This is a genomic window from Nocardioides sp. URHA0020 (genome assembly GCF_000620705.1).
Lineage (GTDB): Bacteria > Actinomycetota > Actinomycetes > Propionibacteriales > Nocardioidaceae > Nocardioides.
The window spans coordinates 1-57,671 of record NZ_KK211170.1 but is presented as its reverse complement, the minus strand read 5'-3'; the positions used below and the strand labels follow the sequence as shown (position 1 = coordinate 57,671).

Annotated in this window: 47 protein-coding genes, 1 tRNA gene and 3 rRNA genes (1 of these 51 running past the window's edge); 24 read left to right on the top strand and 27 right to left on the bottom strand. The window is 69.3% G+C overall.

What is annotated here, in order from left to right:
• The 5 genes from N542_RS25430 to N542_RS27630 all read left to right on the top strand — a co-directional run.
• Positions 1–420, top strand: the 3' end of a protein-coding gene (locus N542_RS25430; RefSeq protein ID WP_197026017.1) for an ATP-binding protein. Its footprint begins 1,410 nt before the window's first position; 420 of the gene's 1,830 nt are visible here — the last part of the coding sequence; the start codon falls outside the window, past its left edge; its stop codon occupies positions 418–420.
• Positions 421–442: 22 nt separating this feature from the next.
• Positions 443–1,603 carry an exonuclease SbcCD subunit D gene (locus N542_RS0117670; protein WP_028645067.1) on the top strand — a complete coding sequence of 387 codons (1,161 nt, stop codon included), beginning with the start codon at positions 443–445 and terminating at the stop codon, positions 1,601–1,603.
• A 1-nt stretch (position 1,604) separates the two neighbouring features.
• Complete coding sequence (locus tag N542_RS0117665) at positions 1,605–4,049, top strand: AAA family ATPase (protein ID WP_028645066.1); 2,445 nt, start codon at positions 1,605–1,607, stop codon at positions 4,047–4,049.
• Positions 4,046–4,987: a hypothetical protein gene (locus N542_RS0117660; protein ID WP_036508797.1), complete on the top strand. Its 942-nt coding sequence runs from the start codon at positions 4,046–4,048 to the stop codon at positions 4,985–4,987. The genes N542_RS0117665 and N542_RS0117660 overlap by 4 nt, the downstream gene beginning before the upstream one ends.
• 211 nt (positions 4,988–5,198) lie before the next feature.
• Positions 5,199–6,437, top strand: coding sequence for an HIRAN domain-containing protein (locus N542_RS27630; RefSeq protein ID WP_155993189.1), 1,239 nt, complete (start codon positions 5,199–5,201; stop codon positions 6,435–6,437).
• A 230-nt stretch (positions 6,438–6,667) separates the two neighbouring features.
• On the opposite strand, the gene N542_RS0117650 is transcribed toward N542_RS27630, so the two are convergent.
• Positions 6,668–7,156, bottom strand: a complete 489-nt coding sequence (locus tag N542_RS0117650) for a nuclease-related domain-containing protein (RefSeq protein WP_028645063.1) — start codon at positions 7,154–7,156, stop codon at positions 6,668–6,670.
• A 162-nt stretch (positions 7,157–7,318) separates the two neighbouring features.
• Between N542_RS0117650 and N542_RS0117645 the strand changes: the two genes are divergently transcribed.
• Positions 7,319–10,417: a DEAD/DEAH box helicase gene (locus tag N542_RS0117645; protein WP_028645062.1), complete on the top strand. Its 3,099-nt coding sequence runs from the start codon at positions 7,319–7,321 to the stop codon at positions 10,415–10,417.
• Between the two features lie 24 nt (positions 10,418–10,441).
• Here N542_RS0117645 and N542_RS0117640 read toward each other — a convergent pair whose 3' ends face one another.
• Positions 10,442–11,089: a nuclease-related domain-containing protein gene (locus N542_RS0117640; RefSeq protein ID WP_028645061.1), complete on the bottom strand. Its 648-nt coding sequence runs from the start codon at positions 11,087–11,089 to the stop codon at positions 10,442–10,444.
• A 375-nt stretch (positions 11,090–11,464) separates the two neighbouring features.
• Between N542_RS0117640 and N542_RS0117635 the strand changes: the two genes are divergently transcribed.
• A complete protein-coding gene (locus tag N542_RS0117635) occupies positions 11,465–12,106 on the top strand; it encodes an endonuclease/exonuclease/phosphatase family protein (RefSeq protein WP_197026016.1) in 642 nt (213 codons plus the stop codon).
• Positions 12,107–12,652: 546 nt separating this feature from the next.
• On the opposite strand, the gene N542_RS0117625 is transcribed toward N542_RS0117635, so the two are convergent.
• Positions 12,653–12,925, bottom strand: a complete 273-nt coding sequence (locus N542_RS0117625; RefSeq protein WP_028645058.1) for a GlsB/YeaQ/YmgE family stress response membrane protein — start codon at positions 12,923–12,925, stop codon at positions 12,653–12,655.
• A 214-nt stretch (positions 12,926–13,139) separates the two neighbouring features.
• Here N542_RS0117625 and N542_RS0117620 point away from each other — a divergent pair, with 214 nt between their 5' ends.
• Entirely contained in the window at positions 13,140–15,338 is a 2,199-nt protein-coding gene (locus N542_RS0117620; RefSeq protein WP_155993187.1) for a sialidase family protein, read from the top strand.
• A 6-nt stretch (positions 15,339–15,344) separates the two neighbouring features.
• Here N542_RS0117620 and N542_RS0117615 read toward each other — a convergent pair whose 3' ends face one another.
• On the bottom strand, positions 15,345–16,802 hold the full coding sequence (locus N542_RS0117615) for an RNB domain-containing ribonuclease (protein ID WP_028645056.1): 1,458 nt from the start codon (positions 16,800–16,802) through the stop codon (positions 15,345–15,347).
• Positions 16,803–16,819: 17 nt separating this feature from the next.
• On the opposite strand from N542_RS0117615, the gene yaaA reads away from it, so the two are divergent.
• A complete protein-coding gene (yaaA, locus tag N542_RS0117610) occupies positions 16,820–17,593 on the top strand; it encodes a peroxide stress protein YaaA (RefSeq protein WP_028645055.1) in 774 nt (257 codons plus the stop codon).
• Here yaaA and N542_RS25425 read toward each other — a convergent pair.
• The 3 genes from N542_RS25425 to N542_RS0117595 are packed head-to-tail and all read right to left on the bottom strand — an operon-like array spanning position 17,590 to position 20,628.
• Positions 17,590–18,759, bottom strand: a complete 1,170-nt coding sequence (locus N542_RS25425; RefSeq protein ID WP_036508642.1) for a bifunctional RNase H/acid phosphatase — start codon at positions 18,757–18,759, stop codon at positions 17,590–17,592. The two genes, yaaA and N542_RS25425, sit on opposite strands and share 4 nt — an antisense overlap.
• On the bottom strand, positions 18,756–19,460 hold the full coding sequence (locus N542_RS0117600; protein WP_051551995.1) for a zinc ribbon domain-containing protein: 705 nt from the start codon (positions 19,458–19,460) through the stop codon (positions 18,756–18,758). Before N542_RS0117600 ends, N542_RS25425 begins: the two co-directional genes overlap by 4 nt.
• A 49-nt stretch (positions 19,461–19,509) precedes the next feature.
• Positions 19,510–20,628, bottom strand: coding sequence for a Nif3-like dinuclear metal center hexameric protein (locus tag N542_RS0117595; RefSeq protein WP_028645053.1), 1,119 nt, complete (start codon positions 20,626–20,628; stop codon positions 19,510–19,512).
• A gap of 39 nt (positions 20,629–20,667) precedes the next feature.
• Here N542_RS0117595 and N542_RS25420 point away from each other — a divergent pair, with 39 nt between their 5' ends.
• Both N542_RS25420 and N542_RS0117585 read left to right on the top strand, forming a co-directional pair.
• A complete protein-coding gene (locus N542_RS25420) occupies positions 20,668–21,108 on the top strand; it encodes an MOSC domain-containing protein (protein WP_051552069.1) in 441 nt (146 codons plus the stop codon).
• A gap of 9 nt (positions 21,109–21,117) precedes the next feature.
• Positions 21,118–21,423, top strand: coding sequence for an antibiotic biosynthesis monooxygenase family protein (locus tag N542_RS0117585; RefSeq protein ID WP_028645052.1), 306 nt, complete (start codon positions 21,118–21,120; stop codon positions 21,421–21,423).
• Here the strand turns inward: N542_RS0117585 and N542_RS0117580 are convergent.
• Positions 21,420–22,970 carry an AMP-binding protein gene (locus N542_RS0117580; protein WP_028645051.1) on the bottom strand — a complete coding sequence of 517 codons (1,551 nt, stop codon included), beginning with the start codon at positions 22,968–22,970 and terminating at the stop codon, positions 21,420–21,422. The genes N542_RS0117585 and N542_RS0117580 overlap by 4 nt on opposite strands.
• 99 nt (positions 22,971–23,069) lie before the next feature.
• Between N542_RS0117580 and N542_RS0117575 the strand changes: the two genes are divergently transcribed.
• Complete coding sequence (locus tag N542_RS0117575) at positions 23,070–24,146, top strand: baeRF2 domain-containing protein (protein ID WP_028645050.1); 1,077 nt, start codon at positions 23,070–23,072, stop codon at positions 24,144–24,146.
• Between the two features lie 3 nt (positions 24,147–24,149).
• Here N542_RS0117575 and N542_RS0117570 read toward each other — a convergent pair whose 3' ends face one another.
• Positions 24,150–24,500 carry a hypothetical protein gene (locus N542_RS0117570; RefSeq protein WP_028645049.1) on the bottom strand — a complete coding sequence of 117 codons (351 nt, stop codon included), beginning with the start codon at positions 24,498–24,500 and terminating at the stop codon, positions 24,150–24,152.
• A 90-nt stretch (positions 24,501–24,590) separates the two neighbouring features.
• Between N542_RS0117570 and N542_RS0117565 the strand changes: the two genes are divergently transcribed.
• From N542_RS0117565 to N542_RS0117555, 3 genes are read left to right on the top strand one after another with little or no spacing between them, the layout of a single operon-like run.
• A complete protein-coding gene (locus N542_RS0117565) occupies positions 24,591–24,968 on the top strand; it encodes a hypothetical protein (protein ID WP_028645048.1) in 378 nt (125 codons plus the stop codon).
• Complete coding sequence (locus N542_RS25415; protein ID WP_231482749.1) at positions 24,955–26,382, top strand: sensor histidine kinase; 1,428 nt, start codon at positions 24,955–24,957, stop codon at positions 26,380–26,382. The genes N542_RS0117565 and N542_RS25415 overlap by 14 nt, the downstream gene beginning before the upstream one ends.
• Positions 26,367–27,035, top strand: coding sequence for a response regulator transcription factor (locus N542_RS0117555; RefSeq protein WP_028645047.1), 669 nt, complete (start codon positions 26,367–26,369; stop codon positions 27,033–27,035). The genes N542_RS25415 and N542_RS0117555 overlap by 16 nt, the downstream gene beginning before the upstream one ends.
• On the opposite strand, the gene N542_RS0117550 is transcribed toward N542_RS0117555, so the two are convergent.
• The 7 genes from N542_RS0117550 to N542_RS0117520 all read right to left on the bottom strand — a co-directional run bounded on the left by N542_RS0117550 (position 27,025) and on the right by N542_RS0117520 (position 34,165).
• Positions 27,025–27,426: an SRPBCC family protein gene (locus N542_RS0117550; protein WP_028645046.1), complete on the bottom strand. Its 402-nt coding sequence runs from the start codon at positions 27,424–27,426 to the stop codon at positions 27,025–27,027. The two genes, N542_RS0117555 and N542_RS0117550, sit on opposite strands and share 11 nt — an antisense overlap.
• A gap of 55 nt (positions 27,427–27,481) precedes the next feature.
• On the bottom strand, positions 27,482–27,706 hold the full coding sequence (locus N542_RS0117545; RefSeq protein WP_155993185.1) for a hypothetical protein: 225 nt from the start codon (positions 27,704–27,706) through the stop codon (positions 27,482–27,484).
• A gap of 100 nt (positions 27,707–27,806) precedes the next feature.
• Complete coding sequence (locus N542_RS0117540) at positions 27,807–28,736, bottom strand: lysophospholipid acyltransferase family protein (RefSeq protein WP_028645044.1); 930 nt, start codon at positions 28,734–28,736, stop codon at positions 27,807–27,809.
• Positions 28,733–30,313, bottom strand: a complete 1,581-nt coding sequence (locus tag N542_RS0117535; RefSeq protein ID WP_028645043.1) for a lactate racemase domain-containing protein — start codon at positions 30,311–30,313, stop codon at positions 28,733–28,735. Before N542_RS0117535 ends, N542_RS0117540 begins: the two co-directional genes overlap by 4 nt.
• Positions 30,310–31,500, bottom strand: a complete 1,191-nt coding sequence (locus N542_RS0117530) for a zinc-dependent alcohol dehydrogenase (protein WP_028645042.1) — start codon at positions 31,498–31,500, stop codon at positions 30,310–30,312. The genes N542_RS0117535 and N542_RS0117530 overlap by 4 nt, the downstream gene beginning before the upstream one ends.
• Complete coding sequence (locus N542_RS0117525) at positions 31,497–33,779, bottom strand: HAD-IB family hydrolase (protein ID WP_036508635.1); 2,283 nt, start codon at positions 33,777–33,779, stop codon at positions 31,497–31,499. Before N542_RS0117525 ends, N542_RS0117530 begins: the two co-directional genes overlap by 4 nt.
• Positions 33,779–34,165 carry a phage holin family protein gene (locus tag N542_RS0117520; RefSeq protein ID WP_028645040.1) on the bottom strand — a complete coding sequence of 129 codons (387 nt, stop codon included), beginning with the start codon at positions 34,163–34,165 and terminating at the stop codon, positions 33,779–33,781. Before N542_RS0117520 ends, N542_RS0117525 begins: the two co-directional genes overlap by 1 nt.
• Positions 34,166–34,371: 206 nt before the next feature.
• Between N542_RS0117520 and N542_RS26750 the strand changes: the two genes are divergently transcribed.
• Positions 34,372–35,379 (top strand): hypothetical protein, encoded by a 1,008-nt coding sequence (locus N542_RS26750; RefSeq protein WP_155993183.1) that lies wholly within the window; start codon positions 34,372–34,374, stop codon positions 35,377–35,379.
• 33 nt (positions 35,380–35,412) lie between these two features.
• On the opposite strand, the gene N542_RS0117510 is transcribed toward N542_RS26750, so the two are convergent.
• The 4 genes from N542_RS0117510 to N542_RS0117495 form a co-directional block, all read right to left on the bottom strand.
• Positions 35,413–35,484, bottom strand: a tRNA-Val gene (locus N542_RS0117510).
• 155 nt (positions 35,485–35,639) lie between these two features.
• A complete protein-coding gene (locus N542_RS0117505) occupies positions 35,640–36,104 on the bottom strand; it encodes a peroxiredoxin (protein WP_028645039.1) in 465 nt (154 codons plus the stop codon).
• 33 nt (positions 36,105–36,137) lie between these two features.
• Positions 36,138–37,745, bottom strand: coding sequence for an AMP-binding protein (locus N542_RS0117500; RefSeq protein WP_231482747.1), 1,608 nt, complete (start codon positions 37,743–37,745; stop codon positions 36,138–36,140).
• 151 nt (positions 37,746–37,896) lie between these two features.
• Positions 37,897–38,337, bottom strand: a complete 441-nt coding sequence (locus tag N542_RS0117495; RefSeq protein WP_028645037.1) for a DUF3052 domain-containing protein — start codon at positions 38,335–38,337, stop codon at positions 37,897–37,899.
• Positions 38,338–38,560: 223 nt separating this feature from the next.
• On the opposite strand from N542_RS0117495, the gene aceE reads away from it, so the two are divergent.
• On the top strand, positions 38,561–41,293 hold the full coding sequence (gene aceE / locus N542_RS0117490; protein ID WP_231482770.1) for a pyruvate dehydrogenase (acetyl-transferring), homodimeric type: 2,733 nt from the start codon (positions 38,561–38,563) through the stop codon (positions 41,291–41,293).
• Between the two features lie 122 nt (positions 41,294–41,415).
• Here aceE and N542_RS0117485 read toward each other — a convergent pair whose 3' ends face one another.
• Complete coding sequence (locus tag N542_RS0117485) at positions 41,416–42,333, bottom strand: alpha/beta fold hydrolase (protein WP_231482745.1); 918 nt, start codon at positions 42,331–42,333, stop codon at positions 41,416–41,418.
• Positions 42,334–42,491: 158 nt separating this feature from the next.
• Between N542_RS0117485 and N542_RS0117480 the strand changes: the two genes are divergently transcribed.
• From N542_RS0117480 to N542_RS0117450, 7 genes are all read left to right on the top strand, one after another.
• A complete protein-coding gene (locus tag N542_RS0117480) occupies positions 42,492–43,685 on the top strand; it encodes a PucR family transcriptional regulator (protein WP_081795275.1) in 1,194 nt (397 codons plus the stop codon).
• A gap of 106 nt (positions 43,686–43,791) precedes the next feature.
• Positions 43,792–44,976, top strand: a complete 1,185-nt coding sequence (locus tag N542_RS0117475) for an acyltransferase domain-containing protein (RefSeq protein ID WP_028645033.1) — start codon at positions 43,792–43,794, stop codon at positions 44,974–44,976.
• Positions 44,976–45,974: a beta-ketoacyl-ACP synthase III gene (locus tag N542_RS0117470; RefSeq protein ID WP_028645032.1), complete on the top strand. Its 999-nt coding sequence runs from the start codon at positions 44,976–44,978 to the stop codon at positions 45,972–45,974. The genes N542_RS0117475 and N542_RS0117470 overlap by 1 nt, the downstream gene beginning before the upstream one ends.
• A gap of 55 nt (positions 45,975–46,029) precedes the next feature.
• A complete protein-coding gene (locus N542_RS0117465) occupies positions 46,030–46,275 on the top strand; it encodes an acyl carrier protein (protein ID WP_028645031.1) in 246 nt (81 codons plus the stop codon).
• Positions 46,276–46,318: 43 nt separating this feature from the next.
• A complete protein-coding gene (locus tag N542_RS0117460) occupies positions 46,319–47,581 on the top strand; it encodes a beta-ketoacyl-[acyl-carrier-protein] synthase family protein (RefSeq protein ID WP_028645030.1) in 1,263 nt (420 codons plus the stop codon).
• Positions 47,581–49,023 (top strand): acyl-CoA carboxylase subunit beta, encoded by a 1,443-nt coding sequence (locus N542_RS0117455; RefSeq protein ID WP_028645029.1) that lies wholly within the window; start codon positions 47,581–47,583, stop codon positions 49,021–49,023. The genes N542_RS0117460 and N542_RS0117455 overlap by 1 nt, the downstream gene beginning before the upstream one ends.
• 47 nt (positions 49,024–49,070) lie before the next feature.
• The gene (locus N542_RS0117450; RefSeq protein WP_155993181.1) at positions 49,071–49,475 is read left to right on the top strand and encodes a hypothetical protein; all 405 of its coding nucleotides are present in this window, start codon (positions 49,071–49,073) and stop codon (positions 49,473–49,475) included.
• Between the two features lie 12 nt (positions 49,476–49,487).
• On the opposite strand, the gene N542_RS0117445 is transcribed toward N542_RS0117450, so the two are convergent.
• The 6 genes from N542_RS0117445 to N542_RS0117415 form a co-directional block, all read right to left on the bottom strand.
• A complete protein-coding gene (locus tag N542_RS0117445; RefSeq protein ID WP_051551991.1) occupies positions 49,488–50,021 on the bottom strand; it encodes a DUF3145 domain-containing protein in 534 nt (177 codons plus the stop codon).
• A 191-nt stretch (positions 50,022–50,212) separates the two neighbouring features.
• Positions 50,213–51,016, bottom strand: coding sequence for a PP2C family protein-serine/threonine phosphatase (locus N542_RS25405; RefSeq protein ID WP_051551989.1), 804 nt, complete (start codon positions 51,014–51,016; stop codon positions 50,213–50,215).
• A 54-nt stretch (positions 51,017–51,070) separates the two neighbouring features.
• Positions 51,071–52,102, bottom strand: coding sequence for a hypothetical protein (locus tag N542_RS28160; RefSeq protein WP_028645026.1), 1,032 nt, complete (start codon positions 52,100–52,102; stop codon positions 51,071–51,073).
• Positions 52,103–52,183: 81 nt separating this feature from the next.
• Positions 52,184–52,300: ribosomal RNA gene (gene rrf, locus N542_RS0117430) — 5S ribosomal RNA — on the bottom strand.
• Positions 52,301–52,436: 136 nt separating this feature from the next.
• Positions 52,437–55,581: ribosomal RNA gene (locus N542_RS0117425) — 23S ribosomal RNA — on the bottom strand.
• Between the two features lie 558 nt (positions 55,582–56,139).
• Positions 56,140–57,662, bottom strand: a 16S ribosomal RNA gene (locus tag N542_RS0117415).
• The 16S, 23S and 5S rRNA genes sit together here, the layout of an rRNA operon.
• Positions 57,663–57,671 lie beyond the last annotated feature (9 nt).

The following is a 57,671-nucleotide window of genomic DNA, read 5'->3' as shown; positions in this document are numbered from 1 at the left end:
CATCCGATCAAGGAGATCCTGCTCGACGTGGCGGAGCGCGGCCGCTCACTGGGCGTCATACTGATCGGCGCCCAGCAGACCGCGTCCGAGGTCGAGCGGCGGATCGTCGCAAACTGCGCCATCAAGGTCGCCGGTCGGCTCGACGCCGCCGAAGCGACCCGCCCCGAGTACGGCTACCTCCCGGCGACCCACAGGCAGCGCGCATTGCTCGCCAAGCCGGGGTCGATGTTCGTTTCCCAGCCCGACATCCCACTCCCGCTCGCCATCGAGTTTCCGTTCCCTGCCTGGGCCACCCGGATCTCGGAGGCCGGGACTCCGCCGACACCGCCAGCCTCGAAGGCCGCCGAGCGACGTCAGCGCGACCCGTTTGCCCGGGTAGCCGACCAACCCGACCCAGGAGGCGACCCCGCCCCCTTCTGACCACCACCCTGGAGATGAAACCGTGCGCATCCTCCACACCGCCGACTGGCACGTCGGCAAGGTCCTCAAGGGCCGCAACCGACTCGACGAGCACGACGCCGTCCTCGCCGACATCGTCCGCGCCGCCGGCGAGGAGGACGTCGACCTGGTCCTCGTGGCTGGCGATGTGTTCGACACCTCCGCGCCCAACCCGGACGCCCAGCGCTTGGTGATGCGCACCCTGCTCGACCTGAACCGGGACGGGCGTCGGGTCGTCGTTGAGGCTGGCAACCACGACAATCCGCGGCAGCTCGACGTGTTTCGCCCGGTGCTTGGCGAGCTCGGCATCACAGTGGTCGGGATGCCCCTGCGTGCCGAGGATGGCGGAACCCTCACGTTCACCGCTCGCACCGGTGAGAAGGTTCGGCTTGCGATTCTGCCGTTCATCTCGCACCGGACCGCGATCAGCGCGAGCGAGGCGATCACCCGTACGGCGGCCGAGACTAATCGCGACTACGCCGACTGCATCCGCGCCATGGTCGAGGCGCTGTGCGTCGGGTTCGACAAGCCGGGCGGCGTCAACCTGCTGATGACGCACGCTACTTTGGTCGGGGGCCAGACCGGCGGCGGGGAGCGGGACAGCCAAATCTTCGAGTACTCCTTGAACGCCGCGTCGTTCCCCAGCGTCCTGCACTACGGCGCGCTCGGGCACCTGCACCGCCGGCAGAGCATCGCTGGCCCCGCGCCGCTGCACTACTCCGGATCCCCACTCCAGGTCGATTTTGGCGAGTCCGAGAACACCAGCGTCGCCGTCGTTGTCGACGTCACGGAGGACACCCCGGCGGTGGTCCGTGACCGCGAGATCCTTGGGGGCCGCAGGCTGCGCACGGTGCGAACCACCTTCGATGAACTGGCCAGCATGCACTTTGACGAAGACGAGTGGCTCAGGGTGGTGATCAAGGAGAAACCGCGCGCAGGTCTCAGTGAGGACGTCCGCGAGATCGCGCCTGGCGCTCTTGAGGTTCGGATCGACCCGGAGTTCCTGAGCAGCGTCGCCACGACCACAACGCAGCGCAACACCAGCCGCAGCCCGATCGACCTTTTCGGCGACTATCTGCAGGCCGAGGGGCGGGGCGATCTCGAGACGCTCACGAAGAGGTTCGCCGAGTTGCTCGATGAGATTCAGCACGGAACGGGGGTCTGAGATGCGACCGCTTCGCCTCGACCTCGAGGGATTCGGTACCTTTCGCGACGCGCTGACTCTGGACTTTTCCGACACCGACTACTTCGCGCTGATCGGGTCCACCGGCTCCGGCAAGACCACAGTCATTGACGCCCTGTGCTTCGCGCTCTACGGCTCCGCGCCGCGTTGGCCGCGACGTGACCAGATCTCGCTGGCGATGGCTCCCTCGGAGAGCCACACCAGGGTCTCCTTCGTCTTCGAGAGCGCCGGTAACCGGTACGCCGCGGTGCGGGTCCTGGCGCGCGCGGCCACCGGCAAGGTCAACACCAAACAGTGCCGACTGGTCCAGCTCGCCGTGGAAGCCCCGCTGGAGGGAACCCTCGGCGACCTGCTCGACGCCGAGGTCCGTTCGCTCGCAGAGAGCAAGGACGACATGGAGGTTGCTGTCACCGCGCTCCTCGGTCTGACCTGGGACCACTTCATCCAGTGCGTCGTGCTGCCGCAGGGCCAGTTCGCCCGGTTCCTGCACGCCGAGAAGCGCAAGCGCCAGGATCTGCTCGTCGAGCTGCTCGGCCTGAGCGTCTACGGCCAGGTCGGGCAGCGGGCGAACACCGCCGCCAAGGAGCTTGGCCAAAGGGCGCAGACGCTCGCGGCCGAGATGGTCAAGTACGCCGACGCGACCGAGGAGGCGGAATCTGCGGCGTCGGAGCGCGAGGCGACGCTCGCCGGGTTCCAGCTCGAGCTGCCGGCGGCGCTCGGGCCCTGGCTGAAGGCAGAGCAGGCCGCGACCGCCGCGGCCGGCGTCAGCATCGCGCTCTCTGAGCTGGCCGACCAGCTCGTCGAGGTCCGGAAGCCGGCGGACCTCGACGCGCTGACTGGGAAGCGCGCTCAGGCGCTGACGCAGCTGAAGGCCGCCAGCGCCGCCGTGACGGCGGCCGAGATGGCCGAGAGTGAGGCCGAGGTCGCAGCCCTCGCGGCCGGCGAGCCGACCAGATGGCTGGCGCTGGTCGAGGCGCATGCTCGAGTCGCTGCGTTGCGAGCCGAGCTCGCGGTCACCGAGAACACGTTGGCCACCGCGTCCACCGATCTCGCCGAGGCGCACGCGGCGGCCACCGAAGCGTCCACCGCCGAGACGATCGCGGCCGACCAGCTCGAGCACGCCCGCACCGATGCCCGCGCCGATGAGCTGGCCCACAACCTGGTCGCCGGTGAGAACTGCCCGGTGTGCATGCAGCACGTCGCGACCGTCCCGTCCCGGCCTCCGCACCCGGGCATCGCAGACGCCGAGAAGGCCGTCTCTGTCGCGCGAGCCGCTGGACGTATCGCCGCTCAGGCCGCGTCCGCCGCCGAGGTCACCCACGGCAAGGCCGAGGATGCCGTCCACCGACTGCGCGCCGAGATCACCACGGCGAAGAGTCAGGTCGAGGGGCAGCCCGATGCCGTCGCAGCGAAGATCGCTGCGGAGAGCGCGTCCGCTGCGCAACAGGCGCTTGGTGGGGCACGCAGCGCGGCCAAGGTCGCTCGCGACCAGCAGCGCGCGGCTGACGCCACCGTCAAGAACCTGCAGAACGAGTGGTCCGAGGCCGGCGTTCGGCTGGCCCAGACTCGAGATCGGTTCGCGGAGCAGCGGCCGCCCGCCGTCACCGGCGACCACACAGCCGACTGGGCAACCTTCACCGCCTGGGTCGCAAGCACCGCCGCCGAGATCGCCGGCCGGATCGCCAAGCAGAGCGCCCAGATCGAAGCCATGCAGAAAGCCACCGCAGAGCGACGCACCGCAGTCCTCGGCCTCCTGGCCGGGCAAGGGATCCCGGCGCCTGACACCCTCACGGAGGTCGCGGTCAGCACCGTGGTCGCAAACGCCGTCACGACCGCGACGCACACTGTCGTGCGGATCCAGGAGCGTCGGGCGGACGCGGCCGAGCTAGCCGCCCAAGTCACCGAGGCCGAGCAGGGAGAGCGACTGAACCGCGACCTCGGCCTGCTATTGAGCGCCCGCAACTTCGAGCGCTGGATGCTTGAGGAAGCGCTTCAGTCAATGATCCTCGAGGCGTCGACAACGCTGAACGAGCTCTCCAACGGACAGTTCGAGCTCGCCGTCGACGACAAGCAAGACATTCTGGTCATCGACCATAACGACGCCAGCACCCGCCGACCGGTGCAGACCCTTTCGGGCGGGGAAACCTTCCAAGCCTCGCTCGCCTTGGCTCTCGCGCTCAGCTCGCAGATCACCAGCCTCTCCTCAGGTGGCGGCCGGCTCGACACGATCCTGCTGGACGAGGGCTTTGGAAGCCTGGACGGGTCAACACTTGACGTCGTCGCCGCGACGCTCGAGCAGCTCTCCGGTGGCGGCGAGCGGACAGTCGGTCTGGTGACCCATGTCGCTGCTCTGGCAGACCGGGTGCCCGTGCGGTTCACTGTGACCCGCGCGGGCTCCCGGTCAACAGTGGAGAAGGTGTGGACGTGACAACCCGGCTCGCAGTCGATCCGTGGGACCCGTCGTACGGGACCCCGGCGGGTGAGCAGGTGATGGAGGAGTCCACCGCCCGGCTTACCCTCGATCTCGAGGCGCCGCCCGACGACTGGGCACCGATAGACCCTGCCGCCGGTTTGTGGTCACCGTCCGAGGTCCTCGTGGTCGACGGCATCCGCCGAATCGACGCCCGGGTGTGGTTCCTCGTCGAGGATGAGCCGGCCCCGATGCTCGGTCTCGCCTGCAGCTACGCCGCAGGGGTGATCCGGATCAACGGCAGCGCAACAGTGGCTGACGCCCAGATCCGACGGGCGGTTTTTACTGCATGCCGATCGGCCGAAACCGTACGCGCCCCGCTCGCGCACTACCCGATCGTGCACACCGCCGGCGGAGACCCGGATGCGCTCTCGCTCGCCCTACAGCAGCAAATGCGCGATCTCGAGCTCGTCGTCGCGCACAACACGCGAACCAGTGACAATGACCTGCTTGTGCTGGACGGTCCTCTGCGTGGCCGCACGACGATCCCCCGCACTGTCGGGTACATCAAGACACACCACGCGGCGTACCTGCCATCTGAGCTGAACCGGGTCGTGGCCGATCTTCGGCCTCGCCAGCGCACGCCGGTGTTCACGATCGGGACCACTTGGTCCCGGCACACCTGGTACCTGCGCCTCCCCGTTGACTCGGCCGTACCCTGGGCGGGCGTAGTGCGCTGCGAGTGCGCAGACACCCTTTCTCGCGCCGAGGCGGTCCAACTCGCTGACACGACCACCGCGCTGTTGCCCGAGTTGGCCAGCCGCCCGCACAAGGATCCGCGCGCGCCGCAGAACCTCATCCCCATCGGCGGGCTGGAGAGGCTTCTCCGGCACCGTCTCGGCGATGCGACCAAGCTGCACAGGACATTAGTGGCGGCGACGAGGCGAGCATCTTGAGATGGAGCAGCACGCGATCGTCGGGGCCTACGCTGCCACGCACCACGTGGGGTCTGTGCGTCGGGCCTGCGGAGCAGGGCTACCGTCCTAGTGCCGTCTCCGAACGGACTCGGAGGAGTTCCTCATCGTCGACCACCTCGACGCGTCCGTCCCTTGGGGACGTCTTCGACCAAACGTTTCCGGTGGCCTCACACGCGAAGCGCGTAAAGTCATGGTCGCCAACTTCACCAAGTCGAAAGGCGCAGCCGTGGGCATTTTTGCTCGACTGAGGGATGCCGGTCGACCCACGAAACCGGCGCAGAATCAACACCAAACAGTGTCCGCTCACATGCTGACCGGCGACGAGGATCTTGAGGTGGTTGGCGAAAGTCGATACCAGGAGCACTTGCGGTTCATCTGTGGCGACCCGGACCATAAAGCACGACAAACAGTCACCGCAATTCTGGTCCCCGAACCAGACAACGCCTACGACCCGAACGCCGTGTCCGTCCAGATCGCAGGGTCAATCGTTGGATATCTCCCGCGGGATGTCGCCGCCGAATATCTTCCTGGCCTGCGCCGTCTGATGGCGACAAACAACGGTTACATCGCCCTCGAGGGGGTCGTCGTCGGCGGCGGCATGGTCGGCAACCGCGCTGCCAGTCTGGGTGTCTGGCTACGTCACACTCCTAGCGACTTCGGCGTGGGCAACTCTGCTTCCGCCCAGCGACGACCCGGCAGCGATGTCGCGCGCCTGGATCCCGGAGCCATGCGAACGGGATTTAGCGAGGCCTGGCTGACCGACGTGGAGGACGACTCATACGACTTGTCCTGGTTCAACGCGCTCCCCGATCAAGATCGGCCGGCGATCGAGATGCTCCGCGGTCTCTTGGAAAGCGACCCCGATCCCATCGACCGGCATTTCCAGTTCACAGAGCTGGAAGCTCGACTGTACAAAGCCCGGGAACGCGACCCGAACGCACTCGACGAGTTCGATGATGTCTGTCGAAGACATGACGCCGAGATGCACGGGATCTGCGAGGCGTTTATGACGAAGTGGAACAAGATCCCACTGTTGGAAACCTACAAGCAGATGGCAATCAGGCAGCAGAAGAAGCACGACTGGGAGCAGGTCGCCTGGTGGGCGGAGCGCGGCATCGAACTGTATGGCGATAAGGCTGCTCGACCTGAGGCCATTGACGATCTGGTCAAGCGGAAAGAACGCGCCGAGAACAAGATCGAAGCGGCACGCCAGTCTTCCAAAGCCAAGCCGACTCCTGACGGACGGTCGAGCATGTCTCTCGATGTCGAGATCGGCGGCCGATCGCAAGCGCCGGCCTCCGCCTCCGCGGTGGATTCGACGGCAGCGGGCGAAATCGAGGTTCTTGTCTGTACCAAGTGCGGTGGATCATTCGAACGGCTCCGAGTGCGCGGCCGCAAGCCCATGCTGTGCCCGGAGTGTCGCGCCTGACGACATGCCTGCATCGACCTGACGTGCGCCATGGTGACACGGCATCTAGCCATGGTCAGGGAGACCTGACGGTCGCCCAGCACAATGTAAGCGCCCCTGCAGAGCATTTCTTACCTCGAATCCGGCGCCGACCGATGCGGAATCTAGTGCTGGCTTAGCGACGGCGAGAAGTGCGTCGGGCAGTTCGTCGACGTTGTGAACAGGTTCGCGTCACACCGGCGTCAGCGGGCCTACATCGTCACGGTCGACTGGAACGTATGTGGTGCCTCGGCCTTCGCATCGAAGGTGGAGTACGGCGTCACCACCGCATGACCCCACGCGACGTAGTTGCGTCGCTGCCACCGCGGATCGCGGCCCACATAGTTACGCACGGCGTACTTGGTCGTCCGCACCTGGGTCACCGGGTCAATCAGGACAGCCTGCCCACCGCGCGACTGCCACCATCCGTTGTCGTCATCGTGCCAAACGCTGCCGCCCTTGACCTCAACCACCACGATGCCGACGTCGGGCATCAGCACGTTCAGGTCGGCCTCGTGATCCTTGTCCTCGTCGGTCAAGCGAAGGTTCGCGAGCAGCACGTCATCGGCGCCGAGTCCCTCCTTCAGGCGCTGCCACACCTCCTGTTCGGAGGACGTCGTGAACGTCGGAGCCTCTGGGATCAGCCGCACCGTGCCGGAACCCTGCCACGCGATCCCGGCCAACATGGCCACGTCGCGCATATTCGCTACTCCGGCCCACGGGCGGCGGCGGGAGCCCCTGACAGGACCGACTGCAGTCGCCGTTCCAGCCGTCGGGAGGGCAATGGTTGTGACTCGCCCCCGTGCGCGACCGGGATGCCGAGATGGCGCGCAAACACGCGGCGCGCATGAGAGCTTTGGTGCGTGACCGAACAGCCACTTGCCGTCGGGCTTCACGAGCACCTCGTGACCGAGGGCCTGGAGGCGACCCTCGACGCAGAGGCCGAGGCTAGGCCTGAGATTGCGAACGTCGACCCTGCAGATGTGCCGCACGTGCTCGCCCGGCACATATACGAGCTGACTCGCCGCGCCCTCGAGAGCCGCGCCGATAACGGCGGCCGGATCCGGCTCCTGAACGAACTCGTGACGATCCTTGAAGTACCCCGGGAAGCCGTGACTGCCCCAGCTCGTCAGCTGCGCCGGGTGCTATTACCGCCGGGGCCCGGGGTGGTCGACATCGAATCGATCCGACCCAAGACGCCACTCTCGGACGCTGCATTGCTGACGAATAGCACCGGAGAGCCCAACCTTGCGGCAGAGCTGCGCGCCGAGATCGACACGTCCGACGAGGTCGACCTTCTGTGCGCTTTTGTGAAGTGGCACGGTCTCCGACTACTCGAAGGCGAACTCGGACGCCTGCGTCGCCGACAGGGGCCGCTGCGCGTCATCACAACTACCTACATGGGCGCCACCGAGCGGGCCGCGCTCGACCGGCTCGTGCGCGAGCTGGGCGCAGAGGTGCGAATCCAATATGACGCCGCCCGCACCCGCCTGCACGCCAAGGCCTGGATGTTCCGCCGTGAGACCCGCTACGACACGGCGTACGTCGGCTCTTCGAATCTTTCCCGCGCGGCCTTGCTCGACGGCGTCGAGTGGAACGTCAGGTTGTCTCGGGTTGCGACACCGTCACTCCTCGAGAAGTTCCGCGCCACTTTCGACACCTACTGGAACGACGCGAGCTTCGAGCTCTACGACCCGGACCGCGACCGGGACCGGCTGGACGACGCACTGGCTGAGGCATCAGGGCGGAGGCAGCACGACCGGGTAACGATCAGTCTGTCCGGTCTCGAGGTCCGACCGTTCGCCTACCAGCAGCTGATGCTCGATGAGCTGGCCGTCGAACGCGATGTCCATGATCGCCACCGCAATCTGGTCGTTGCCGCCACCGGGACCGGCAAGACGGTAGTCGCCGCGCTCGACTATCGACGGCTGCGCGGGTCCACGCCGGCCGAGCGACCACGATTGCTCTTCATCGCACACCGCAAGGAGATCCTTGAGCAGTCGCTGCGGACCTATCGCGAAGTCCTTGCGGACCCCACGTTCGGCGAGTTGTACGTCGCCGGCGCTCGACCTGAGCGCTGGGACCACGTGTTCGCCAGTGTGCAATCCCTGCAGTCGTACGGGATCGGGAACATCCCTGCCGCCAGCTACGACATCGTGGTCATCGACGAGTTCCACCACGCGCAGGCTCCGACGTACCGACGAGTGCTGGAGCATCTGACGCCGCGCGAGCTGCTCGGCCTCACCGCCACCCCCGAGCGCGCCGACGGGGTCGACGTCCGCGCTGAGTTCTTTGACGGCAGGACGGCCACCGAGCTGCGCTTGTGGGATGCGCTCGGCAAGGACCTGCTGTGCCCGTTCCACTACTTCGCAGTCGCAGACGGAACTGATCTGAGGCGGATCACCTGGAGCCGCGGACGGTACGACGAAGTCGAACTCTCCAACGTCTACACCGGCAACCGCGCGCGGGCCGCGATCGTCATCCAGCAGCTTCGAGACAAGGTCATCGACCCAGGCTCCATGCGCGCGCTCGGCTTCTGCGTCAGCGTCGCCCACGCTCAGTTCATGGCAGAGACCTTTACAGCCGCGGGCATCCCTGCGCTCGCGGTCAGCGGCGACACTCCTGCGATCGACCGGCAGCGCGCGCTGGAGGACCTGAAGTCCCGGCGGGTCAACGTCCTCTTCGCGGCCGACCTGTTCAACGAGGGCCTCGACCTACCCGACGTCGATACCGTGCTGTTCCTGCGGCCCACCGAGAGCGCCACGATCTTCCTCCAGCAGCTCGGCCGGGGATTGCGTCGCACTCCCGACAAAGCGGTGCTGACAGTCCTCGACTTCGTCGGCCACCACCGTCAGGAATTCCGATTCGACAAGAAGCTGCGCGCTCTGACTGGAGAGACTCGGCGCGGGCTCGAGCGCGAGATCGAACGGGGCTTCCCCTTCTTGCCGTCGGGCTGCCAGATCGTCATGGACCGGCAGGCACAGGCACTGATCTTGGACAATCTCCGCACCCAGGTCGCGAACAGCTGGAAGGCGATGACCGCGGAGCTGCGGTCCTACGGCGACCTCGACCTCCCCACGTTTGTGCACGAGTCGGGCATCGAGCTCCCCGACATCTTGCGGCGCGGCAAGAAGTCCTGGACCCGACTCCGTCGGGACGCCGGCCTCCCGACGCACGCTGGCACGCCCCGTGAAGGTGAGCTACTGAAGCGGATCCGTGCCTTCGCCCACGTCGACGACGAACTCCGCGCGGCGGGCTATCGCCGCCTGGTGACATCCGATACCCCGTACGGCGAACTGACAACGGCCGAGCAACGGTTGGCGCGGATGCTGTTCTTCTCCGCATACCCGAACGGCGGCGGCTTCGAGTCCTACGACGACGGCCTGGACGCAATCCGCATTGAACGAGCGGCGAAGGCTGAGCTTGGCGCGGTCGTCGACCTGGTGTTTGACAAGACTCGCCATGACGCACTCCCCCTGTCGGGATCCCTCGCCGAGGTGCCGCTGCGCGTCCACGCGTCCTATCAGCGGGAGGAGATCCTGGCCGCCCTTGACTACGCGACTCTCAAGCGCAGGCCGACCAGCGTGATGCAAGGCGTCGCGTACTCCGAGGGCCTAAACGTCGACGCCTTCTTTGTGACCCTGAAGAAGTCCGAAGCCGACTACTCCCCCACAACTATGTACCGCGACTACCCCATTAGCCCGACGCTGTTCCACTGGGAGTCGCAGAACGCCACCTCGCTCGCCTCCGCCACGGGCCGGCGTTACCTCGACGGCACGAGTACGGTGCTGCTCTTCTGCCGGATCGAGCACAAGGGCGAGTACGACACGGCGCCCTACGCCTTCCTCGGCCCTGTCTCATACGCCAGTCATGTCGGTGAGCGTCCGATAGCCATCACCTGGAAGCTGGGACACGCTATGCCGACGGAGTTCTTCGCAAGCGCCACCTTAGGTGGCTCATAGGACGTCGTGCCGAGAGGTCGGTGCCTACCGGTCTCTGAAACCAGTGAGGCGGTTCAGTAGATCAGTCGCCGCGGTCTTCTCGACGACCTGACCCTCGAGAGAGCGGAGCCACTGGGCGAGCCTGGGACCAGCAACGAATGCGACGTCGGTTCTGGTCACCGTGTCCGGCATGCGATGGCCCTCAGCGCCCCACACGACGACCACAGGGCGGACGGTGTACGACGTCGTGTCGGCTCGGTGGCGGGCGCCGCGCTCTCGTTTCAGTGTCCCGACGTGTTCAGATCGCATGATGCTCTCGGCGCGACGAGCCGCCTTCCGGGCCGAGGTCGCCATGGTCTCCAACAACTCGGCCGTGACCTGATTGCTCCACTTGGAGTCGATCGCCAGCACTCCGCCGGAGCGGGTCACGACGAGGTGATCGATATCGCCGCCGCCCGTTTCCATACCGGTGACGAAACCCCAAACAGCGTTTCGCTGAGCCGCCTTGAGCACATCTGTGGTGTTGTCCTCACCGAGGGCTCCGCGCAGATACTGAACAGCCTTCTGTGAGCTGGCGAGCCACATCACTCCAACCATGCCGATGGCCAGAGCGATCCACAGCGTATGGAATGCGCCGATCAGGTACCAGAAGACCGGACCCCGGGGCTGCAAGAGCACAAGGAGCGCCGTCACGACAGCGCCGATCGCCAGGTATCCAGCGATGACACCTGCCAGGCGCCAACCGTTCCGGCGCAGGTAACCGCGAAGGTCCGCAACGAGCTGCCGCCGCGGGTAGGACGGAGGACGACGCGCCACCCGATCAGCCCCAGAAGATCGGGGCGCCGCTGTTCTCGAGATAGCCGAGAACCGATCGGATGTTCTTGGTTTGGCTCTTGCGTGGGTAGTCGGGCTGAAACGTCGGCCCCGACCACAGATGCTCGGGCGCAGGCGCGTCTCTGTCTAGGTTTGTCATGACGGCAGAAGGCTATAGAAGCGTGCGGTTCGCGTCCCGGGATTGATTCGAGTGAACGACGACGCGCAGTCGGTTCGGACGCCAGGATGATGCGCATGCGACTGGGAACGTGGAACCTGGCAGGCCGCTGGAGCAACGACCATCGCGAATTCCTCGAGAGCTTGCAGTGCGACGTTCTCCTCCTTACGGAGGTCTCGGACCGCGTCGAGCTGCCGGGCATGACCGGGCATGTGACCAATGCGCAGATGGCACGAAGGCGCCACTGGGCGGGCATCTGCTCGACACACCCGCTGACACCGCTTGCCGATCCGCACGGAGCGTCCGCGATGGCCGAGGTCCTGGGGCAGCGGTTCTGCTCCTCGATCCTGCCTTGGAAAGGCTGCGGCTCGGGCGGGCCGTGGGCCGGAGCGAACACCGCAGAGCGGACCATCAAGGCAGTCGACGCGATCGCGAAAGCCGCGCCCACCGTCTGGGGCGGCGACTGGAACCACGCGCTGCAGGGGTGCGAGCATGCCGGCTCGAAGACAGGGCGCGACCACCTTCTGAAGGCGCTCGCCGGGCTCGGCCTGAGCGCCGCGACGACCGATGCGCCGCATCAGATCGAGGGGCTGCTCTCGATCGACCACATCGCAGTTCCAACGCGTTGGAGCGCAGGCGTCGAGCACCACTCGGCGCGGTTCGACGAAGGTCGACTTTCAGACCACGATGCGTACGTGGTCGAGACCGATCGGCCCTGATTCAGTCCGCACAGAGTCCGCAAGAAGTTCATAAGCGTCCGTTCCGGACAGTCACTCCAGATCAGCGTTTCCGCAGGTCAGACGACATTTTCCGTCAGTTTTCACCGACGGCAAATCAAGCGTAAACCGGCCCCGGCCTACAGGCTCCCCCGTCCGCATCAACTTATCTGATCAGCGAGAACGTGGAGACCGCTCACCGAGAGCTCCGCGCGCCGACAGTGCTGCTGGCCTCAGCGGGAAGGAGCCGGCGAGTGCGCCTCCGGGTCGTCGCCCTCAGCCGGCGGTTCGGGCGCTGGATCGACGTCCGGTCGCTGGGTGGGATCGACCGGCTCCGGGCTTCCACCGGGTGCGTCGTCCAGGTCTCCGAGGTGTTCGCGGATTGTCGTGGTCATAGGCGGTCCGTACCCCCTGGCGTCGCGTCCATGAGTGCCGGCATCGGCCGCGACTGACGAGACCGCTGCCCAGGCGGCAGAAGCTCGATCGCAGCGCCAGGCGGGCGAACCGATCACCCATCCCGCGCAGTCGCGCGGGATGGGTGACGTGCGCTCAGCGCACCCGGGCCTTGCTGCGCCCGGTGACGGTCGAGGCGATCACGACCAGGACGGCGGCGCAGATGATGGCCACGATCCACCGTACCCAGTCGATACCGGGGGATCCGTCGCCTCCGAAGGCGGTGTAGACGAACCAGCCGATGATGACTCCACCGATGCCGCACAGCACCGTCAGCCAGATCGGGATGTTGTCCTTGTCGCCCGGGGCGATCAGCTTGCCGAGCAGGCCGATGATGATGCCGGCGACGATGACTCCGATGATTTCCATGTCCGCGCCTCCTGTATCCGGGACCCACTGCGGGTCCCTCCGGGCAGTGGGTACCCACAGATGCGGGACCCAACCGCGGTGCCGGTGGGCGGGCAACCGACATGTCCGTCGCGCCCGTCCCGCGGCCCGGAGTGGCTTGACCGCTGACCTCGGCCCCCCGGTCGCTTCCGAACGGGCTATTCCGCAGCCCGGCGACCACCACTAGGTTCCGGTGGTGCGCCGCCTCAGGACTCTTGCGTCCGCCCTCGCCCTGGCCCTGGTCATCCCCGTCATGGCCGCACCGGCCGAGGCCGCCGTGCCGGACACCTGGACGAAGTGGAACCTCGGCGACATCTGGGTCCGCTCGCTCGACTACGTGACACCCACCCAGCTCGTCGCCGGGTCGGAGGACGACGGAGTCTTCACCTCCACCAACTCCCTCGGGCCGTGGACCGACATCAGCGGGAACCTCTCCGCCGCGGCCAAGCACGTCCGGCAGGCGGTCGGGCAGTCCGGCCAGATCTACCTGGCCAGCAGTGCGGGGCTCTTCCGAGGCACCGGCGGCGGCAGCTGGTCGCAGCTGGGCGTGGCGGCCGCCACTCCCCAGACGCAGCGCCTCGACGGCGGCGGGGTCCAGTCGATCGTCTTCCCGACCGGATCCCCCACCAGCATGGTGGTGGCCACGGCCGGCTCCGGCAAGGACGGCGTCTGGTACTCCTCGGACGCGGGCGTGAAGTGGACCCGGGCGACCGGGCTGACGTCCGCGACGTTCTACCTGACCGGCAACGCGCTCGTGGGCATGTACGCCGCCACGGCCACCGGCTTCTACCGGTCCCTCGACAGTGGACACTCCTGGGTGCTGATGTCGGACGGCATCCCGCCCGGGGAGTCGGCCAAGCGGATCGCCATCTCGCCGCTCGACCCGCTCCACCTGATCGCCGCGACCGTGGGCGGCGTCTACCGCTCCGACAACGCCGGCCTGACCTGGTACGCCGCCAACGGCTCGGGCGACGGCGCCCTCCTGGCCAACGAGGTGCGCGCATTCCAGCTGGTGCCGGCCGACTACTGGACCGGTGGCGTGCCGCGGATCGTCGTCGGCACCGACAACGGCGTCTGGGCGACCATCGACGGCGGCGACAGCTGGGCCCGACTGTCCCCCACCAAGACGCTCGCCGACGGCCTGCCGATGAGCAACGAGTCCGTCTACTCCCTCAACATCGGCTTCGGCCTGCCCGGCAGCCTGATGGCCGGCACCCAGGGGCACGGCGTCTTCACGCTGCCGCTCCAGGCGGTCGCGCAACCGGGGTCGATCCCCGCACCGAGCGGCACCGCGCAGGAGAACGCCGTCCTCACCGCCAACAACGGCACCTGGTCGGGCACCGCGCCGTTCGGGTTCGCCTACCAGTGGAAGCGCTGCGCCCAGTCCAGCGGCGCCGACACGTCGGGGGCGTCCTGCGTCGACATCACCGGCGCCACCGACAAGACCTACCAGGTGAGCAGCCTCGACGTCGCGAAGTACCTCCGCGTCGGCGTGCGGGCGCGCGACCTCGTACAGGCGGCCTTCTCGAGCGAGATGCTGTCGGCCTCCGTGGGGCCGGTGGTCACGCCGCCGGGCTTCGAGCCGACGCCACCCACCGGCTACCCGAAGCTCCTCGACGCCACCTCGGCACCCTGGGGCCAGACCCTCACCATCGACACCGGCGGCAGCTGGAAGAGCAACGGCTTCCCCACGGCGACCGGCTTCGCCTACCGCTGGTACCGCTGCGAGCTGGACCAGACGGGCTGTGCACTGCTGCCGGACACGGGTACGACGTACACAACCGTCACCGCCGACGTGAACCACGTCGTCAGGGCGACCGTGGTCGGGACCATCGCCACGACCAGCTCCCCCGAACGGCTGGCCGGGATCTCGGGCGCGGTCTACGAGCAGACCCCCACCGCGGTTGCAGCGCCCCGCACCGTCGGGACGGCCGTGGTCGGCACCAAGCTCCAGTCGACCGCCGGCGCCTGGACGGGCAACAGCCCGACCTTCACCCGCCGCTGGCTGCGCTGCAACTCCTCCGGGCTGCAGTGTGGAGTCACCAGTCCCGTGGTGACCACGCCGACCTACACGGTGAAGGCGGCCGACCTCGGCCACCGGATTCGCGTCGAGATCACCGCAGCCGTCGTGGACAGCTTCCAGACCCGCACCCACGTCGCGACGTCGGCCGCCTCCGCCGTGGTCAAGAACCCGCCGCCCAGCGCGGCCGTCTGCGCCGCCCTGAAGAGCAAGGTCACCAAGGCCCAGAAGGCGGTCACGGCAGCGCAGAAGGCGCTCAAGAAGGCGAAGAAGACCAAGAAGGCCAAGAAGATCAAGGCCGCGAAGAAGAAGCTCGCGACCGCCAACACCACCCTCAAGAAGGCCAAGGCCGCGCTGAAGGCCAAGGGCTGCTGAGCCGGCTCAGCCGCTGACGGGCAGCTCGAACTCCACCTTCCGCGACGCCACGTCGGCCACCGACAGGCGCACACGTACGTCGGTCCCGAGCGGGAGCGACGCGGTCGACACGACCCGGGCCTCGACGTCGGGGTCATGGACGACGACCACCCCGCGGTGCGGGTCCTTGTCGTCGATGTCGACCACGACGCCGGCGAAGGTCTGGCCCACATCATCGGCGAGCACGCCGGCCTCCACCAGGTCGAGCACGGCCCGCTCGTACGAGCGAGCACGACCGGACGACGTCCGCAGCGTCGCCGGCAGGCCGGGCAGCGCGGCGCGCACCCACGCGGGCACGTCCGTGCCGGCGCAGAGCGCCAGGCAGACCTCGCCGGCGTACCGGTCCCCCAGGCGCCGCAGCGGGGCCGTGACGTGCGCGTACTCCTCGGCCAGCGCGGAGTGCAGCGGCTGGGCCGGCGTCTCCCCGTCGAAGGCGACGTAGCCGCTGCCGCGCAGGAGCCGCGCGCAGGCGTTGACCATGGCGGCGTGCGAGGGGATCGACGGGTCGAGCGAGCGGATGAAGTCGGGGTAGAGCAGCTCGGCCGGCCACTCGATCCCCAGCGCGCGTGCGGTGCGGTGGATCCGCTGGACGTCGCGCGGGTCCGGCAGCGGCAGGGTGCGCAGCAGCCCGACCTCGGCGTACAGCATCAGGTCGGCGGCCGCGAAGCCGGTGAGCAGCGAGATCTGCGCGTTCCACTGCTCGACGGGCAGCTGCTTGCGGAACTCCAGGTGCCACCGGTCGCCCTCGATGTCGACGTCCTGCTCGGGCAGCGGCAGCGAGATCCCGCCGCGCGCGGCCTCGCGGCCGATCCGGATCTCGCCGATCTCCTTGAGCAGCAGCTGGGTCTCGTCGGTGGTGCCGGCGTCCAGCGCCTGCTGCACCTCGTCGTACGTGAGCTGCGCGGTGGATCGGACGCGCGCCCGCTCCACGCGTGCGTCGGTCCGCGTCCCCTCGGCGTCGAGCCGGATCGTCCACAGCAGCGCGGGGCGCACCTCATCGGGCAGCAGCGACGCGGCGCCCTCGCTCAGCACCGGCGGGTGCAGCGGCACCTTGGTGTCGGCGCCGTACAACGTCTCCCCGCGCCGGTTGGCCTCCACGTCGATCGGGTCGCCGGCGGTGACGAACGCGGCGACGTCGGCGATGGCGTACTGCACGACGTACCCGCTGCCGTCCCGCGAGAGGTGCATCGCCTGGTCGAGGTCCCGGGCCCCGGGCGGGTCGATCGTCACGAACGGGATGTCGGTGCGATCGAGGTCGGGCAGCCGCGGCGCCGCGGCCGCCGCCCGGGCGGCCGCCTCCACCTCCGGTGGGAACGCCGGTACGACGTCGAGCTCGGTCAGGATCTGGTCGAGACCGGCCCTCAGCTCGACGACAGCCACGCCGTCATCGACGGTGCGGACCCGGACGACGCGATTGCTGGGCATACCGGCACCATAACTGCGTGCTCATCCTGTTGCCGCCCAGCGAGGGCAAGACCGCGCCGCGCCGCGGCAAGCCGCTCGACCTCGCGACCCTCGACTTCCCCGGCCTGACCGACGCCCGGGAGCGGGTCCTGGACGCTCTCGTCGCGCTGTGCGAGGGCGATCCGACGGTCGCGGCGAGGACGCTCGGGCTCGGCGGCACCCAGCTCGACCTGGTCGCGCTCAACCGGTCGCTGCGCACCAGCGCGACCGCACGCGCCGACCACGTCTACAGCGGCGTCCTGTACGACGCCCTCGACGTGGCCACCCTGTCCCCGGCCGCCCGACGCCGGGCGACGACGCGGCTGGCGGTCACCTCCAGCCTCTTCGGGCTGGTCCGTCCCAGCGACCGGATCCCGGCGTACCGGCTCTCCGGCGACGCCACCCTGCCCGGCCTCGGCCCGGTCGCCGGCGTCTGGCGCGAGCACCTCGGCGGGTCCGCGACGGCCGCGCTCGGCCGCGGGCTGCTGGTCGACCTCCGCAGCGGCATGTACGGCGCGTTCTGGCGCCCGACGCCCGACGTGAGGGTCGCGACCGTGCGCGTGCTCCACGAGCACCAGGGACAGCGCAAGGTCGTCAGCCACTTCAACAAGGCCACGAAAGGCCGCATCGTCCGCGCCCTTCTCGAGAGCGGCGCCGCCCCCGCCACGCCCGCGCGGCTCGCGGAGGCACTGCGCGACCTCGGGTGGACCGTCGAGGAGGGCGCGCCCGGCAAGGCCGGGGTCCAGCTCGACGTGGTCGTCAGCGAGGTCTAGCCGAGGAACGACGCGCTGCCCGGCGGCAGCGCGTTGTAGAGCCGCATCGACGCGCGGTCATCGGCGTAGTAGCTGAGCACGGTCACCGACGCCGGCGTGAGCTCCATCCGGAAGACCGCGTCCAGCGGCGCGTCCACCGCGTTGGCCACGAGCACCTTGATCGGGGTGACGTGGCTGACCACGACGACCGTCGTGCCGGCGTGCTGCTCCCGCAGCCGTGCCAGTCCGTCGAGCACCCGCGCCTGCACGGTCCGGAAGGACTCGCCGCCCTCGGGCGCGACGTCGGTCGACCCCAGCCAGGCCTGCATCTCGGCGGGGTATCGCTCCCCCACCTCGGCGAAGGTCAGCCCGTCCCAGACGCCGAACTCCATCTCGGCGAAGCCGGGCTCGACCTCGACGCGACGCCCCAGCGCCTCGGCCAGGATCTCCGCCGACTCGAGCGTGCGGCGCACGGGTGAGGCCACGACCGCGTCGACCCGGTCGGCCAGCGGGCCCAGCCAGTCGGCCACGGCGCGGATCTGGGCCCGGCCCTCGTCGCTGAGCCCGGGGTTGGAGCTCGCGAGGCCACCGGAGAAGCGCTTCTCCAGCGTGTGCGGCGTGACGCCGTGGCGCACCAGGACCACCGTGGTCGGCGGACCGCCGGGGCCGGACCAGCCGCGCATCTGGGTCTGCATCGAGGGCGGCTGGGCGACGACCTGCTCCTCGATCTCCTCGATCAGCGACTCGCCGGCGACGGTCACGCCGTCGCGCTTGCCGTCGAGGGCCTCGTTGGCGAGCCGGTCGGCGTGCTTGTTCTGCTCACGCGGCACCCAGGTGTACGACGTGCCGGGCGGCGCGAGCCGGGACGCCTCGGCCGCCAGCGGCTTCATGGAGGGGTGCTTGATCTTCCAGTTGCCCGACATCTGCTCGACGACGAGCTTGGAGTCCATCCGCACCTCGACGTCCGCCCCCGGGGCGAGCTCGGCTGCGAGCCGGAGCCCGGCGATCAGCCCGGAGTACTCCGCGACGTTGTTGCTCGCCACCCCGATCGTGCTGCCGTCCTCGGCGAGGACCGCACCCGTCTCGGCGTCGAAGAGCACCGCGCCGTACGCCGCCGGCCCCGGGTTGCCGCGCGAGCCCCCGTCGGCCTCGATGATGACGCGGCGGTGATCGGACCGGTCGGTCACAGCCCCGACTCGGAGGTGCGCACCAGGATCCGGTCGCACTCCTCGCAGCGGACGACCTCGTCCTCGGGCAGACCCTTGATCCGGCTCAGCTCGACGGAGTCGAGGCTCAGCCGGCAGCCGCCGCACTCGCGGGCACGCAGCGCGGCTGCGCCGACGCCGCCCTTGGACGCGCGCAGCCGGAGGTAGAGCTTGACCAGGTCCTCCGGGAGGCCCTCGGCGACCGGGCCACGGGCGGCCTCGTGCCGCTGGAGCTCCTCGTCGATCACGGCGAGCTTCTCGTCGCGGGCGACGGCCAGCACGGCCAGCCGCTCGTCGGTCTCGGCGACCAGTGCCTCGTAGCCGGCGAGCTCGCGCTGCGCCTCCTCGATCTTCTCCATCACCTCGAGCTCGTCGTCCTCGAGGCTGCCGATCCGGCGCTCGAGCGACTCCAGCTCGTGGCCCATCCGCTCGAGGTCCTTGGGGTTGGTGATCAGGCCCTGGTCCATCCGGTCACGGTCGCGCTTGCGGCGCGTCTTGACCGCCTCGACGTCGAGGTCGACCTTCTTCTGCTCGACCGTGAGGTCGTCGATGGTGATCCGGACGTCGCGCGCCAGGTTGTCGACGTCGGTGCGCTTGCCGGTCAGCTCGGCGATCTCCGCCAGCTCGGGCAGCTTCGCGCGCTGGTGGCGCAGCTGGTCGACGCGCGAGTCGAGCTCCTGCACGTCGAGGAGCTTGAGTTGGGCGGCGGGATCGGCTTTCAGCGGGTTCTCCTCAGATGCGGTGCTGCCAGGGGTCCGTGCGGATGGTGCTCACGCGGGACTCCACCGTATCGCCCAGGGCCCCGCGCAGCCGCCTCTCCACCACCGGCAGCCAGGTCCACTCCGCCGCCCAGTGCGCGACGTCGACGAGGGCGGGGCCGCCCTTCTCCAGGAACTCCCCCGCCGGGTGGTGCCGCAGGTCGCTCGTCACGTAGACGTCGGCGTCCGTGCGGCTCACCGTGTCGAGCAGGAAGTCCCCGGCTCCGCCGCACAGCGCGACCCGTCGTACCGGCCGCTCCAGGTCTCCCCCGACGCGTACGCCGCCGGCGGTGGCCGGCAGCGCCGCCGCGACGGTCGCGGCGAACTCGCCCAGCGTCGTCGGGCTGATGCTGCCGATCCGGCCCGTGCCGGTCCGGCTGAGCCCGGGGTCGGCCAGCTCCACCACGTCGTACGCCGGCGTCTCGTAGGGGTGCGCCGCCAGCATCGCCGCGACGACGGCGGAGCGGAGGTGACGGGGCAGCACCACCGCGACGCTCTCCTCGGCGACCTCCTCGAGCCGGCCGACGTCCCCGATCGTCGGGCTCGCACCGTCGAGCGGCCGGAAGCGACCGGTGCCGGGCGTCGAGAAGGACGCCGTGTCGTAGTCACCGATCCGGCCGGCACCCGCCTCGGCCAGCACCGCGCGGAGCTCGCCCGCCTGCGCCACCGGGACCAGGACGACGAGCTTGTCGAGCTCCGGTCCGGTGGCCGGCACCAGCGGCGCGACGTCCGTCAGGCCCAGCGCCGTCGCCATCGCCTCGGAGACCCCACCCAGAGCCTGGTCGGCGTTGGTGTGCGCGGTCAGCAGGGCGCAGCCCGCACCCACCAGGGTGGCGAGCGTGCGCCCCTTCGGGGTGGTGGCCGCGAAGCCGTGGACCGGCTTGAGGAAGAGCGGGTGGTGCACGACCAGCAGGTCCGCGCCCCAGGCGGCGGCCTCCTGCGCGACCTCGAGCGTCGGGTCGACGGCGAGGAGCACCTTGCGGACCGACTGGTCCGGATCGCCGTGGACCAGGCCCACCGCGTCCCAGGAGTCCGCCGTCTCGGGCGGGTACCAGCCGTGCAGGAGGGAGACGAGGTCGGACAGCTGGGCCATGGGGCGAGGCTATCGGGGAGGATGGGCGCCGTGGAGGGGATGGTCACCGCGCTCTACGTCGCGGCCGAGCACCACAGCGCCATGGAGCCCCGCGAGGCCGTGGTCGTCGAGGTGGGCTCCGGGATCGTCGGCGACCGCTACCACGGCAGCCGCCACCGGCACGTCACCGTGCAGTCGGCGGCGGACCTCGAGAGGGCCGCCGCCGAGCTCGGCGCCCCCGTCACGCCGGAGATGACGCGGCGCAACGTCACGGTCGACGTGCCGGTCCCGACCGAGCCCGGCGTCCGCATCGTCATCGGCGACGTGCTGCTGGAGGTCGTCCGCATCGCCGCCCCCTGCCGGCTGATGGAGGCGAGCATCGGACCCGGCGGGCGCACGGCGCTCCGACGGCGCGGCGGTACGGCGTTCCGCGCGCTCTCGAGCGGCACCATCCGTCTCGGCGACGCCGTCCGCTCGGCGCCTCCTGGCGCCCCGTCCTAGGCTCGCCCCATGTCCGTCGTGAAGATCAACGCGATCTCGGTCCCTGCCGGCAGCCACGAAGAGCTCGAGAAGCGCTTCGCCCACCGCGCCCACAGCGTGGACGGCTCGCCCGGCTTCCTCGGGTTCCAGCTGCTCCGCCCGGTCAGGGGCGAGGACCGCTACTTCGTGGTGACCCACTGGGAGGACGAGGAGTCGTTCGCCGCCTGGCGCGACGGCGGTGCCGCCGCCGCCCACGCCGGGCAGCGCGCCAACCCGGTCGCCACCGGCGCCGAGCTGCTCGAGTTCGAGGTCGTCCTCGACGTCAAGGGCGGCTAGTTGACCTGGCGGTCGCGGCCTTCCCAGTAGGGCTCGCGCAGCTTGAACTTCTGCAGCTTGCCGGTCGCGGTGCGCGCCAGCTCGTCGCGGAACTCGATGACCGTCGGCGCCTTGTAGCCGGCCGCCTTGTCCTTGCACCACGCGATCAGCTCCGCCTCGGAGACCTGCTGGCCCTCGGCGAGCACCACGAGCGCCATGATCGTCTCGCCCCACTTCTCGCTGGGCACGCCGATCACGGCGACCTCGGCGACCGCCGGGTGCGAGAAGATCACGTCCTCGACCTCGATGCTGCTGACGTTCTCACCACCGGTGATGATCACGTCCTTCTTGCGGTCCGAGATCGTCAGGTAGCCGTCGTCGCCCAGGACCCCGCCGTCGCCGGTGTGGAACCAGCCGCCCGCCAGCGCCCGCTCGCTCTCCTCCGGCTGCTCCCAGTAGCCCTCGAGCACGACGTTGGACCGCGCCAGCACCTCGCCGGCGTTCTCGGGCTCCTCCGAGATGGACAGGCGTACGCCGAGCGCGGGCGCGCCCGCCCGGGTCAGCAACGACGCGCGCTCCTCGGCCTCGAGGTCGTCCCACTCCGCGCGGGTCCGGTTGAAGGTGAGCAGCGGCGAGGTCTCGGTGAGGCCGTAGATCTGGATGAACTCCCAGCCCAGCTCCTCCTCGACCCGGGCGACGGTCTTCGTCGGCGGCGGCGCACCCGCCATGATGATGCGGACCGTGTCCCGACCCGGGATCTCGCCCTCCCACGACTGGGCGGCCTCCAGCACGGCGGCCGCGACCGCCGGCGCCGCGCACATCACGGTGACCCCGTGGTCGCGCACCCGCCGCAGGATCTCGGCACCGTCGATCTTGCGCAGCACGATGTGCTTGGCGCCGACGCCGGTCGCGAGGTAGGGCCAGCCCCAGCCGTTGGCGTGGAACATCGGCAGCGTGTGCAGGTAGACGTCGCGGTCGCTGGCCTGGGCGTGCAGCCCGAAGGTCGTCGCGTTGACCCACACGTTGCGGTGGGTGATCTGCACGCCCTTGGGTCGCGCCGTCGTGCCGGACGTGTAGTTGATGCAGGCCGTGGCGTTCTCGTCCGGCGTCCACGGTCGCGGCTCGGCGCCCTCGGCGGCGTACAGGCTGTCGTCGTCGCCGAGGACGTAGCGGAACTCCGCCTCGACGCTGCGCAGCGAGTCCTCGAGCTCCGGGTCGATCAGGAGGACCCGCGCACCGGAGTGCCCGACGATGTAGCGCACCTCGTCGGGGCGGAGCCGGAAGTTCACGGGCACCAGGACCCGGCCCCAGCCGCTGACGCCGAAGAACGCGGTCAGCAGCCGGGCGCTGTTGTGGCTCACCACCGCCACCCGGTCGCCCACCTCCAGGCCGAGCTCGTCGAGCCGGGCGGCCATCCGGCGCGCGTACGCACCGATCTCGGCGTACGTCAGCTCGCCACCGCCGAGGGGCGGCGCGGGCTGATCGGGCTCGTCGACGACGCCCACGCGCTCGCCGTACACCTGCACGGCGCGGTCGATGAAGTCGGACACGCTGAACGGCACGATCATCCGGGGCCTCCCAGGGACGAGAGCGGGTGTGACTCGGGCCACTGTAGTGAAGGCGCGCGAGGCCTCGTTTCAAGGTGGTCGCCGCGGGAACCGCTCCGCATGGACACCACGCACCTGACCCCCCTCTTCCAGGACGAAGGCCCCTTCGCCACCGTGCTCATCGACGTGAGCCACGACTCGCAGAACGGCGAGCACGAGCACGACCTCCGGGTGCGCGCCGCGTGCGCCACCCTGGCCGAGCAGGGCGCCGACGAGGCGACGATCGACGCGCTGCGCACCGCCATCGAGCAGGCCGTCGACCGGCCTGCGCCCACGGCCCGCTTCGTGGTCGCCAGCGCGCGCGGCGTGCTGCTGGACGAGCTCGCCGGCTTCCGCGTCGACCAGACGGTCGCGACCTGGGCGCCCTTCCCGGACCTCACCGGCTGGATCGAGCACCGCGACAGCGCCGTGGGCTTCGTGCTGGCCCTGGTCGACCACGAGGGTGGCGACGTGGCCGTCTACGACTCCGACGTCCCCGAGCCGCGCGAGGAGACCTCGATCACCGGTGACGAGCAGTTCGTGCACAAGGTGCCCGTGGGCGGCTGGTCAGCGCTGCGCTACCAGCACGTGACCGAGAACGTCTGGGCGCAGAACGCCGAGGCCGTCGTCGAGGAGATCACCAGCCACGTGCGGGCCGGTCACCGGCTGGTGCTGCTCGCCGGGGACCCGCAGTCGCGGGGGATGGTGCGCAGCCAGCTGGAGGGGACCCGGGCCGAGGTGGTCGAGCTCGAGAGCGGCACCCGCAACGAGGACGGCGGCGACGAGGCCCTCCAGCAGGCGATCCGGGAGGCTCTGGTCGCCCAGGTCGTCCAGCGGCAGCTGGCGCTGGTCCACGAGCTCAAGGACCGACTCGGCCGCAACCACGCGGTGGCGACCGGTGTGGACGAGGTGGCCGATGCCTTCGTGCGGGGCCAGGTCGACACCCTGCTCCTCGACCCTGCCGCGGCGGACGAGCTGCGGCTACGGCCGTCCGAGCACCCCGGCCTCGTGCTGGGCAGCACCACGCCCAGCGGCCCGGTGCGCGCCGACCAGGCCCTCGTCGCCGCGGCGGCGATGACCAGCGCCGCCGTCGCGACCTTCCCCTCGGCCGCCATGAAGGGCGCGCCGGTGGCCGCCCTGCTGCGCTGGGAGCAGTGAGGCTCAGCTGCGCGGCTGCGCCGGGTTGGTCGGGTCCCCGTGCGAGGGCGGGTTGATCGGCGGACCCTGCGTGGCCGGCCCCACCCCCGAGCCGGTGGGCGGCGCGTGCTGGATCTCCGGCGTCGCTGCCGTCGGGTCGCCGCCCGAGGGCTGCGCGTCGCCCGACCGCAGCGCCTCGAGCCGGTGCTCGAGCACGACGACGACCGGGAGCCGGTTGCCGTGCGCGCGCTCGTAGGCGAGCAGGGCCGAGACGCCGTCGACGTCCAGCGGTGACAGGCGCGGGCCCAGCGAGCCGAGCGGCAGGTGGTCGTAGTCGGGAAGCGGCAGCTGGTCGTGGTGCGGTGCGTCATCCATGGGGAACCGGTAGCCAGCGACGCCCACTCCATGAGAGTGCTCTCATGCCGCTCTCACCGCCGGCCCACGATCGGGGAGGATGGTGGCGACATGAACACCGTGTGGAAGGTCCTGCTCGGGCTCGCGCTCGTCGTCCCGATGGGGGCGTACGTCGTGGGCTCGCTCGCCGCGTCCGCGGCCGATGACCCCACGCCGCGGCCCACGATCGTGATCCAGGAGCCGAGCACCTCCCCGACGCCGTCCTCCACCGCGACACCGACACCCCCATCGACGCCCACGCACTCCTCGAGCCCGTCCCCGTCGGGCTCCGCGACGTCCGATGACGGCGTCGAGGTGATCACCCCGGACTACGACGACGTCGAGGAGAACGACGACCACGGCGGCCGGGGTCGAGGCGGCGACGACAAGGGCGGCGACGACAAGGGCGGCGACGACAAGGGCGGGCACGGTGGCGGTGAGGACCACTAGCCGGCGCAGCGTCTCCGTCCGGGTCCGGATCACGGCCACCGTCGCCCTGCTCGTGCTGGCCGGCCTGGTGGTGGCCGGCGTGATCGTGGCGACGATCGAGTCCCGCCGGGTCGACCAGCAGGTCACCGCCGAGGTCGACCAGGAGTTCGCGGAGCTCGCCAAGCTGCAGACCGGCGGGGTCAATCCGGCGACCGGGGCGCCGTTCGCGAGCCCGCAGGCGATGGTGCGGCAGTTCCTCGAGACCAACGTGCCCGACGACAACGAGCTGCTGATCGGCTGGTGGGACGACGGCGTACGCGCCCAGTCGCCGAAGTGGGACGAGATCAGCGCGAGCGGGTGGTTCCCCGACGTCGTACGCCCGTTGCTGGCCGACAACGGCACGACCACGGTCGACTCCGAGTACGGCGAGCTCCGGGTCTCCACCCAGAGCATCGACCAGGGTGGGCGGACCGGGGCGCTGGTCGTCGTCACGTTCCTCGACCAGGCGCGCACCGGGCTGCACGAGACCATGCGCACCTACGCGATCGTCGCCGCGCTCGCGCTGCTGCTGGTGACCGCGATGGCGGCGTGGGTCTCGGGGCGGCTCCTCTCCCCGCTGCGCACGCTGCGCGAGACCGCCGACGAGATCTCCGAGAGCGACCTGTCGCAACGGCTTCCCGTCACCGGCAACGACGACCTGACGGCGCTGACCCGCACCTTCAACGGCCTCCTGGGGCGGCTGGAGTCGGCGTTCGTCGGACAGCGCGAGTTCCTCGACGACGCCGGACACGAGCTCAAGACCCCGCTGACCGTGCTGCGTGGGCACCTCGAGCTGCTCGACACCACCGACTCCGTCGAGGTCGCCGAGACCCGCCTGCTGCTGCTCGACGAGATCGACCGGATGTCCCGGCTGGTCGGCGACCTGATCCTGCTCGCCAAGAGCGACCGACCCGACTTCCTCCAGCTGCAGCCGGTCGACCTCGGCGGCCTGACCAGCGAGCTGGTCGCCAAGGCGCGCGGGCTCGGCGACCGGACCTGGCTCGCCGACGGCGCAGCAGAGGTCAAGTTCGTCGGCGACCCCCAACGGCTCACCCAGGCCGTCCTCCAGCTCGCCGACAACGCGGTCAAGCACACCGCGGCCGGTGACACGATCGCGATCGGCTCCTCGGCCACCGCGACCGAGGTGCTGCTGTGGGTGCGCGACTCCGGGCCCGGCGTACCGCCCGAGGACCGTGAGCTGATCTTTGAACGATTCGGCCGCTCCGCCGTACCTCCTGGTGACGAGGGGTTCGGCCTGGGTCTCTCGATCGTGGGTGCCGTCGTCCGGGCCCACGGTGGCACCGTGACCGTGGACGACGCGGAGCCGGCGGGAGCCCGCTTCGTCATCTGCCTGCCGCGCAACGAGGACCTGGAGGACGAGTGGCCCGCATCCTGATCGTGGAGGACGAGCAGCGCATCGCCGCGTTCGTCGCCAAGGGCCTCCGCGCCGACGGCTACCTGACGACGAGCGTCGGCGACGGCCACCGGGGGCTCGACCTCGCGCTGAGCGGCGACTTCGCCCTCGTCGTCCTCGACATCGGGCTCCCCGGCCTCGACGGCTTCGAGGTGCTCGACCAGCTGCGCTCGCAGGGCTCCCAGGTCCCGGTCATCGTGCTCACCGCCCGTGACTCGGTCGGCGACACCGTCTCGGCCCTCGAAGGCGGTGCGGACGACTACATGCCCAAGCCGTTCCGCTTCGCCGAGCTGCTCGCCCGGGTCCGCCTGCGGCTGCGTCCGCTGTCGGAGGCGTCGGGCCCGCGCGAGCACGTGCTCGAGAGCGGCGGGGTCCGGCTCGACGTACGCAGCCGCCGCGCCGACGTCGGGCAGCGCCAGATCGAGCTGTCGGCCCGCGAGTTCGCGCTGGCCGAGATGTTCATGGTCAACGCCGGCCAGGTCCTCTCGCGCGAGCAGCTGCTCGACCACGTCTGGGGCATGGACTTCGACCCCGGCTCCAACGTCGTCGACGTGTACGTCGGCTACCTGCGCAGGAAGCTCGGGGCCGCGTCGATCGCCACCGTGCGCGGCATGGGCTACCGGTTCAACCGGTAGCCGCCGCCTCGGCCCGTCGCCCGATCCGGGGCAGCGCCAGGCCCACCACGCCGAGGTAGGCGGGCGCCCACCACGGCACGCTCATCTCGACGCGGCAGGTCGAGGGGCCGGTCGTGAGGACGCGGTGGTCGGTCGCCCGGACGCCGGCCACCCGCCACGACCACGACCGCCGGGAGGCCGACTCGTGCCACTCCTCGATCTCGAAGGGCAGCCAGAGCCCGACCGCCGTCTGGACCGCTCCGGTGGCGCCGGCGGACAGGAGGGCACCGCCGTCGTCCAGCCGCGCCGCCCGGACGCTCGGCCCCCAGTGGGGCCACCGGCCGAGCTCGACCAGCTCCTGCCAGGCGAGCTCGGCCGGTGCCGCCACGTCGATCCCGAGAGTCGGTCCCATCCTGCGACCGTACCCGTCGAGGTGACGCGCACGTGGCCCGAGGCGACGGCGCCCGTCAGCCCCGGTGGTGGTGGCCGAGCTCGTGGTGAGCCTCGTGCTCGGCGTGGTCGCGAGCGTGGTGGTGGCCCTGGTGGTGGCGCTGCTCGGCATGGTGACCGCGGTCGTCACGACCGCGGTCGTCCGCCCCGCGGTCGGCGAAGGCCGGGGCCTGCCACGCGATGAGCCCGGTGGTCACCAGTGCGGCCAGGCCCAGCGTGCTCGTCGTCCTCAGCTTGTTCATCGTCGTCTCCTCGTCGTCGGTGCTTGCGAGGACGACTCTCACGGCACCGGGTGAGGTGACCGTGAGCCGCCGATGAGGGTGCTCTCACCTCACCGCGCGCTCAGCGACGCCAGGCCGCCAGCCGCCGCGAGGGCGCGTCGGACGCCGGGGACTCGGTCTGCTCCCAGACCCGGCGCCACTGCGAGACCTGCGGTCCGGACGGGTCCGGTACGGCGCCGGCGGCGACCCGCTGACGCGACTCCCACCACGTCGTCCGGTCCTCGTCGAGGAGCGCGGCGACGGCGTCCTTGATCCGCGGGCCGAACTCGCGCACGGTCTCGTCGGCGCCGGCCACGAGCGGCTCGCCGAAGCGGATCGTCAGCTGGCGGCGGCCGCGCGAGGGCCAGCCCTGGCCGCGCGGCATCGCGGCGTACGTGCCGCGGTGCGCCACGGGCACCACCGGGACGCCGTGCTCCTTGGCCAGGAAGGCAGCGCCCATCCGGAACTTGCCCATCCACCCGTCGGTCGACCGGGTGCCCTCGGGGAAGATGACCAGGCTCCAGCCGTCGGCCAGCACCTCGCCGGGGGTCGCGGCCATCGTGCCGCCACGACGGTCGATCGGGAACGTGTTGAAGAAGAGCGACGACCCGACCGCGCGCCACCAGGTGTCGAAGAAGTAGTCCGCGGCGGCAGCGACCGCCGTACGCCGGCGCCACTCGTCGGGCAGCGACAGCAGGATCAGCGGCGTGTCGAGGTGCGAGGCGTGGTTGGCCACGAAGATGACCGGCCCGTCGATGCGCTCGAGGATGTCGAGGCCCTCGACGCGGGTGCGCACCTGGGAGCGGAAGAGCGGCTGCAGCGCAGCCTTCTGCGCCACCTCACGGGCCGCCATCGCCGACCGCGTGCGCGACCAGTCACTCGGGAAGACGGTCGACCTCGCCGCCGGCACGAACTCCTCCGCCGAGCGCGGGACCTGGGAGCGCCGGCCCCAGCGCCAGCCGCGCGAGACCTGCTTGACGTCGGAGATCCCGCCCCTGATGAGTCCGCTCATCGCACGTGCGCCAGCAGGTGGGGCGGGTTGTGGAGGTAGGTGATCGACGGGCTGTTGCCGACCGTGCCCGACGCCATCTCCAGCGCGTCCGCGAGCGTGGTCGCCGCACGGAAGCCGAGCCGGGAGGCGACCTTGCGGTCGGCACCGACCCAGATGACCTCGTCGACGTGGTCCATCGCGTGCGCCGCCCAGTACCACATGTAGAACGGGTGGACGCCGTGGTAGGCGTGCGAGGTGCGGTAGAGGTGGCGGTACCAGGGGTCCTCGGCGAACTGCCGCTCGTACTTCTCCCCCACCACCGCGGGATCGGTCGACTCGGCGAGCACCTCCTCGTAGAAGTCGACGTACGACGGGTGGTGCAGCTGGTTGAAGCCCTCGTTGAGCGGGTGGTAGAGGATCACCGCGCCGCCCTTCCGGACGACCGGCTGACCGATGTAGGAGTTGAAGTAGTAGCCCAGCCCCATGCAGGTCGCGAGGATCGGGTTGAGCGACGAGTTCACGTTGTAGGGCCCGACGTACGGGATGCCCATGACGAGCACGTCGGACTGGCCCTGCACCTCGACCAGGTGCTGCTGGTGCACCTTCTCCAGCGTCCTGGTGTGCACCGCCTCGACCTCGCCGGCGTTGACGCCGGTCAGGCCATAGACCGAGCGCAGGTCGTGGAACATCTTGTGCTTGAGCTTCGGCGGCGCGATCGAGAGCCCGCGGCGCATGCCGAGCATCGTGGCCTGGTCCTTGATCGACCACTCCCACTCGCGCTTCTGCAGGAAGTCGTAGGGCTTGGGGAAGATGTCGTTGTTGAGCGTCGTCTCGATCTGGAAGACCTTGACCGTGTCCTTGATGACCCGGCCGATCCGCCAGGCGGAGTGGTGCATCGCGGAGTGCTTGTGGTCCATGAACGAGCGCGACTGCACCATCGTCTTGGCGTTGTGGTGGTGCCGCAGCGACTTGTACGACGCCAGCCCGATGCCCACCGACTTGTGCCCGCCGTCCATGGCGACGAGGTTGACGTTGACGTAGATCAGCAGGTCGGACTCCGCGGCCCGCTTGCTGATCTCGATGTCCTCGCCCTGGTCGGTGGTGCCCAGGTGCGACAGGTTGTCGCGGTCCTCCGCGTCGAAGTTGTAGAGCTTGCCCTGGGGGTAGAACGAGCGGAAGACGCGCTCGCCCACGATGTGCTTGAGCTCGGCTGCGGTCATCCGCCGGTGCAGCGCGTTGGCCGCGATCAGCTCGACGTCGTCGACACCGGCGTCGGCCGCCATCGTCAGGACGTGCTCGATGATCCGGCCGCGGATGTCCGGCGGGCGCATCGTCGGCAGCGGCAGCGAGATGTCGTCGAAGGCGATCGTCAGCTTCATCCCCGCGAAGAGCAGCTCCGGCAGCGGGTCCATGTCCTGCGGGTGGAGCAGGGCGTCGACGATCGCGCCGTCGACGTCGGGGATCCCCGGCAGCGACTCCGGCGGGTAGACGACGCGGGTGCCGAGCGGGAAGTTCTCCAGCCGGAAGCCGAGCCCCTCGTGGACGATCAGCGGTGGGGTGCGGTCGTCCACGTCGAGGACGAAACCGGGGCGAGTCATCGTGTGCTCCTGGGGTCGAAGGCCACCTTGACCGTGCCGAGGCGGCCGGCCGAGTGGGCGTGGTCGAGCGCTTCACGCCAGCGGTGCAAGGGATAGCTGGCGACGTTCTTCGCCAGCTGCTGGACGGCGTCGGTGGCCGCGAGCTCGGTCGCGATCCGGAAGGACTCCTCGGCCTGGGCCGACGCGTACGTGCCGACGACCTCCAGCTCGCGGAACCACGCAGCGGACAGGTCGGCGGCCGCGGGCATCCCAGACAGGACGACGCGACCACCGGCTCGGGTGGCGTGCAGGGCGGTCTCGAGGGACTGCTTGCTGCCGACGGCGTCGATGGCGACGTCGACACCACCGAGGAGGTACGGCGCGGAGTACTGCGGCTCGAGCTGGAAGGCGCCCGTCGAGCGACGTACCCGCCGCAGCACCTCGCTCGGCGCGACCACCTCGGTGGCGCCGAACTCGCGGGCGAGCTCCTTCTGGTGCCCGTGCTTGGCGACGACGATGATCTCGCCGGCGCCGGTGAGGTGCCGCAGTGCGAGCGTGGCGAAGAGCCCGACGGACCCGGCGCCGCTGACGAGCACCCGGTCGTTGGTGGTGACGCCGGCGCGCAGCGCGGTGTGCACCGCACAGGCCAGCGGCTCGATCAGGATCGCCTGCTCGTCGGAGAAGCCCTCGGGCACGGGATGCAGCTGGCTGCGGTGCGCCGTGAGCTGCTGTCCCCAGCCGCCACCGGTGTCCTTGCAGAAGCCGGTCTGCAGGCCGGGCGCCAGGTGACCGACGGTGATGCGCTCGCAGCGGTTGGTGGCCCCGGTCGAGCACGCGGCGCACGCCTCCACACCGCGCGCGGCACAGGTGAGCACCGGGTCGACGACGACCCGGGTGCCCGCGGGCAGGTCCTCGCAGTCGTCGAGCAGCTCGGCGACCACCTCGTGGCCGGGCACGAAGGGCAGGGACACCACGGCCGAGAAGTAGAGGCTCGTCTTGCCCGAGAGCATCCCGAGGTCGGAGCCGCAGATCCCGGACAGCCGGGTCTTCAGCCGCGCCCACCCGGGTCGGTCGACCTTCGGCTCGGCGATCGTCATCAGCCGCAGCGGCGCGGCGTACCCCGAGAGGATCCCGGGCATCCGGCTGCCGATGGCCTTGCCGGCCACGGTCCGCGGCACGGACCGGAACATCTCCAGCGCCAACATCATCGGGAGCCACCTGCGGGGTTGAGGGTGCGCGTGTTGGAGGTCGAGCTCTGCCAGTCGACGATCGTCCACCGCGCCTTGCGGGCGTGCCGGAAGAGCGGCACGTCGGGGCGTACGGCGACCGGGCGACCGACCGCCTCGAGCAGCGGCAGGTCGGAGTGCGAGTCCGCATAGCCGTACGACGAGGTGAGGTCGATACCGTTGTCCACGGCGTACTGGCGCATCCAGGCGGCCCGCGACTCCCCCACCAGCGGCGACGAGGCGAGGTAGCCGGTGCAGATGCCCCGCTCGTCGACCTCCAGCTCGGCGGCCTCGATGTGGTCGAAGAGCGGGATCAGCGGCCGGGTCAGCGGCCGGATGGCACCGGTGATGAGCACCGTCTGGTGGCCGGCGGCCCGGTGCTCGCGGATCTTGCGCACGGCGGCCGGCGAGAGCCGGGTGAGCACGTGGTCGGTGAGGTCCTCGTCGGCGATCGTGTCGAGGTCGGCCAGCCGCGCACCGTCGTACTCGCGGTAGACCGAGCGCAGGAAGGCGCTGCGCTCACGGCGCTCGGCCTGCATCAGGCTGGGCACCTTGGCCGCCATCCGGCTCAGCTCCGCGAACCGCTCCGAGCCCGACAGCTCCCGCAGCCGCAGCCACAGGTAGGTCTCGATCACGTTCGAGGACAGCAGCGTGCCGTCCATGTCGAAGAACGCGGCGATGCCCGGCTTCTCCGCCATCGCCTTGGGCGCGCCGGCGGCCGGTCGCCTGCGGGCGGCCCGCACCTCGTCGAGACGGCGGATCGGCGCGGTCACGGCCGGGCAGTGGATCTCCTGCAGGTAGACCTTCCAGTCGACGACCGCCGTGTCGAAGGCGAACGTCTCCCGGTCGGACTCCGAGAGCGAGCGGTAGAGCGCGAGCGTGTTGGTGTCGGAGAACTGCAGCTCCGCCTGGGCGTACTCCTGGTAGAGCCCCAGGTAGCGCCGCAGGAACTCCAGGCGCCGGCCCTGCTGGTCGAGCTTGCGGGCCAGGTCGCGCGTGCGGTCGCCGCGCGGTGCGTGGCCGATCACGTAGTCGGCCACCTTGAAGGCGCGCTCGCTGGTGCTGAGCAGCCGCTCGACGGACTGCGAGCCCGGGAAGCGCCACTCGGGCAGGCGGGTCGCGCCGCGGTCGCCGGAGATGAAGGGGTGCGCGTCGAAGTAGGCGCGCACGTTCTCGTAGAGCGCCCGGAAGGTGAGCGGGTTGCGGTCACCTGACGAGACGTGGAAGTACGCCGGGGCGCCGACCTCGGGCGGGTGCGCCAGCACAGCCACGATCGCGGCCACCACGTGGTCGACCGGGACGACGTCGACGGTCGTGTCGGCCGCGCCCGGCATCTCGGGCAGCTCGCCGCGGCCGTAGGCCAGGATCAGCGGCTCCATCATCTTGAAGCCCTCGATCCAGCCGGGGTACGGCGAGACGAGCGCGGACTCGATGATGCTCGGCCGGACGATCGAGACCCGGTTGGTGCGGGCGTGCTCCTCGACGATGCGCTCGCCGAGGGCCTTGGTGAACGTGTAGCAGTCGGTCCAGCCGAGGCTGCGCGCGCGCTCGGCACCGACCCGGACGAGCTCGTCCTTGACCCACTGCTTGCGAGCCGCCTCGGTCGCGTTGGCCGCGGTCAGCAGGCCCGCGCGGCTGTGCTCCTTCTCGGCCTTCTTGCGCTCGGTCGTCAGGACCTCGGTGCCGCGCGAGCGGTGCTCGATCGCCTGGCGCTGCGCGAGTCCCCACGCCAGCTCGGCCTCGAGGTCGACGACCTGCGGCACCGGACCCTCGGGGATGCTGCCGCGACGTCGCCCGGCGACGTACGCCGTCGAGATGTGCACGTAGTGGATGTCCGGTCCGGCCTCGCGGACCCGCGCCATCAGCTCGCGCGCGCCCTGCACGTTGGTGCGGAAGCCCTCATCGACGGGTGGGTCGAAGGAGACGTCGCCCGCGCAGTGGACGACGGCGTCGATGTCGGTCGGGAGCGCCGGGGCGTCGTACAGGTCGCCCTCGAGCACGCCGACGCGCGCCGCCATCAGGTCCTCGATGCCGCCGGCCGCGGCCACGACGTCGGCGAAGATCGGCTTCTTGAGCAGCGCCGCGGTGCGGGCAGTGCCGGAGGTCGACCCCTTGGGCCGCACCAGCACCGTCATCCGGACGTCGGGGACCTCGGCGAGCATCAGGTGCAGCAGCGCCTCGCCCACGAAGCCGGTGACGCCGGTGAGGAGCACGTGCTGCCCCGCGAGTCGCTCTGAGATGGAGCCCTCAGCTGTCGACATCAGGCCCGGTTCTCCTCGACCTTCTTCTTGACGAAGATCATGGGGAGGACGAGGGTGCCGAGCAGCGAGACGATCCACACGATGACGGTGGCCTCGAGCCAGGTGAGGCCTCCGGAGATCGAGAGCCCGTCGGAGAGCAGGGACGTCACGATCAGCCCGATGAGCGTGGCGACCAGGGCGGTCGCGCCACGCAGGGCGGTGGCCGTGCTCAGCGCGATCTGGGTGAGGAACGGCTGGGCGAGCGCGTAGACGACGGTGAAGATCACCACCGCGACGAGGAACGCGGTTCCGGAGACGGTGACGTCCTCCAGCACCCAGTCAGCGACCAGGAGTCCCAACGCGTTGGCCGCCAGCTGGATGACGAAGCTGATCAATAACCGGATCATGGGCGAAAACCTACTACCTCCGGGACCCACCGATGCCCGGGAGCCTGCCGTCGTGGGAGTCGGGGCACCCGATCCCCGTGTCCGGGCCCGTGGGCGGGCATCCTCGCTCGCGATCTCCGCCTGCGCCGGACCCGACCTCGCCCGGCTCGTATCACCGGGCGATCTGGGCGCCCCTTAGAGGCATCCCCCCGAGAGGAGGCCTCCTGATGGCCATCGCGACCCGATCCCAGGCTCTGAAGAGAGCAGAAGCAGACACGTCCGCCAGACCTGGCACCTGCCAGGTGTGGACGCGCACCCAGTTCAACGCACCGTCGGCGGGCGACCAGGACCGTGACGGCGACGCGGACGCCGTCGACGGCTGGAGGTCCGAGCCCGAGTGGGCCCGTCACCCCGGCGACCGCACACCGCCGCGAGGAGTCCCGGTGGCCTTCAAGGGCGGCTCGAAGGGCTTCGGCCACCGGGCGATCTCCCGAGGCGACGGCAGCATCCGCAGCACCGACATGTCGAACGGCCGCTACCAGGCCGGGACCGTCGGCAACGCCACCATCGCGGAGATCGAGCGCAGCATGGGCGTGCAGTACCTCGGCTGGTCCGAGACCATCGACGGCCAGAAGATCCCGGTCGAGCCGGAGCCGAGTCCGCGGGTCACGACCGGGCACGCGGACCTCCTGCGGCGGCGCATCCAGCACGACGCCAACTACGCCCGCGGCAACTCGCCGCACGGCGACCGGGTCGCCGCCACGAAGCAGGTCTGGGCCGACCGCGACCTCCAGCGCAGCCGCGAGGGGTACTTCATCAACACGCACTGGGGCTCACCCCGGACGGAGGGCTTCCGCACCCCGTCCGGACAGGTGCCCCGGCGACCGTTCCGGCTGATCCGGCTCGCCACGATCAAGACGCTCAGCACCACCGACGGCTACCGGATCCGGACGGCGGCGCAGGCGCTCCGCGACGCCAAGGCCGAAGGCATCCCAGGGTTGGAGCTGGAGCTCAAGTTCCTGCCGAGCCAGCACGCCCTCGACCGGCTCGCGCACGCCGCCAGGGAGACGTTCGGCGAGGACTGGGCCACGTGCGTCGAGATCAAGATGCTGGCCCGGTTCGCCTGGCGCCGGGCCCTCAAGCGCGCCACGGCGGCCGGCTTCACCACCACGCTCATCGGCTTCGGCGGCGACGCGACCGCGCTGCCGGCGTACGTCGACCACTACCGCCGCTAGATCGAGCCGCGCGCGACGGAGCCTGGTCACGGGTGGGCGCAGAGGGGATCGAACCCCCGACCACCTCCTTGTAAGGGAGGTGCTCTACCGCTGAGCTATACGCCCGGAGCGCGGCAAAGACTACGCACGAAGTGCCTCGGAGATGAAGTTGGACCGCAGGCGTCTCGGGTCACCTGCGGTCCAACGACATCGAGGCTAAGCGTCCGCGATGAGGTTGTCAGCAGCTGCTCAGCAGCCTGTGGGCAACCTGTGGGACAGGTCTAGACCGCTGCGGCGAGCTGCCGCAGGTGCTCGTCGAGGTCGCGCCCCTCGGGCATCGCGTTGTGCACGGCCCAGCGCACCAGACCCTGCTTGTCGATGACGTACGACGACCGCCGCGGGCAGCCCTTGCTCTCGTCGAAGACCTCGAACGCACGCGACACCTCGCCGTGCGGCCAGAAGTCCGAGAGGAGGGGGAAGTTGAGGCCGTCCTGGTCGGCGAACGCCCGCAGCGCGTAGACCGGGTCGCAGGAGACCGCCAGCACCTCGGTCTCGAAGGTGAGGAACTCGTCGAGCCGGTTGCGCACCCCCGTCATCTCACCGGTGCACACACCCGAGAAGGCGTACGGGTAGAAGAGGATCGCGACCGCCTTCTTGTCGCGGTACGACGAGAGCGAGACGTCCTGGCCGAACTGGTCGCGCAGCGTGAAGTCGGGGGCTGGCCCACCGAGCTCGAGTCCGGTCATGGCGTCATCCTGTCACTCGGCGCGGACGGCCCCTCAATCGGTGGCGAGCTCGCGCTTGAGCACCTTGCCGGTCGCGTTGCGGGGCAGTTCCTCGATGAAGACGATCTCCCGCGGGACCTTGAACCGGGCCAGGTTGTCGCGCACGTGGGCCTTCAGCTCGTCCTGCGTGATGACGCCGTCGACGACGACGAAGGCCCGCAGCCGCTCGCCGTACTCGGCGTCCTGGACGCCCACGGCCGCGACCTCCACGACCCGGTCGTGGCGCATCAGGCAGTCCTCGACCTCCTTGGGGAAGACGTTCTCCCCGCCGGAGACGATCATCTCGTCGTCGCGGCCCTCGACGTGCAGGCGCCCGTCGTCGTCGAAGCGCCCGACGTCGCCGGTCGACATCAGCCCGTCGACGACCTCCTTGCCGCCGCCACCGGTGTAGCCCTCGAAGAGCAGGCCGTTGCCGACGAAGATCCGACCCGTCTCCCCCTGCGGCAGCGGCCGGCCGTCGGGGTCGAGGATCTTGACGACGGTGGCGTACGGCGGCTTCCCCGCGGCGGCCGGCGCGGCCCGCAGGTCCTCGGGGGTGGCGATCGAGGCGTAGGCGACCTCGGTCGAGCCGTAGATGTTGTAGAGGTGGTCGCCGAAGTGGTCCATCCAGTCCAGCGCCAGGTCGCCCGGCAGCGCCGAGCCCGAGGAGGCGACCACCTGCACCCGGGAGAGGTCGTACGACGCGAGCGTCTCCTCCGGCAGCACCATGATCCGCTGCAGCATCACGGGGATCACCACGAGCGAGTCGCAGCGCTCGGACTCGGCGAGGGCCAGGCAGGCCTCCGGCTCGAACCTGCGGCGGAGCACCATCGTCGAGCCGAGCAGCATGGCCAGCGCGAGGTGCGCGAAGCCCCAGGTGTGGAAGAGCGGCGCCGCGATGTGCGTGCGCCACCCGTAGCGCAGCGGCATCCGCGAGAGCAGCGAGACCGCCGCCTCGACCCCCGCCTCGCTGCGCGGCGCCCCCTTGGGGGTGCCCGTGGTGCCGGACGTCAGGATCACGATCCGGCCGTGGCGGCCCGCGGGGGCCAGGTCGTCGTCGGCGTACGACGTGATCAGGGACTCGAGCGTCGTCTCGTCGGTCGGACCGTCGACCCAGGCCAGCACCCGCTCGGCGACGTCCGCGCCGGCGAGCAGCCCGGCGAACTCCTCGTCGAAGACGACCACCCGCGGCCGCTCCCGCTCGATGACCTCGACCAGCTGCGGACCGGCGAAGGCGGTGTTGAGGTAGAGGATGTCGGCGCCGAGCTTGGCGGTGGCGAGGCTGACGTCCACGAAGCCGCGGTGGTTGCGGCACATCACGGCGACGCCGTCGCCGGAGGAGACACCCAGGTCGGCGAGCGCCCGGGCCAGCGCGTTGGAGCGGCGGTGCACCTCGTCGTACGTCAGCGACCCGATCTCGTCGACGATGGCCGTGCGGTGCGGGTCGAGCCGGGCGGCGGCCGTGAAGCCGCCAGCGGGTCCGACGCCCCACTCCTTGAGCGCCACGCCGGCCCGGGCGAGCGCCAGGGGGCTGTGCGGTCGCAGGACGCCGGCCCGTCCGAGGACCTTGAGGGTGGTCCCACCGGCATCGAGACCGGCGCGGACCTTCGGGATCACGGGCACGTCAGCACCTTCCGACCGAGGTTGGGACGCGGTCCCAACGACCCGGTGCCGGAAACGTCCCGGCACCGTGACCGACGCTACGCCAGCGTGCGGGGTCGGCCCGGTCGGCGCGGACGCGCTGATGCGGCCTGAGGCGGCCTGGGCGGTTGGTCTAGGCGGGGGTCTTCGGGGCGACCAGTCGCGTCGCCGACCAGTCCTTGCTCACGGCGGCGGTGGTGGTCTGCGACAGGCCCGCGATCGGCGCGGCCTCCGCGATGTCCGCCGGGTCGACGGCGTTGGGCCGGCCGACCTTGGGGGTGAGGAGCCAGATGGCTCCGCCGCCGACGAGGTCGGTCAGCGCGTCGACGAGACCGTCGACGAGGTCGCCGTCCTCGTTGCGCCACCACAGCAGGACGGCGTCCACGACGTTGCCGTAGTCGGCGTCGACGAGGTCGGCGTCGATCCGGTTCTCGATCGAGACCCGGAGCTCGTCATCGGTGTCGGTGTCCCATCCCAGCTCCTGGACCACGATGCCCGGCTTGAAGCCGAGCCGGTCGGCTGGAGTGGAGTCTGGGTCTGTCTGGGTGGGCCCACCACCCGGGGTCGAGCTCAACGGACGCCTCCGATCAGTTGGTGCGCGGCACGGTGCCGCGACGCCTGAAGTGGGGAGTAGTCCACCGGAGTTCACCCGGAGGCGCAACCCGTGTCCACAACGACCCGGCCTCCGTTCCGATACTGGTGGGTAAATTTCGCCGCGTGGGAGCGCGTGCAACGATGAGCGCGTGACCGAAGAAATCACCCCCACTTCTGGCACGGACACCAAGCGGAGCGGCACGATCCCGACCGTCATCCACGAGGGCCTGCCCACCCAGCTTCCCGACATCGACCCGGACGAGACCACCGACTGGATCGACTCCTTCGACTCCCTGGTCGAGGAGCGCGGCCGCGAGCGCGCCCGCTACGTCATGCTCCGGCTCCTCGAGCGAGCGCGTGAGATGCAGGTCGGGGTGCCCGCCCTGCGCAGCACCGACTACATCAACACGATCCCGCCCGAGCGCGAGCCGTGGTTCCCCGGTGACGAGGAGGCCGAGCGCCGCATCCGGGCGTTCATCCGGTGGAACGCCGCCGTCATGGTGTCCAGCGCCAACCGCAAGGGACTCGAGGTCGGCGGCCACATCGCGACGTACCAGTCCTCGGCGAGCCTGTACGAGGTCGGCTTCAACCACTTCTTCCGCGGCAAGGACGCCCCCGGCGGCGGTGACCAGATCTACATCCAGGGTCACGCCTCCCCCGGCATCTACGCCCGCGCCTTCCTCGAGGGCCGCCTGAGCGAGGAGCAGCTCTACCGCTTCCGCCAGGAGGTCCAGCACGGTCCGCACGCCGGCCTGTCGTCGTACCCCCACCCGCGCCTGATGCCGGAGTTCTGGGAGTTCCCGACGGTCTCGATGGGCCTGACCGGCATCAACTCGATCTACCAGGCCCGCTTCAACCGCTACCTGGCCAACCGCGGCATCAAGGACACCAGCGACCAGCACGTGTGGGCGTTCCTCGGTGACGGCGAGATGGCCGAGCCCGAGTCGCTCGGCGCCATCCGGATCGCCGCCCGTGAGGAGCTCGACAACCTCACCTGGGTCATCAACTGCAACCTGCAGCAGCTCGACGGACCGGTCACCGGCAACGGCAAGATCATCCAGGAGCTCGAGGCCAACTTCCGCGGTGCCGGCTGGAACGTCATCAAGGTCGTCTGGGGCCAGGGCTGGGACCCGCTCCTCGCCCGCGACGTCGACGGCGTGCTCGTCAACAAGATGAACACCACCCCCGACGGCGCCTTCCAGACCTACTCCACCGAGGACGGCGCCTACGTGCGCGAGAGCTTCTTCGGCGGCGACCCGCGGCTGCGCAAGATGGTCGAGCACATGTCCGACCAGCAGATCGAGAAGCTGCCCCGCGGCGGCCACGACTACCGCAAGGTGTACGCCGCCTTCGACGCCGCCACCAAGCACGTCGGCCAGCCGACCGTCATCCTCGCGAAGACGGTCAAGGGCTGGACGATCGACGCACTGGAGGGCAAGAACGCCACCCACCAGATGAAGAAGCTGACCCAGGACGACCTCAAGAAGTTCCGGGACCGCCTCTACCTGCCGATCTCCGACCGCGACCTCGAGCGCTCCTACCAGGAGACCGGCGGCGCGCCGTTCTTCCACCCGGGCGCCGACGCACCCGAGATCGAGTACATGCTCGACCGGCGCAAGCAGCTCGGCGGCTCGCTGCCGAAGCGGGTCCTGCGGGCCAAGACGCTGCAGCTCCCCGGTGACGCGACGTACGCCGAGCTCAAGAAGGGTGGCGGCAAGAACCCCGTCGCCACCACGATGGCCGCCGTCCGTCTGCTCAAGGACTGGATGAAGGACCCGGAGATCGGCAAGCGGCTCGTCCCGATCGCGCCGGACGAGTACCGGACCTTCGGCATGGACGCGATGTTCCCGAGCGCGAAGGTCTACAACCCGGGCGGGCAGCAGTACGAGTCGGTCGACCGCAATATGTTGCTCTCCTACAAGGAGTCGGCGCAGGGCCAGATGCTGCACGAGGGCATCTCGGAGGCCGGCGCGATGGCCTCGGCGACCGCCGCGGGCTCGGCGTACTCCACGCACGGCGAGCACATGATCCCGTTCTACATCTTCTACTCGATGTTCGGCTTCCAGCGCACCGGCGACTCGATCTGGGCGATGGCCGACCAGCTGGCCCGCGGCTTCCTGATCGGCGCCACGGCGGGTCGTACGACGCTCACCGGCGAGGGGCTGCAGCACGCGGACGGCCACTCCCCGCTGCTCGCGGCGACCAACCCGGCGGTCGTGCACTACGACCCGGCGTTCGCCTACGAGGTCGCGCACGTGATGCGGTCCGGCCTCGAGCGGATGTACGGCGAGAACGCCGAGGACGTCATCTTCTACATGACGGTCTACAACGAGCCCGTCGAGCAGCCGGCCGAGCCGGAGGACGTCGACGTCGAGGGCATCCTCAAGGGCATCCACCACGTGTCGTCGGCCGAGGGCGAGGGACCGCGCGTCCAGCTGCTCGCCTCGGGCGTCGGCTACCCGTGGATCAAGGAGGCGCAGCGCATCCTCGCCGAGGAGTGGGGCGTCCGGGCCGACACCTGGTCGGTCACCTCCTGGAACGAGCTGGCCCGCGACGCGACCGCCGCCGAGCAGTGGAACCTGCTGCACCCGGGCGAGTCGGCGCGCACGGCGTACGTCAGCGACAAGCTGGCCGACGCCCGGGGCCCGGTCATCGCCGTGTCCGACTACATGCGCGCCGTGCCTCTGCAGATCGCGCGCTGGGTGCCCGGTGACTACCGCGTCCTCGGCGCCGACGGCTTCGGCTTCGCCGACACCCGTCCCGCGGCCCGTCGCTTCTTCCACATCGACGCGCAGTCGGTCGTCGTGCAGACGCTGCAGGCCCTGGCCGACGCCGGCGAGATCGAGCGCCACCAGGTCGAGGAGGCCTTCGCCCGCTACCGGATCGACGACCCGACGGCCGTCTCCGGTGTGAAGCAGGAGGGCGGCGCGGCCTAGCCGCACACTGGTCGAGGTGACCGCAACCCCCGCTGGTTGAGGTGCGAGGGCCGCCAGGCCCGAGCCTCGAAACCCCGGAAACGCACGAAGGGCGGCGACCACGGTCGCCGCCCTTCGTCGTCTCAGATGTCCGCGACCACCCGCAGCGGCGCCGGCGCCGGACTCTCGGCACCGTTCTTGAGCAGCGCCCGGAAGCGCGCCCGCGAGTACTTCGCGGGCTCGGTCGAGCGGATGAAGTCGTGCACGATCCGGCTGAACCGGACCGGGTGGTCCTTGTGCGGGAAGTGCCCGGCGTCCGGGATCACCTCCACGCGCGCGCTGGGCGCGAAGCGGGCGGCGTACGACGCGTGCCGCACGGGAATCACCCGGTCGTCGCGACCCCACACCACCGACATCGGCATCTCCTCGGTGAGGTAGGCCCGGTCCGCCATGGTCACGATCTGCCCACGCCAGTCGACGACCGCACGTACGACGTGCCGGATCGCATGCCGGGCCGCCGGGTCCTTGAACCCCTCGAAGACCGCCGCCACCTCGTCCAGGTCGCGCGTCGACTTCCAGCCCAGGGTCGAGAGCGCGCGCATGCCGGCGACACCGACGTGGCGGACGCCGGGGAGCGTCAGCACCCCCATCACCTCGTGGAAGCCGGGCGTCGTGATCGCCCGGATCGCCGGGGTGACCTCCGGACCCAGACCGCCCGACGAGACCAGCATCAGCCGCTCGGTGCGCTCCGGGAACTGGTAGGCGAACTGCATCGCGACCCCGCCGCCGAAGCTGTGCCCGATGACGGTGACCTTGTCGATCCCGAGCACGGTCAGCAGGTCGCGCATGCCGTTGGCGTACCCGCCGACGCTGTAGTCCGCGCGGGGCTTGTCCGACTGGCCGTGGCCGAGCAGGTCCGGCGCGATGACCGTGCAGCGTCGGCTGAGCGACTCGATCACCGGGTCCCAGGTGGTGTGGTCGCACCCCAGGCCGTGCAGCAGCAGGACGACCGGGCCGGAGCCGGCCCGCACGTAGGCCCGGCGGTGTCCGTGGATGGTCACGAACTGAACGTCGTCACGGCCAGTCACGATGCCTCCCCTGCTGGGCGCCCCGAAAGGCGGTAGGCCGCGATTCAACCAGACGTACCGTTTGTTTCAGCGCCGGATCCCTGTGTTTACCGGGGTTTTACCTGCCCCACGGGGTGCAATAGCCTCACAGAGTGCCCACCCCTCCCGTGTCCTCCCCGCACGAGCGGGCCGCGGAGGCGCTGCAGCGGGCGACCGGCGCACTGGCGACCGCGGCGACCGCGCGGATGGACCAGGACATGGCGTGGTTCCGGGCGTTGAGCGCCGAGGACCGCTCCTTCGTGTCGAGCATCGTGCAGGCCGGCATCCGGGGGTTCGTCGACTGGTACCGCCAGGCCGCCGGCGACCAGCCCGCGCCGGCCGGCGGCGAGATGGTCGCCTCCGTCTTCGGGGTCGCGCCGCGCGCCCTGGCCGGAGTCATCAACCTCCAGCAGACCGTCGACCTGGTCCGGCTCTCGATCGAGGTCGTCGAGGCCAACATCGAGGGCCTCCTGGACCCGGCTGACGCGGCCGACATCGGCGCGGCCGTGCTGCGCTACGCCCGTGAGGTCGCGTTCGCCACCGCCGAGGTGTACGCCCGCGCCGCCGAGGTCCGCGGCGCCTGGGACGCCCGGCTCGAGGCCCTCGTCGTGGACGCCGTACTCCGCTCCGACGCCGACGAGGCCCTGCTGTCGCGCGCCAGTGCGCTGGGGTGGGTCGGACGCGGTGACGTGGCCGTCGTGCTGGGCAGCGCGAGCGCCCAGCGCCGCGAGAGCGAGAGCTTCGACGAGGTACGCCGAGCGGCCCGTGCCGGTGGGATGGACGCCCTGTGCGCCGTCCAGGGTGACCGCCTCGTCGTGCTGCTCGGCGGCGTCACCGATCCGCGTGCGGCCGCGGCCGCCGTCGTCGACCAGTTCGGACCGGGACCGGTGGTGGTCGGTCCGGTGGCCGCCGACCTGGCCCAGGCACACCTCTCGGCCCGTGCCGCCCTGGCCGCCCACCGGGCCGCTCCGGGATGGCCGGAGGCACCACGTCCGGTGCGCAGCGACGACCTCCTGCCCGAGCGGGCGCTGGCCGGCGACGGGCACGCTCGCCGCCACCTCGTCGAGGAGGTCTACCTGCCCCTGCTGAACGCCCGCGGGACGCTGATCGAGACCATCTCGTCGTACTTCCAGCAGGGCTCGTCGATCGAGGCCACCGCGCGCCACCTCTTCGTGCACCCCAACACGGTCCGCTACCGCCTGCGGCAGGTGGCCGAGCTCACCGGGTTCTCCCCCACCGACCCCCGCGAGGCGCTGACCCTGGAGATCGCCCTGGTGCTCGGCCGGCTCTCCGGCCGCACCACGTAGCGCCGCCGTACCACACGCCTGTTTGTGGGAACCCTACAAAGACTTGCGGGTCCTTTCGTGCGGGCCGTAGGCGAAGTATCGACCACCTTCGCGGCAGAGTGGAGGGGTGCTCGTGATCGTTGCTCCCGGCCAAGGTGCCCAGACTCCCGGTTTCCTCCAGCCCTGGCTCGAGGACCCGACGTTCGCGTCGCGCTTCGACTGGCTCTCGACGGTGGCGGGCATCGACCTGGCCCACTACGGCACCGAGGCCGACGCCGACACCATCCGGCAGACCGAGATCGCGCAGCCGCTGCTGGTGGCGACCGGCCTGGTCGCGGCCCTCGAGCTCTTCCCGCACCCGGCCGACGCGTTCGACCAGATCGGCGCCGTGGCCGGCCACAGCGTGGGTGAGATCGCCGCCGCCGCAGGCGCCCGGGTGATCACCGCCGAGCAGGCGATGGTCCTGGTCCGCGAGCGCGGCAACGCCATGGCCCGCGCGGCCGCCGTCACGCCCACCGGCATGACGGCCGTCCTCGGCGGGGACCGCGACGAGGTGCTCGCCGCCATCGACAAGCAGGGCCTGACCGCCGCCAACGACAACGGCCCCGGCCAGATTGTCGCTGCCGGCACCCTGGAGCAGCTCGCCGCCTTTGCGGACGAGCCGCCCACCAAGGCGCGGCTGATGCCGCTGAGCGTCGCCGGCGCCTTCCACACCCGCCACATGGAGCCCGCCGTCGGCCACCTCGCGGGGCTGGCCCGGTCGGTCTCCACCCACGACCCGCGCACCCGCGTGATCTCCAACCGGGACGGCCAGGTCATCCACGACGGCCGCGACGTGCTGGCCCGCATCGTCGGCCAGATCGCCAGCCCGGTCCGCTGGGACTTGTGCCTGGAGACGATGGAGGACCTCGGCGTCACCGGGATCCTCGAGATGCCGCCGGCCGGCACGCTCACCGGCATCGCGAAACGGGCGCTCAAGGGCGTGGAGACCTTCGCCCTCAAGACCCCCGACCAGCTCGACGACGCCCGCGCCTTCTGCGCCAAGCACGGTGAGGCGTCGGGCATGAACACCACCCCCACCTGGCGGATGGTCGTCTCCCCCGCCAAGGGCACGTTCCACATCTCCGCCGAGGCCGAGGCGCTCGAGGTGCTCAGCGCCGGTGCCCCCATCGGCGAGGTCGCCAGCCTGCGCGACCGCACCACCATCACCGCGGCGCACGGCGGCGAGATCGTCGAGTGGCTGGTCCACGACGGCGACCTGGTCTCCCCCGGCCAGCCGTTGCTCCGCCTGCACCCGGAAGGTGGCTACTGATGGCGATCCTCGAGATCCAGGGCGCACCCCACGCCGCGATCCTCGGCGTCGGCGCCTACCGGCCGGTGCGGATCGTGCCCAACTCCGAGGTCATCGAGGCCATCGACTCCAGCGACGAGTGGATCCAGCAGCGCTCCGGCATCAAGGAGCGCCGCTTCGCCTCCCCCGAGGAGAGCATCCAGATGATGTCGGTCGCCGCCGCCCGGGAGGCGCTCGAGGCAGCCGGCATCGACGCGCGCCAGATCGACTGCGTCGTCGTCGCGACCGTCAGCCACATGATGCAGACCCCGGCCATCGCCACCGCGATCGCCCACGAGCTCGGCACCGACGAGGCCGCGGCGTTCGACATCTCCGCCGCCTGTGCCGGCTTCTGCCACGGCATCTCGCTGGCCAGCGACATGGTCCGGGCCGGCAGCGCCAAGCGCGTGCTCGTGATCGGAGTCGAGCGCCTGACCGACATCCTCGACCGCACCGACCGCGGCACGGCGTTCATCTTCGCCGACGGCGCGGGCGCGGCGGTCGTCGGTCCCAGCGACACCCCCGGCATCGGTCCCGTGGTGTGGGGCTCCGACGGTGAGCAGTACGACCTGATCCGTCAGACCGAGGACTGGCGCGACGTGATCGCCGCCGACAGGCCGGTCATGCCGGCCCTCACCATGCAGGGCAACGCCGTCTTCCGCTGGGCGTCCTTCGCGATGGCCAAGGTCGGCCAGGAGGCGCTCGACCGGGCCGGCATCACCGCCGACCAGCTCGACTGCTTCGTGCCGCACCAGGCCAACATGCGCATCATCGACGCCATGGCGCGCACCATGAAGCTCCCCGACACGGTCCAGATCGCCCGCGACATCGCCCACCAGGGCAACACGTCGGCCGCCTCCATCCCCCTCGCGCTCGCGCGGATGATCGAGGAGGGCACCGCCAAGTCCGGCGACACCGCCCTGCTGATCGCCTTCGGTGCCGGCCTCGCGTACGCCGCGCAGGTCGTCACCGTCCCCTGACGCACCACCCAGCACCACCCGACGGAACCACCCAACCAAGAGAAGGAACCGCCAGATGGCTACCACCGAAGAGATCCGCGCCGACCTCGCCGAGATCGTCAACGAGGTCGCGGGCATCGACGCCGACGACGTCCAGCTCGACAAGTCCTTCGTGGACGACCTGGACGTGGACTCGCTGTCCATGGTCGAGGTCGTCGTCGCTGCCGAGGAGAAGTTCGGCGTCTCCATCCCCGACGACGAGGTGAAGAACCTCAAGACCGTGGGCGACGCCGTCGCCTTCATCGAGCGCGCCCAGGCCTGAGCCACGTCGCTGTCGAGACACCTGCCGGACAACAAGGAGCACCATGTCGAAGCGAGTCGTCGTCACCGGTATCGGGACCACGTCCCCCGTCGGGGGTGACGTGCCGAGCACCTGGGACGCCCTGATCAACGGGCGCTCCGGCGTGCGGTACCTGACCGATGAGTGGGTCGAGGGGATGCCGGTCAAGATCGCCGGCCGGATCGCGGTCGAGCCGACCGAGGTCCTCGAGCGGGTCAAGGCCCGCCGGCTCGACCGCTCCTCCCAGTTCGCCATGGTCGCTGCCATGGAGGCCTGGGCCGACTCCGGCCTCGACGTCGTCCAGGAGTCCGGCGACCTCGACGGCGAACGGGTCGGCGTCGCCATGGCCTCCGGCATCGGTGGTGTCACGACGTTGCTCGACAACTACGACACGCTCAAGGCGAAGGGCCCTCGTCGGGTCTCTCCCCTGGCCGTGCCGATGTTGATGCCCAACGCTCCGGCAGCGAACATCAGCCTGTACGTCGGGGCGCGCGCGGCGGTCAACACGCCGGTCTCCGCGTGCGCCTCCGGCAACGAGGCGATCGCACTGGCGATCGACCAGATCCGGCTCGGCCGCGCCGACGTCGTCGTCGCCGGTGGCACCGAGGCGGCGATCCACCCGCTGCCGATGGCCGCCTTCGCCAACATGATGGCGCTCTCCAAGACCGCCAGCGGCGAGGAGGGCGGCGACCCGACCGCGGTCTCCCGCCCCTGGGACACCGCACGTGACGGGTTCGTCCTCGGCGAGGGCGCCGGTGTGCTCGTGCTGGAGTCCGAGGAGCACGCCGTGGCCCGGGGGGCGCGCATCTACGCGACCGTCCTCGGCGCCGGCATCACCGCCGACTCCCACGACATCGCCCAGCCCGACCCGGCCGGCCGTGGCGGCTCCCGCGCGATCGTCCGGGCGCTGCAGGAGTCGGAGATCGACCCCACCACGATCGCCCACGTCAACGCGCACGCGACCTCGACCCCGCAGGGCGACATCGCCGAGGGTCTGATGCTGCACGCGACCCTCGGTGCGCACGCCACCGACGTGGTGGTCACCAGCACGAAGTCCATGACCGGGCACCTGCTCGGCGGTGCCGGCGCGCTCGAGGCGATCGCCACCGTCCTCGCGCTCCACCACCGCATCTCCCCGCCGACGATCAACCTCGACAACCAGGACCCGCAGGTCGAGCTCGACATCGCCACCAAGGTGCGCGACCTGCCGCTCGGCGACATCGCCGGGCTCAACAACTCCTTCGGCTTCGGCGGCGCCAACGTCGCCGTCATCTTCGGGTCCGCCTGATGACGGCCACCGCGACGCCGCGCACCGCCAAGCCCGCGAAGCTCCCCCGCGAGGAGGACCCGCGCAACCCGGTGCACCGCCTGACCGCGCTCTTCGACGAGGGCAGCCTCGAGCTGATCACCCCCGACGACGACTCCGGCATGCTGGCCGCCCTCGGCACCGTCGACGGCACCCGTGCCGTCGCCTTCTGCTCCGACGCCACCGTCATGGGCGGCGCGATGGGCGACCTCGGCTGCCGCGTGGTCGTCGACGCCTACAACCGGGCGATGACCGACCGGGTGCCGATCATCGGTCTCTGGCACTCCGGCGGCGCGCGGCTCGCCGAGGGCGTCCTCTCGCTGCACGCGGTCGGCCGGATCTTCCAGGTGATGACCCAGGCCTCCGGCAAGATCCCGCAGATCTCCGTCGTGCTCGGGCCTGCGGCCGGCGGCGCGGCGTACGGTCCCGCTCTCACCGACGTCGTGATCCTCGGACCCGAGGGCCGGATCTTCGTCACCGGTCCCGACGTCGTCCGCTCCGTCACCGGCGAGGACGTCGACATGCTCCGCCTCGGCGGCCCGGAGCCGCACGGTCGCCGCTCCGGCGTCGTGCACATCCTCGCCGACTCCGAGCGGGACGCCCTCGACCGCGCCCGCACCGTCGCCTCGCTGCTCGGCGACCAGGGCAGCCTGGTCGTCGGCGACGTCGAGGACCGCGACCTCGAGGCGCTGCTGCCCGAGTCCAAGAAGCGCGCGTACGACGTCCACCCGCTGGTCGAGTCCGTCCTCGACGAGGGCAGCTCCCAGGAGCTGCACGCCCGCTGGGCGCCCAACATCGTCACCTCCCTGGGCCGCTTCGGTGGCCGCACGGTCGGCGTCGTGGCCAACAACCCGCTGCGCCTCGGCGGCTGCCTCGACTCGCTGTCCGCGGAGAAGGCCTCGCGCTTCGTGCGGATGTGCGACGCGTTCGGCGTGCCCCTCATCGTCCTGGTCGACGTCCCCGGCTACCTGCCCGGCGTGGGTCAGGAGTGGGACGGCGTCGTACGCCGCGGCGCCAAGCTGCTGCACGCCTTCGGTGAGTGCGTCGTCCCCCGCGTCACCCTGGTGACCCGCAAGACGTACGGCGGCGCCTACATCGCGATGAACTCCCGCTCGCTCGGTGCCACCAAGGTCTTCGCCTGGCCCGGCGCCGAGGTCGCGGTCATGGGCGCGGTCGCCGCGATCCGGATCCTGCACCGTCGCCGGCTCGCCGAGGTCTCCCCCGAGATCCGGCCGCAGGTCGAGGCCGAGCTGGCCGCCGAGCACGAGCGCATCGCCGGCGGCGTCGACAAGGCCGTCGAGATCGGGGTCGTCGACGAGGTCGTCGCTCCGGTCCGCACCCGGTCGGCGATCGCGCAGGCGATCGGGGACGCGGTGCAGTCCGTCGGCGTACGACGCGGTGCGCACGGCAACATCCCGCTCTGACCGCGGCGTAACCCCCGCCCGGAGCCGTGCGTTGGGCACGTATGACCGTGGTCACACGTGTCGCCGGCTCCGTGGCGGCGACGATGCTCGTCGTCGGACTCGCGGCCGCGCCGGCGACGGGCGAGCGCGCCGACTTCGGCCGGACGACCGCTCGCAGCGGGACCCTGCATCGGGGGTGCCACGACTACCGCTACGACTACCGGGTGACGCCGCCGACGGACGACTGGGCGCTCGAGACCTTCCTGCGCGATCCCCGGCGCGAGCGCATCGCCTCGGGGATGTTCCTGTCCGACTCGGACCCGGCCCACCTGCGGAGCCACTTCCGGGTCTGTCGCTACTCGACCCGGCCGGGGACGTTCACCGTCCGGGCGCTGCTGCACTGGTACACCGCGACCGGGGACGAGCACCAGATCTGGCTGGAGCCCACCCGGTTCCGCCTCAGGCGGCCCTGAGCGGGTCTCGAGTCAGACGACCTGGTGCAGCCAGCGGACCGGCGCACCGTCACCGGCGTGCCGGAAGGTCTCCAGCTCGTCGTCCCACGGCTTGCCCAGGAGCTTGTCGATCTCGTTGAGCAGCGTCGTGTCGCCCAGGGCGGCCTTGACGACCGCGGCCTTGAGCCGGTCCTCCGGAATCATGATGTCGCCGTGCAGGCCGGTCACGGCGTGGAAGACGCCGAGCTCCGGGGTGAAGGAGTAGCGCGAGCCCTCCGAGGCGGCGGTCGCCTCCTCGGTGACCTCGAACCGGAGGTGGTTCCAGCCACGCAGCGCGGAGGCGATCGCCGCGGCCGAGCCGGTCGCGCCGGTCCACGACAGCTCGGCACGATAGGCGCCCGACTGCGCCGGCTGCGGCGTCCAGTCCAGGCTCACGGGCATGCCTAGCACGCCGCCCGCCGCCCACTCGATGTGCGGGCACAGCGCGGACGGCGCGGAGTGGACGTACAGGACGCCCCTCGTTGCAGTACGGGTTGCAGTGCGTGCAGTCACCGGGTCCTCCTTCATCTCCGGCGCGAGATGCGCCTTCCCCAGCGGTCTCCCGGAGATGACAAGGTGTGAGTGACACGCGTGTAGTTGTGGAGCCATTGTGGCCCATGGGACCCGAGAATGCCAGCGTTCGGCCCGTCCCGACACGCCTGCGTGCGGACCGTCGCCCACCGCTCTGCCCCACCGGTGCGACAGAGCGCCGCGCGGTGTCAGTGCGTCACCCGCACCGACCCCGGGTCGACGATGTTGGCGACGTCGGCCAGCGCGCCGAGCAGACGACCGTCGCCCACCACCGGCGGGCCGTCGACGACGTCGAGCACGACCGAGGTGATGTTGTCCTTGCCACCGGCCAGCAGCGCCGACTGGGTCAGCACCGCGGCCGCGGAGTGCGGGTCCGAGAGCTGGAGGACGTCGGCGATCCGGTCGTCGCGCACGAGGTCGCTCAGCCCGTCGCTGCACAGCAGCAGCCGGTCGCCGACCCGGACGTGGAGCTCGGTGACGTCCAGGGACTGCTCGGCACCGGCATCGAGCGAGCGGAGCACGATGTTGCTCCACGGGTGGCCGAACCGCTCCGCAGGGTCCAGCTGCCCGGTGTCCACGAGGCTCTGCACGTAGGTGTGGTCCTGTGAGATCTGGCGCAGCCCGCCGTCACGCAAGAGGTAGGCACGGCTGTCGCCGACGTGGCCGAGCACCACCCGCCGCCCGTCCGTCACGACGGCGGTGAGCGTCGTCGCCATCCCCTCGCGGTCGGGATCGGCGGCCACCCCGGCCCGGAGGCTGGCATGGGCGTCCTCGACGCCGCGCACCAGCACGTCGACGGGATCCTCACCGCACCGCGCGAGTGCGTTGGCCGCGACGACGTACGCCGCGGTGGCCGACGCAACCTCGCCGGCCGCCGCACCGCCGACGCCGTCGGCGACCACGGCCACGTACGGACCGTAGAAGCCCGAGTCCTCGTTGTGAGGACGGACCCGACCGACGTCACTGACCCCGGCTCCCGAGAAACGCAGCATCCGACCTCCTGGCGCGATCGCTGCGATCCTGCCCCGGTCCGCCGCTCGGAAACCTCAGCCGAGCTGCTTCTCCAGGGCCTCGGCGCGCTCCGCGGCGTCGGTCAGCTCGTCGGAGTCGATGGAGTAGGTGCGGTGGAACCATGCCAGCGCGTCCTGCTCGCGGCCGGCGGCCACCAGGGTGTCGGCGTACGCGTAGCGCAGCCGCACCACCCAGGGCGCCCGGGTCTTGGACATCAGCGGGGCGAGCTCGAGCGTGCGGAGCGCGGCATCGAGCTGACCCAGGTCGCGTCGCGCACCGGCCTCGACGATCGTCATCTCGGCCTTCGCCTCAGGTCCGAAGTTGGCGACGCCCGGGCTCTTCGCGAGCTTCAGCGCGTCCTGGGGCTTGCCCAGGGCGCGGTGGCAGTCGGCCATGATCGGCAGGTACGCCGTCGCGCCGTTCATCCGCTTCGCGGCCCGCAGCTCGGCCAGCGCCTCGGCGTAGTGCCCCGCCGCGTACGCCGCCTCGCCGGTCGCCTCGCGCACGACTGCGATCCGCGGCGCGCGGGCCCGAGCCGCCATGGTGTGCTGGTAGGCCAGCTCCGGGTTGGAGTCGATCAGGGTTCCGGCGGCCGCGAGGTGCCGCGCGACGCGCGCTGCGAGCTTCTCGGGGAGCCCCTTCAGCTGGGCGGACACAGAGTGGTCGAGCTCGGCACCGCTGATCTCGGCGGGCAGGTCGGGACCGTCGTAGACGGCCTGGTCGGCGGTCCGCTCGGCCTGGTCGCGGCCGGCGCGCGGCGCCGAGGAGCGCTCGGGTCGACCGGACCGGTTGCGGTCGGGACCCTTGCCACCACCCGGCGGGCGACCCGTGCTCCGCGACGAGCCCCTGCCGGTGGACCGCGCCTCGTCGGGGGTCCACTTGGTGGAGCGCTCGTTCGACTTCGCCGACTTGTCCCGGCTGCCGCCCGAGGCAGGCTTGCCGCCGGAGGCGGGCTTCCCGCCCGACGTCGGCTTTCCCCCGGACTGCGGCTTGCCGCCCGTGGGGCGACCGCCGCCTCGGCGGGGTCCGTCACTTGACGGGCGCTGGGTGCGACGTTGCTCGGCCACGGCGGGTGCTCCTGGTTGTCTCACGAAAGGTGCTGAAATGAGTAGAGGCCACCTTACGGTGGCCTCTACTACTGAGTGTATGTCCGGCGGCGTCCTACTCTCCCACAACCTCTCGGTTGCAGTACCATCGGCGCTGAAAGGCTTAACTTCCGGGTTCGGGATGGGACCGGGTGTTTCCCTTTCGCTATGGCCGCCGTAACTCTTGCGGTGCAAGCCGGCCACGGGGTGTGCACGTGGGGCTTGACCAAGCTCTGTATTGAGTTTGCTCTTGTGTGGTTAGTGGACGCGAACATGTGTGTTCGTCTGCGCGTTGTAGGTTTTTGTTGAGGGTTTGTGTGACAAGCCCTCGGCCTATTAGTACCGGTCGGCTAGGCATTGCTGCTGTACACCTCCGGCCTATCAACCCAGTGTTCTGCTGGGGGCCTTACCCGGTTACCCGGTGGGAAACCTCATCTTGAAACGTGCTTCCCGCTTAGATGCATTCAGCGGTTATCACTTCCGAACGTAGCCAACCAGCCGTGCCCCTGGCGGGACAACTGGCACACCAGAGGTTCGTCCATCCCGGTCCTCTCGTACTAGGGACAGCCTTTCTCAAGTTTCCTGCGCGCGCGGCGGATAGGGACCGAACTGTCTCACGACGTTCTAAACCCAGCTCGCGTGCCGCTTTAATGGGCGAACAGCCCAACCCTTGGGACCTACTCCAGCCCCAGGATGCGACGAGCCGACATCGAGGTGCCAAACCATCCCGTCGATATGGACTCTTGGGGAAGATCAGCCTGTTATCCCCGGGGTACCTTTTATCCGTTGAGCGACGCCGCTTCCACATGCCGACGCCGGATCACTAGTTCCGACTTTCGTCCCTGCTCGACATGTCTGTCTCACAGTCAAGCTCCCTTGTGCACTTACACTCGCCACCTGATTGCCAACCAGGCTGAGGGAACCTTTGAGCGCCTCCGTTACATTTTAGGAGGCAACCGCCCCAGTTAAACTACCCATCAGGCACTGTCCCTGAACCAGATAATGGTCCTAGGTTAGACATCTAGTACGACCAGAGTGGTATTTCAACGTTGACTCCACATCCACTGGCGTGAATGCTTCACAGTCTCCCACCTATCCTACACAAGCCGAACCAAACACCAATACCAAACTATAGTAAAGGTCCCGGGGTCTTTCCGTCCTGCCGCGCGTAACGAGCATCTTTACTCGTACTGCAATTTCGCCGAGTCCATGGTTGAGACAGCGCCCAAGTCGTTACTCCATTCGTGCAGGTCGGAACTTACCCGACAAGGAATTTCGCTACCTTAGGATGGTTATAGTTACCACCGCCGTTTACTGGGGCTTAAGTTCTCAGCTTCGACACCGAAGTGTCTTACCGGTCCCCTTAACCTTCCAGCACCGGGCAGGAGTCAGTCCGTATACATCGTCTTACAACTTCGCACGGACCTGTGTTTTTAGTAAACAGTCGCTTGGGCCTGGTCTCTGCGGCCTTCAACGCTTCCCCACGCAAGGTGGTTCACGTATCCGGCCCCCCTTCTCCCGAAGTTACGGGGGCATTTTGCCGAGTTCCTTAACCATGGTTCGCTCGATCGCCTTAGTATTCTCTACCTGATCACCTGAGTCGGTTTGGGGTACGGGCGGCGCGTAGCTCGCTAGAGGTTTTTCTCGACAGCATAGGATTACCCACTTCACCCATACGGGCTCGGCATCACATCTCAGGGCCGTGATCGAACACAAGACGACGGATTTGCCTATCGTCTCCCCTACATGCTTACCCCCAGACAACCATCGCTGAGGTTGGGCTACCTTCCTGCGTCACCCCATCGCTTGACTACTACCGGATCGGGTCCCACGCTCCACCAAGGCGCCTCACCCCGAAGGGATCGGTCACCAAGGCTTTGGGTGGTTAGCATCACCGGGTTCGTCATGGGCGCTACTTTGCCGGTACGGGAATATCAACCCGTTGTCCATCGACTACGCCTGTCGGCCTCGCCTTAGGTCCCGACTTACCCAGGGCAGATTAGCTTGACCCTGGAACCCTTGATCATTCGGCGCACGGGTTTCTCGCCCGTGATTCGCTACTCATGCCTGCATTCTCACTCGTGTCGCGTCCACCCCTGGATCACTCCGGAGCTTCACTCGCGACACGACGCTCCCCTACCCATCCACACACCTGGACCACATTCGTGGCCGAGTTAACGCATGAATGCCATAGCTTCGGCGGATGACTTGAGCCCCGCTACATTGTCGGCGCGGAATCACTTGACCAGTGAGCTATTACGCACTCTTTCAAGGGTGGCTGCTTCCAAGCCAACCTCCTGGTTGTCACTGCGACTCCACATCCTTTTCCACTTAGTCACCGCTTAGGGGCCTTAGCTGATGGTCTGGGCTGTTTCCCTCTCGACAATGGAGCTTATCCCCCACTGTCTCACTGCCGCGCTCTCACTTACCGGCATTCGGAGTTTGGCTAACGTCAGTAACCTTGTAGGGCCCATTAGCTATCCAGTGCTCTACCTCCGGCAAGAAACACGCGACGCTGCACCTAAATGCATTTCGGGGAGAACCAGCTATCACGAAGTTTGATTGGCCTTTCACCCCTATCCACAGGTCATCCCCTCAGTTTTCAACCTAAGTGGGTTCGGTCCTCCACGCGGTCTTACCCGCGCTTCAACCTGCCCATGGATAGATCACTTCGCTTCGGGTCTTGAGCGTGCTACTCAGACGCCCTATTAGGACTCGCTTTCGCTACGGCTTCCCCACACGGGTTAACCTCGCAACACACCGCAAACTCGCAGGCTCATTCTTCAAAAGGCACGCCATCACCCCAACAACCCCATTGCAAAGAGGGGGCCAGCCGGGCTCTGACGGATTGTAGGCACACGGTTTCAGGTACTATTTCACTCCCCGCCAGGGGTACTTTTCACCTTTCCCTCACGGTACTTGTCCGCTATCGGTCATCAAGGAGTATTTAGGCTTAACGGGTGGTCCCGCCAGATTCACACGGAATTTCAGGGGTTCCGTGTTACTTGGGATGACACTCAACAGAGCTGGACTTACACTTACGGGGCTATCACCCTCTACGGCGCCACTTTCCAATGGACTTCAACTTCAACCAGCTTTTCTTACTGTTCGACCGGCCGGCAGACCGATCAGAGTGGTCCCACAACCCCCCACGCACAACCCCTGCCGGGTATCACATGCGCAAGGTTTAGCCTCATCCGATTTCGCTCGCCACTACTCTCGGAATCACTTTTGTTTTCTCTTCCTACCGGTACTGAGATGTTTCACTTCCCGGCGTTCCCTCCACACACCCTATATATTCAGGCGTGGGTAACACGACATGACTCGTGCTGGGTTCCCCCATTCGGACACCCCCGGATCACAGCTCGGTTGCCAACTCCCCAGGGCTTATCGCAGGCTCCTACGTCCTTCATCGGCTCTTGATGCCAAGGCATCCACCATGTGCCCTTCATAGCTTGTCGCACAAACACTCAACAAAAACTACAAAGATTCAGACAAACAACAGCCCCTCTGTCTACAGCACCACACCCCATGGACTCACGGGGCACAGCACAGAGGCTGTCGCTTTAAAAATTCGCGTCAACCACCCCCGCCTACAGACAGGGCTCACACCCCCACCAAGCCCGACCCACCCCCACCCCTCACGAGGCAGAGAAAGACCAGCACCCAGAAGAGGCACACGGTTGACGCAAAGATGCTCGCGTCCACTATCCAGTTCACAAGATCCACACCCACCCAAGCCACACCGCCACACAGTGACGACACGGTCCTGGAGGGCCAAAGAGACCAGCCTGACGGCTGATGCCTCAGGACTCAACAGTGTGTCAACCCCACCCCCCACGACCACCCCTCCAGGTTCCACACCCACCAGCAAGCTGGACAGGTAGTACTGAGAAGAGACAGCCCCAACGGGCAAAGCATCATCGACGATTCCACTAGTGAACACCACCAATGCCACCCAGACACACCGACCAGAAGACCTGGCCGGTTGCTGAACGTGCGGGGCGTGTGCTCCTTAGAAAGGAGGTGATCCAGCCGCACCTTCCGGTACGGCTACCTTGTTACGACTTCGTCCCAATCGCCAGCCCCACCTTCGACGGCTCCTTCCACAAGGGTTAGGCCACCGGCTTCGGGTGTTGCCGACTTTCGTGACGTGACGGGCGGTGTGTACAAGGCCCGGGAACGTATTCACCGCAGCGTTGCTGATCTGCGATTACTAGCGACTCCGACTTCATGGGGTCGAGTTGCAGACCCCAATCCGAACTGAGACCGGCTTTTTGGGATTCGCTCCACCTTGCGGTATCGCAGCCCTTTGTACCGGCCATTGTAGCATGCGTGAAGCCCTGGACATAAGGGGCATGATGACTTGACGTCATCCCCACCTTCCTCCGAGTTGACCCCGGCAGTCTCCTATGAGTCCCCACCATGACGTGCTGGCAACATAGGACGAGGGTTGCGCTCGTTGCGGGACTTAACCCAACATCTCACGACACGAGCTGACGACAGCCATGCACCACCTGTATACCGACAAAAGGGGCCGTATCTCTACAGCTTTCCGGCATATGTCAAACCCAGGTAAGGTTCTTCGCGTTGCATCGAATTAATCCGCATGCTCCGCCGCTTGTGCGGGCCCCCGTCAATTCCTTTGAGTTTTAGCCTTGCGGCCGTACTCCCCAGGCGGGGCGCTTAATGCGTTAGCTGCGGCACGGAACCCATGGAATAGGCCCCACACCTAGCGCCCAACGTTTACGGTGTGGACTACCAGGGTATCTAATCCTGTTCGCTCCCCACACTTTCGCTCCTCAGCGTCAGGTAATGCCCAGAGAACCGCCTTCGCCACCGGTGTTCCTCCTGATATCTGCGCATTTCACCGCTACACCAGGAATTCCGTTCTCCCCTGCATACCTCTAGTCTGCCCGTATCGAAAGCCAGCCCAGAGTTAAGCCCTGGGTTTTCACTCCCGACGCGACAAACCGCCTACGAGCCCTTTACGCCCAATAATTCCGGACAACGCTCGCACCCTACGTATTACCGCGGCTGCTGGCACGTAGTTGGCCGGTGCTTCTTCTGTACCTACCGTCACCACCATCATCGGCGCTTCGTCGGTACTGAAAGAGGTTTACAACCCGAAGGCCGTCATCCCTCACGCGGCGTTGCTGGATCAGGCTTCCGCCCATTGTCCAATATTCCCCACTGCTGCCTCCCGTAGGAGTCTGGGCCGTGTCTCAGTCCCAGTGTGGCCGGTCACCCTCTCAGGCCGGCTACCCGTCGAAGCCTTGGTAGGCCATTACCCCACCAACAAGCTGATAGGCCGCGAGCACATCCCTGGCCGAAAAAACTTTCCACCAACCCCCATGCAGGAATCGGTCGTATCCGGTATTAGCCACCGTTTCCGGTAGTTATCCCAAAGCCAAGGGCAGATTACTCACGTGTTACTCACCCGTTCGCCGCTCGAGTACCCCGAAGGGCCTTTCCGCTCGACTTGCATGTGTTAAGCACGCCGCCAGCGTTCGTCCTGAGCCAGGATCAAACTCTCCGTTGAAAACAACAC

Bases quoted from the DNA above. Each gene is read 5' to 3' on its own strand.
- N542_RS26750 (WP_155993183.1), top strand. From the start codon at position 34,372: ATGGCCATCGCGACCCGATCCCAGGCTCTGAAGAGAGCAGAAGCAGAC.
- N542_RS0117570 (WP_028645049.1), bottom strand. From the start codon at position 24,500: ATGGATGACGCACCGCACCACGACCAGCTGCCGCTTCCCGACTACGAC.
- N542_RS0117625 (WP_028645058.1), bottom strand. From the start codon at position 12,925: ATGGAAATCATCGGAGTCATCGTCGCCGGCATCATCATCGGCCTGCTC.
- N542_RS0117445 (WP_051551991.1), bottom strand. From the start codon at position 50,021: ATGAAGGAGGACCCGGTGACTGCACGCACTGCAACCCGTACTGCAACG.
- N542_RS0117540 (WP_028645044.1), bottom strand. From the start codon at position 28,736: ATGAGCGGACTCATCAGGGGCGGGATCTCCGACGTCAAGCAGGTCTCG.
- N542_RS0117470 (WP_028645032.1), top strand. From the start codon at position 44,976: ATGGCGATCCTCGAGATCCAGGGCGCACCCCACGCCGCGATCCTCGGC.
- N542_RS0117550 (WP_028645046.1), bottom strand. From the start codon at position 27,426: ATGGGACCGACTCTCGGGATCGACGTGGCGGCACCGGCCGAGCTCGCC.
- N542_RS25405 (WP_051551989.1), bottom strand. From the start codon at position 51,016: ATGCTGCGTTTCTCGGGAGCCGGGGTCAGTGACGTCGGTCGGGTCCGT.
- N542_RS0117650 (WP_028645063.1), bottom strand. From the start codon at position 7,156: ATGCGCGACGTGGCCATGTTGGCCGGGATCGCGTGGCAGGGTTCCGGC.
- N542_RS0117530 (WP_028645042.1), bottom strand. From the start codon at position 31,500: ATGATGTTGGCGCTGGAGATGTTCCGGTCCGTGCCGCGGACCGTGGCC.
- N542_RS0117465 (WP_028645031.1), top strand. From the start codon at position 46,030: ATGGCTACCACCGAAGAGATCCGCGCCGACCTCGCCGAGATCGTCAAC.
- N542_RS0117585 (WP_028645052.1), top strand. From the start codon at position 21,118: ATGTCCGTCGTGAAGATCAACGCGATCTCGGTCCCTGCCGGCAGCCAC.
- N542_RS0117505 (WP_028645039.1), bottom strand. From the start codon at position 36,104: ATGACCGGACTCGAGCTCGGTGGGCCAGCCCCCGACTTCACGCTGCGC.
- N542_RS0117580 (WP_028645051.1), bottom strand. From the start codon at position 22,970: ATGATCGTGCCGTTCAGCGTGTCCGACTTCATCGACCGCGCCGTGCAG.
- N542_RS25420 (WP_051552069.1), top strand. From the start codon at position 20,668: ATGGTCACCGCGCTCTACGTCGCGGCCGAGCACCACAGCGCCATGGAG.
- N542_RS27630 (WP_155993189.1), top strand. From the start codon at position 5,199: ATGGTCGCCAACTTCACCAAGTCGAAAGGCGCAGCCGTGGGCATTTTT.
- N542_RS0117545 (WP_155993185.1), bottom strand. From the start codon at position 27,706: ATGAACAAGCTGAGGACGACGAGCACGCTGGGCCTGGCCGCACTGGTG.
- N542_RS0117595 (WP_028645053.1), bottom strand. From the start codon at position 20,628: ATGGCCCAGCTGTCCGACCTCGTCTCCCTCCTGCACGGCTGGTACCCG.
- N542_RS0117525 (WP_036508635.1), bottom strand. From the start codon at position 33,779: ATGTCGACAGCTGAGGGCTCCATCTCAGAGCGACTCGCGGGGCAGCAC.
- N542_RS0117520 (WP_028645040.1), bottom strand. From the start codon at position 34,165: ATGATCCGGTTATTGATCAGCTTCGTCATCCAGCTGGCGGCCAACGCG.
- N542_RS0117535 (WP_028645043.1), bottom strand. From the start codon at position 30,313: ATGACTCGCCCCGGTTTCGTCCTCGACGTGGACGACCGCACCCCACCG.
- N542_RS0117565 (WP_028645048.1), top strand. From the start codon at position 24,591: ATGAACACCGTGTGGAAGGTCCTGCTCGGGCTCGCGCTCGTCGTCCCG.
- N542_RS0117615 (WP_028645056.1), bottom strand. From the start codon at position 16,802: ATGCCCAGCAATCGCGTCGTCCGGGTCCGCACCGTCGATGACGGCGTG.
- N542_RS0117635 (WP_197026016.1), top strand. From the start codon at position 11,465: ATGCGACTGGGAACGTGGAACCTGGCAGGCCGCTGGAGCAACGACCAT.
- N542_RS0117455 (WP_028645029.1), top strand. From the start codon at position 47,581: ATGACGGCCACCGCGACGCCGCGCACCGCCAAGCCCGCGAAGCTCCCC.
- N542_RS0117665 (WP_028645066.1), top strand. From the start codon at position 1,605: ATGCGACCGCTTCGCCTCGACCTCGAGGGATTCGGTACCTTTCGCGAC.
- N542_RS0117575 (WP_028645050.1), top strand. From the start codon at position 23,070: ATGGACACCACGCACCTGACCCCCCTCTTCCAGGACGAAGGCCCCTTC.
- N542_RS0117460 (WP_028645030.1), top strand. From the start codon at position 46,319: ATGTCGAAGCGAGTCGTCGTCACCGGTATCGGGACCACGTCCCCCGTC.